This is a genomic window from Staphylococcus sp. GDX7P312P (assembly GCF_008385775.1).
Lineage (GTDB): Bacteria > Bacillota > Bacilli > Staphylococcales > Staphylococcaceae > Staphylococcus > Staphylococcus haemolyticus.
The window spans coordinates 1-57,671 of the sequence record NZ_VUKI01000024.1 but is presented as its reverse complement, the minus strand read 5'-3'; the positions used below and the strand labels follow the sequence as shown (position 1 = coordinate 57,671).

Sequence of the window (57,671 nt, the reverse complement as noted above, 5' to 3'; positions counted from 1 at the left end):
GCGTTTTTTATAGAGATGAATTTCTTTGTACAGCAATATCCCCTGATTTAGCTGATTATTCAATTGATATAAAAGAGATACAACACGCACGTAGTCAGAGAAGAAAACACTTAAAACAAAACATTGCTAGTCCAAGCACCACTGATTTAATTAAGGAAGAAAAAAGTTATGGTTACTCACCTCAAGAAACGACCAAAAACGTCAAAAAATTAAAGAGGTATCGTAATGACTAAAAATCAGAATTTCATTGAAACGAAAGAGTATAAACGATTTGCTGAATTTTGCGATGCTTGTATCAAATATCAATATATTGGGATCTGCTATGGTCAACCTGGTGTCGGAAAAACTTTATCTTCTAGGTATTACACAAATTGGAATACTATTGAAAAGCAAGTTAATCATAGAGGGTGGGAAGATCTAGCTAGTAAAACGACTGATGATATATTATCGGTGAATAAGATATTTTATACTGCACCGGCTGAAAAACAAACAAGATTAAGTAATGATCTATATAGTATTAGTGCAAGTATTGATTTGGGTCAAAAATTACACATCGTAAATAAGTATGGTCATGATCATAGTAAACATTATAGTGATATGTTTAAATATATTGATTTAATTATAGTAGATGAGATTGATCGCCTTAAAGTGCAACATTTAGAGCAATTAAGAGCTATTTATGATGAACATAATTTAGCAATGATATTTATTGGTATGCCAGGTATAGAGAAAAAACTATCTCGTTATCCTCAACTATATTCGCGTATAGGTTTTGCACATGAATTTGATAATCTAAGTAAAGACGAGACGCATCATATATTAGAATATAAGTGGCAAGATTTAGGATTTGATCTAAAACTCGAAGATTTTACTGATTATGAGGCAATAACGACGATTATTAAAATTACAAAAGGGAATTTTAGGCTGATTCATCGTTTATTTGCGCAGATAGATAGAATTATGGATATAAATGGCTTAGATAAAATCAGTACAGAAGTTGTAGAAACAGCTAGAGATAGTTTAGTCATAGGTATTCGTTAATAGAAAAAGCAATGTACTTTAATATAGGACATTGCTTTTCTCATTTACTAGGTAAAATCATTCTCATATATCAAGTAAAGTAACAGTTGCTGTAAATTCAATAACTATATCTGTATGATTAGGGTGTACCTTTAAAATACATTATTTTAAATTACAATATTAAGGCGGTAAAAAGAAGCTCTTGGAAGGAAGTTTTTTTATAAAATTGTTAATAAAAAAACACATCTCATAAATGTAGATTTTTTTCTCTAATTTTATAAGATGTGTAAAATTATTTTTAGATTATATTCTATTTCTATAATGCAGTATATCCACCATCAATAGTAAATACACTACCCTGTGCAAATGAGGATGCATTTGAAGCAAGATAAACGACAATGCACCTAATTCTTCTGGTTTACCTGGACGTAGCACTCATCCAATAATCAATCATTTCTCCTCCAGTATTAAACATCGGTTCAGTTAAAGAGGACAAGTAGAGGCTGATACAAACGGATACGGTGGCACATACTAAATTAAATATCTAGAAATTATCTGTATATATTGGGTTCTAAATATTATACTTTGATTTGATTCTTTGAAAAAAGAAATGGTTAATAGTTATATACTACTCATTCTATATTGATATTAAATAATTATTTATGAAAGAACAAAGCATCCCGTATTCTCCCTCATGAAATGTCGGATACTTTGTTGATTTTATGTTTAAAGTTATTGAATAAACTAAATTTTTTATAAATTAGATGATTGATTATTTGTAATATTCTTCTCTGAGCAGACTATACACATAACTATCTGAGAATACCCCTAATAAACACTCATCGCTTCTCAATACGCCTTCTTGTGTAAATCCCAGTCTTATAGGTATAGCTCGACTTTTCTTATTTTTGGTAGACATTCGTATTTCAATACGATTAATATCATATTCTTCATATACATAACGAATTAAAGCTTTAGTGCATTTAGTCATAATACCTTTCTTTTGAAAGTCTTCAGCTAAATAATAACCAATCGAAGTTGTTTTATTAACTAAGTCTAAATGGTGCAATCCTATGACACCAATCAGTTCTTTATTACTCCATATTCCACAATGAAATCCATTACCATCGATAAATTGTTGCAACGCTGAATGGATAAAGTGTTTACTATCTTCCACCTTCTTTGTATGTTCGACAAAAGGTAGAAATTCTGCTAAGTAGTTACGATTGCTATCTACTAATTTAAATAACTGTTCTGCTTCTCGTTCTTCTAATATCTTTAATTTAATATCTTTATCTACTTGGTAACCAAAAATCATAACTATTCCGCCTATGTATTTAATTATTAATAAATCTCAAAGAAAAACCGCTACTAAAGTGGATATGGAAAGCCATCACCACGAGTGAACTGTTCTAGTGCCGACTGAATAAACTTCTTACTGTGCGCGACTTCCGTTGTATATTCTACAAACGGCAAGAACTCGCCTAAATAATCCCGATTCGCATCAACTAATTTGAAAAGTTGCTCCGCTTCACGTTCTTCTAATATCTTCAACGTCACATGTTCATTCACTTGATAACCAAACATCATATCTATCGCCTCCAGTTTAAATTTTCAAATTATTCGGTAAATTATATATATAGTAACATAAATTGATTTAATTAATATAAAAAGTTGGGAGTTGAACAGAATTTACTTTTAATTCATTGTCTCCCAACTTGCGTTATATAATTGATAACTAAAAATTTGAAATCTAAAATTAAATTTTTAATTTTATCTTAGACTGTTCAAAGATATTACTACAAAATTTCCCCATTACTTTCAATCACTTTTTTATACCAATAAAATGAATCTTTCTTAATTCTTTGTTTAGTACCATTTCCATAATTATCTTGGTCTACATATATATAACCATATCTTTTTGACATCTCACTTGTAGACATAGAAATTAAATCAATTGGTCCCCAAGATAAATAACCTATTAAATCGACTCCATCTTCTACAGCTTTTTTAGCTTCAGATATATGTTTTCTTAGGTATTCAATACGATAATCATCATGAATTTTTCCATTTTCTATTTCATCAACAGCCCCAAGACCATTTTCTACTATAAACAATGGCTTTTCATATCGATCCCAGAATTCATTTAACACTATTCTTAGACCAACTGGATCAATTTGCCATCCCCAATCTGATGATTCAAGATAAGGGTTTTTTAGACTATTCATTAAGTTACCTGGAGTAGTTTTTCCTTCTGGAGATGTTGAAGAAAGCATTGACATATAATAACTAAATGAAATATAGTCTACTGTATTTTCTTTTAGTATTGTTAAATCTTCATCTTTCATTTCTAATTCTATATTATTTTTTGATAAGTATTGTAAATAATAATTTGGATACTTACCTTTAGCATGAACATCTGTATACATTAAATTCATTTGATCTTCTTCTTGCGCTTTCAAAACATCATTAGGATCACAAGTGTAAGGATAGTGCTTCATACGTGCTAACATACATCCCATTTGGGCGTCCGGAATAACTTCTTTTAATTTTTTTGTAGCTAGGGCTGAAGCAACAAATTGATGATGTAAAGCTTGGAAAGATGATGCTATTGGATTTTCTAATCTATCTGATACAATACCTCCTCCAGTAAATGGAGAAATGTTTATAACGTTTATTTCATTAAAAGTCATCCAGTATTTCACATCATTTTTATATCTTTCGAATACCGTTTCTGCATAATGTATAAAATGATCTATAACTTCACGTTTAACCCACCCATTATACTTTTCTGTTAAACCAAACGGTGTTTCATAATGACTTAATGTCACTACAGGTTCTATATTGTAAGATTTTAATGTTTTAAAAACATTATCGTAATATTTTAACCCCGCTTCATTAGGTTTACTATCATATCCATTAGGAAATATGCGAGACCAGTTAATAGACATTCGAAATGCTTTGAAGCCCATTTCTGCAAATAATTTGATATCTTCTTCATATGTATTGTAAAAGTCGATACCATATCGTTTTGGGAAAGTCCCGCTATATTTTCCAGATTTAACTTTATCTATAAATTTTGAATTAACTTCCATGTGATTATCAGCTTGACGTTTCTCTTTAGGTATATATTCAGCAAAATCTGCACTTGATAACCCTTTACCATCTTTATCAAATGACCCTTCAATTTGATTTGCTGCCGTAGCGCCGCCCCATAAAAAATCGGTTCTAAATCCTTTAATTTTTTTCATATTAATTCCTCCTGAAAATTAAAAAGATAAATCCTCTCCATTAGTTTTAATTACTTTTTGATACCAATAAAACGAATCTTTACGTATTCTATTTAAAGTGCCATTTCCTTGATTATCACGATCAACATATATAAATCCATATCGTTTTTTCATTTCTCCACTACCTGCAGAAACAATATCTATACAGCCCCAAGATGTATAACCTATTAATGGAACGCCATCTTTAACGGCTTCAATCATTTGATTTAAATGTTCACTTAAATATTTAATTCTATATCTATCATTAATAGTATTATCGTTATTTACTTCATCTATTTCTCCCAAACCGTTTTCTACAATAAATAATGGTTTTTGATAACGATCATAAATTTGATTCAAGGTTACTCTTAAACCAACAGGATCGATTTGCCATCCCCAATTAGAAGCTTCTAAATAAGGATTTTTAAGTGAAGCGAATGCGTTTGCATTTCCTTTATTTTGGTTTATTTCAGTGTCTCCACTTTCGAGACGACTTGAATAGTATGAAAATGAGATGAAATCAACAGTATACGTTTTTAGTATTTCATCGTCCCCACTTTGTTTTTCTAAATTCACACCCAACTCTTTAAACATTCTTTTGCTATAAGATGGATATTCTCCTCTTGCTTGTACATCGATAAAAATATATTGCTCTCTATTTTTGGATAAAGCTGCCATGACGTCATCTGGATGACATGTGTTAGGGTAAACTTCACCTGCAGCTAACATACAACCTATTTGTATTTCAGGATTAATCTCTTTTGCAATTTTTGTTGCTAAGCTAGATGCAACAAGTTGATGATGAGCAGCTTGATACATTATTTGATTCTTATCATCTGAATCTTTAATAATCAATCCTCCACCAATGTATGCAATATGCAAAATCATATTAATTTCATTATGAGTAATCCAATACTTAACACGTTGCCCATATCTTTTAAAAAGGACAGTAGCATATCTAACATAATATTCAATTAGTTTACGATCGTACCAACCATTTAATTTCTCTGCCAAATTATATGGTGTGTCAAAATGGTTAATCGTAACAATCGGTTCTATATTATATTTTTCTAAAGTATCAAAAATTTTATCATAAAATTCTAACCCTTCTTGATTAGGTTCTATTTCATCTCCATTAGGAAAAAGTCTTGGCCATGAAATTGATAAACGTAACGCTTTAAATCCCATTTCTGAAAATAATTTAATATCTTCTTCATAATGATGGTAAAAGTCAATCGATTCATGGCTAGGGTAAAAGTCGAATTTTTTATTTAAACCGATAGATGGATTAAATAAGGGCTCTTTGCGATCTTCTCCTGCTGGTAAAAGGTCAACCAAACTTAGACCCTTCCCATTTACGTTATATGCACCTTCAGATTGATTAGCAGCTATAGCGCCACCCCATAAAAAGTTATTTTTTAAAATTGACATTATACATTCTCCTTTTAATATATTGCTGTCATTAAAAATTCATTTTGTTCTATAAAATCTTTATCTTCTACTAAAACTTCCTTAGTCATATTAGTATTCGTTACAACAACAATGATTGTATTTTCAAGTGAGTGCTTTTTAATTACCTGTGAATCAAATTCAATTAAAGGTTGTCCTTTTTTAACTTTATCTCCTTTTGAAACAAGCGCTTTAAATCCTTTACCATCTAATTTAACTGTGTCTATACCAATATGAATAAGTAATTCTGTACCAATTTCAGATTTTAGACCAATTGCATGACCAGTAGGAAAAAGACTTTCTACAGTAGCATCAAATGGTGCTAAAACAGTATTTGACTTAGGTTTAATAGCTATACCTTTTCCCATAGCTAAAGATGAAAAAACAGGATCACTTACATTTTTTAATTCAACCAACTCTCCTGTTACTGGTGCGTTTATAAAATCATCATTTTGAATTTCAGGCTTATTTTCAATTAAAGTATCTTTTTTATCATTTTCTTTATTATCTACTGCTGTTGATCCTAGATTAGTAGTAGCATTTAAGCCCTCTTTTTTATCTGAATGAGCTATATAACCAACAATAATACCAACTAAAGTTGCTAATACGGATGTGATAACCGCTGCCCATACTGACTTGTCTATTCCACTTTTTCCAATAAATGAAGTATATGAGAAGATACCCATACCTCCCATTAAGTATAGTTTTGTACCGGCTAATCCCAAAATAGCACCGAAAATACCACTTATGATACAGCTATAAACGAATAATTTTTTTCTTGGCAAAGTTATTCCATATATTGCTGGCTCAGTAACACCGAAAATACCTGAAATAGATGCTGGTAGAGCTAGAGATTTTAATTTTTTGTTTTTAGTTTTTAATAGTAATCCTATAACTATACCTGTTTGAGCGAATGATGCACAGAAAATCAAAGGATAGATAATATCATATCCAGTAGTTGATACATTGTTTAACATAATAGCTACTAATCCCCAATGAACACCAAAAATTACAAAGACTTGCCAAAATGCTCCTAGTAATATTCCGGCAATTATTGGACTAAAACCATAAATTGCAACTGCAGCTGAACCAATCCAATTAGCAATCCATGATGAAATTGGTCCAATAATAATAAATGTCAAAGGTACAGTGATAAGTAGAGTAAAGAATGGTACTAAAAATGTTTTTAAAACATCTGGTATAATTTTCTTTATTTTTTTCTCTAAAAAGCTAGCAAAATACACAGCAAAAATGATAGGTATTACACTTGATGTATAAGTCATTGAAATAACCGGTATACCCATGAATGTTAAACTGGATTGAACTTCAAAAGGCGTACCACTAAATAATGTTTGAGCTCCTTTTGTACCTAATGCCATCGCTGAAACTATGGTAGGATAAACCATTGCTGCTCCAACTGCCATCCCTATAAAATGATTAGCTCCAAATTTCTTTGCTGCAGTTAAACCTAGAAATATTGGGAAGAAATAAAATAATCCATCACCCAAAGCATATATAATTTGATATGTCCCAGATTTTTCAGTTAACCATCCTAATGCTAAAAATAATGCAGCAAAACCTTTAATCATACCTGCTGCTGCGAGTACTCCTAATATAGGTTGAAATATACCTGATATTAAGTCGATAAAACGATCAAATAAATTATCTTTTTTATCAGATTTTTCATTTACAATGCTTTCACTATTAATATTTGCAACTTTAGTAACAGCTTCGTAAACATCGGGAACATGATTACCTATTACTACTTGATATTGCCCTGCAGATTTCATAACTGTAACAATGCCATCCCTATTCTTTAAATACTCTGTATCGGCTTTATCTTCGTCTTTAAGTTTAAATCTTAAACGAGTTATACAATGCGTCAAAGAATTAATATTTTCAGAACCACCAACTTTATCAACAATATCTTTAGCTAAATTTTCATATTTCATTATTAATTCACCCCAATTTTGTGTAAAAATAAATATGTTACTGAGTACGCATTAAGTATGTTTCTGATGATTTTGCCGGCTATAATCTTTAGAATCATTGGCATAAAAAAACCCAGAGAAATACATATGAAATATCACCATTTCACTAATGTATTACTCTGGGTTTTGCCTACTTAAAGTCACAATCCCAAAACGATTCAATCGTTTATAAGCAACATAATATTTAATTCGATGTTAGTATAGCGCTTACATACAAAAATGTCAACGCTTACATTTTTATTTTATTAATCTTGCAATATGTAGCATTAGGTATATCCGTTCATCATTTGTAAGAGTATATTCATAATTCTTTCTGATAAAATCAACAATTTTATCTACACAATTGTTAACATTAGGATATTTTTGCTTAAGTACCAATAATAAACTTTCATCTGTTACTTCATTGATATTTTGATGATTTATTAGTCTTTGCCCAAAAAACTTAAGATGTGTTATAAATCGCGAATAATTTAGTTCATCTTCATTAATATGTAAGTTAAAATGATATCTAACTATATCAAGGATACTTTTAGTGATTTTAGTAATCTCATAGACGTTAGTGATATTTTCATCAATACTTGCATTTACTATATGCATTGCAATAAAACCAATCTCATCGATAGGTAATTGGATTTTAAAATGATGATTAATTTCTTGTAGACTTTCTTTTGCTATTTCATATTCTCTTGGATACAACATTCTTATTTCATACAATAGTGGGTTTTTTATTTCAAAACCTTCTATAGTACGTTTAATAGCATAATTGATATGATCTGTTAATGCGATATATATTGACTCAGATAGAGGAGATGTATAAAGATTATTTGCAGTTTTAATAATACTTTCTGAAATTAATAAAACATCTTGGTTAACTTCACTTAATAGACTTAGCATACGTTCCTGATTAACACTTGTTAATCTAAAAACTTTGTCAATTTTTTCTTTATCTAACTGCTCTCCATTTCTTTTTCCAAATGCTAGACCTTTTCCCATAACTATTCTTTCTTCGCCATTAATTTTCGTAAGCACAACATTATTGTTAAATATCTTTATTATTTTCATATACAACATCCTTTAGTTGTGATGATATTATATTTTATAATAGATAAAATTATTCATATAGTCAAAATTTAATTTTTTTAAAAGTATTAAAGCTCATAAATTATTATGCTTCAAAAATCCTTAAAAATTAAGGCTGAGCAATTAAATTTAATCGCTCAACCTCATTATCATAATCGCTATTAATTTATTAATAACCAGAACCGACTTCTTCACCATCTTCATCGTATTCAGTTACATAACCATCGTCAGTGTCAACGGTATATGATCCGGCTAAATCTCCGTCTTTGTCAGTAAATGAGAAGCCCCATTTACCATCATCTGTTTTTTCTGGTTCTTTGTATGTGTAAGTATCCGTATCTAACGTATGTCCTTCGTATGATTCTACTTTATCAATGACGTTATCGCGTGTCACTTCGCCTGAACTTGAATCAGAATCATCGCTATCACTATCAGACTCAGCATCCATTTTGTCATCAATATACTTATCAATCTCATCATCATCAAACGTAACTGTGACATCTGTTACGTCATCATCGTCTTCCCCAGAACTAGTCACATTAACAGAATCTGATTTGAACGTTTTACCTTCATAAGTACCTTGTGCATAAACGGTTACTTCTTCATCAGGGTCATATGGTCCATATGTTTCAGAAGATGATTCACTTCCGATTTCTTTATCATTCGCGTATATTTTCACATTGTTTAACATATAGCCGCCATCAACGCTAACTGTGAAACGTTTTTGTTTAAATGATTCATAAGCGGTAGCATCATCACTCATGTTAATCATTAACGCACCTTTGAATTTTTTACCATCGATGTCTTTTGTTGCTTTTAAATTGTAATCACCAATTGGGAACGTACCTAACGTTTTTTCGTCATCTTCCGTAACCGTTGTCGTACGCTTCTTACCATTATATTCATAAGTAATATCCCCACTACTACTTGGATAAATGCTCACTGATTTTTGTGGAACATTGAATGAATAATTATCAAAAAATAGGAATTTCTTGCCATCCTTTGAAATATTTAACACATTATTTCCATTAGCATCTACAGATAAATTATTATAACGATTATCTTTAATTTCTTTCGCGCTTTGTTCTACATTACTACCAACATTATTTAAGTCATCTTCTGTTTTGATGTAGTTTAAATATGCGCGTGCTTCTTGTTTGCTTAATTTTTGGTCATTTTGAGTTGTAACTTCTTTGGCTAATGCCTTTTCGTCATCTTTCTTGATTGCTTGTGCAATATTAGATGCTTGCTTTTCCGGAGAAAATTGATTTTTTAATACTGAAAATGCAACGATCAAAGCAATTAGCAATACAGCTATAACTGCAATAATAATCCAAGTCTTTTTATTATCGCCTTTACGTGGTTGTTGATCGTGTCTGTCGGCATAACCGTTTTGATTATGGTTATTATACCCTTGATATTGATGTTGCTCATGCTTATCTTGTCGACTTTGGTTGTGATGATCTTGCTGTGTGTTAGAGTGATTTGTTTTAGATTGTTGAACGGGTTTCCCACAATTTGTACATACCTTCACACCTTCGCGAAGAGGTTGACCGCAATTACTACAATATTTCATTAGTAAATCGAACTCCCATCAAGTAGATTATTGAACTCACTGATTAAGTTTCCAAAGATTTGGTTAAATAAAGATTCACCGAAAATAGTCACAAACAAGAAGAACACAATAATGTAAATAATCACACCGTAAAAACTTGAAAAGCGAGTATGATGATTTGCACTATATTTGGCAATCATGTAAACACCTGAAACAACAATTAATAAAATGGATAATATAAATAATGCGCCACCAAAGCTAAAAGAATTAGCGAACATTAAAATGAGTGCAATCAATAGTACTGCGACTGAAACACTATTAATAAGTACAAAATCTGACAGTACTTTTTTAAATGTAATTGGCTGTCTAACTACTAAACGCGTAATACCATATGTTGCTCCCACTATCACTGCTAGGAATAAAATGACACCTAAAATAACAGAAAAGATAATTTGGCTTTTCGGTGTTTCAAACATTCCAACTGATGAAGGAATTACAATAGCAAGTAACAGTGCTACGACTAATAAACCGACAATGATTAAAGAAAATAACAATTTAAAACTAAATGCTTGTTGGCTTTTTAGTACTTGATCAGGTGAAGCGAAAGCACTTTTAAAGAAACCTTTACTTTCTTCTGTCACTTCTTTTGCATGGTCACTAAATTGGCTTGTTTGTTGTGGTTGTTGATGGTTTGAATATGACTGATCGTATTGTTGTTGATTGTGATATGTATGTGATGCATTGTTGTGAGGTTGTTGGTGCTGATTTGATTGAGGTTGATGCATTTGATGTTGTTGTGTCGATGTAGTATGTTCAGGTACATGCTGATGATCTCGCACTTTACCTTCTTCATTAGGATGTTTATCCTGTTTCGATTCGTTTGTTCTTGATAAATGATTACTTTGATTTAATGTCGTTTCGTTACCTTCACCTAATGATTCAGTTGAATCGTGTCGTCTGCCATTAGCTTCAGCATTAGAGATATCTTTTTCAGCAGAATTAATAGTCTGAGACTGTCTATCTATTTTATGGCCACACTCTCCACAAAATAAATCGTTAGGCTCGATAGCATTTCCACAATTTGGACATTGCATAGGAATCCCTCCAATTTTATTATTTTTTAAATCTTCAAAAAGTATATCATTTATTTTGTGTTGCTTTCTACATTATTTTAAACTTTTTATCAAAATAATTATATATTTTAAAAAGCATTATTTAGATATGCGTATTTAATATAATAATCTAAATATTGCCTTGGCTAAACTGAAATAAAAAAGCGATGAAGTCTAAGACTCCACCGCCAATAAAATTTTAATTATTTAATCGTTTTTTCTAAAATGTGCCTGGGTTAAATCCAGCTTCCCATTTATTAAATGGCCAATATCTTAAAACAACTTTACCTACAAGTTGGTCCTTATCTACTAAACCAACTTCAGCAAAACGGCTATCTACACTATTTTGTCTGTTGTCACCTAAAACTAAATACTTATCTTTAGGAATTTTATTTTTACCATTTGCGCCATTAAATTGACTAGTTTTTAATGAACCTGTTAAATACTTACCTTGTTTATGCTTCTTATTATAATCTAAATAAGGCTCTGATACCTTTTTATCATTAACATATAATTGATCACCTTTATACTCAACTTTATCACCTGGCGTACCAATCACTCGCTTAATAAAATCACGTTGTGCATCTTCATGGAAGACAACGACATCACCATTATCAATGTGGTTCAATGTTTTCGAAATCTTACTAACTATCACTTTATTTCTATCTTGGAAAGTTGGATACATCGAAGAACCTGATACTGTGTATGATGTTCCAATAAACTTTAATACAATACCTACAATTAAGAGTGCGCCACCAATGGCTACAATCCATTCAATTATCTCTTTTTTCAATTAAACCCCGCCTATCATCTTTTATAAACACAACTTACTTTATCACAAATATATTGCAAAGTCGTTTCACTCATCTTTAAAAACCGTAACGTTAGTCAATTTACTTCGTTTTGAAAATGAAGATCATCAAGAAATTCATCCTCAATGTGCTTATTGATAGCTTCATCGTAACAAACCTCTCACAAGATTACTATTCAAGTTATCACATTTAAGAATGCCTTCTTACTTACATTTTCAAAAAATAACCCAATCTTTCATATTCGTAAGAAATGACATCGATTTTGTAAGGTTAGATAAAGGCAGTAGCGACGCAACCCTTCTACAATTATAAGTGTAATAGAAACAAGGAGTGATGATATTGAAAACCTTAAGAAATATATTCATTGCAGTTGCTGTCATTGCAATTATCGTTATCGGAGGATTGTTTGGATTAAATGCTTATTCCAATCAACACCCTAACAATCATTCAATCAATGACTGGAACAAACTCAATCCTTTAGCCCCAACATATGAATATTATGTTAAGACTCAGAAACCATCTAAAGTGGAAGTCGTTGATAAAGAAAAAGACTTCTATATCTATCATTACAATCAAACTGGTTACACGAAAGATGGTAAATCTAAAAAAATTGAATACACAGCATCAAAAAAATTAAAACAAAATCATTACTTAATTGTACGCGAAAAATCTCACACAATTCTGTCATACGAAGAAGTTAAAAAATCAGAAATTCCAACTAAAGCAAAAGAAAAATTATAAATCAAACAAGGAGTGCGATCGACATGCCAATTTTAAACGTCAATCATTTATCAAAAGTATATGGAAATAAGCAAAAGTATAAAGCCCTAAACGACATCAACTTTTCAGTGGATAAAGGAGAATTCGTCGCTATAATGGGACCTTCAGGTTCAGGTAAGACTACCCTCCTCAATGTCATTAGTTCCATCGATAGTATTTCTGGAGGAACTGTAGAAGTAAGTGGCAATGAAATTAATCAACTCAAAGATAAGCAGTTAGCACAATTTCGTAAGAAAGAACTTGGATTTATCTTCCAAGATTATAGCGTGTTACCTACCTTAACCGTTAAAGAAAATATTATGTTGCCACTATCCGTTCAAAAAGTAAGTAAAGATGAGATGGAACAAAATTATAAAGAAGTCACTGAAGCACTCGGTATTTATGAGTTAAGCGATAAATATCCAAGCGAAATATCAGGTGGTCAACAACAACGTACCGCTGCCGCACGTGCTTTCGTTCATAAACCGTCTATTATCTTTGCCGATGAACCGACAGGAGCACTTGATTCGAAAAGTGCGCAAGACTTACTTAACCGTCTAGAAGATATGAACGAAAGATTCAATAGCACGATAATCATGGTAACTCATGACCCATCTGCAGCGAGTTTCGCACAGCGTGTCATTATGTTAAAAGATGGCAATATTCATTCAGAAATCCATCAAGAGGATAAATCTAAACGTGAATTTTATGATGAAATCATTCAATTACAGTCAGCCTTAGGTGGTGTCGCAAATGACGTTTAATCAAATTACACTCAAAAACTTAAAAAGTAATTTTAAAAATTATGCACTGTATCTCTTTTCACTCATTTTTAGTATTATTTTATACTTTAGCTTTGTCACTTTACAGTACACACATAGTATTAATAATGGTGGTTCTCTAAAAGTAATCCAAGAAGGTGCTAAAGTAGGCGCAGTTTTCCTATTTATTACAATTATTATTTTCTTAATGTATGCGAACCAATTATTTATTAAACGTAGAACACGAGAATTTGCGCTATTTCAACTTATCGGACTAACACGACAAAACATTTTAAGAATGCTAGCTATTGAACAGTTCACATTCTTTGTTATTACTGGCATCATAGGTATTTTAATTGGTATTGTAGGCTCTGAAATTCTACTCAATATTTTAGTGAAGATGATGCATTTGAAAGTAGGTGTCTCAATCGGATTTGAATTTCCTGCATTGATACAAACAATTGTGATGCTCGTACTAGCATTTATCTTGATTATGTTCCAGAACTTTCTTTTCCTAAAAAGAAGAACCATTCTGTCAATGATGAAAGATAGTACTAAATCAGAAGCTACTAAAGCTAAAATTACCGTCCCTGAACTTATTGCCGGTATTCTAGGCATTATCATGATCATCTTTGGATATTATATTTCTACTGAGATGTTTGGTAAGTTCGAAGCTTTAACAATGGTCTTAATCACACCTTTCTTAATTCTGTTTCTAACCGTTGTGGGGGCTTATCTATTCTTTAGAAGTTCAGTATCTATCATATTTAAATCACTGAAAAAGTCTAAACATGGACGCATTTCAATTACAGATGTCGTATTTACTTCATCAATTATGCATCGCATGAAGAAAAATGCGATGTCACTAACAATTATTGCTATTATTTCAGCAGTGACAGTAACTATTCTATGTTTTGGTGCAATTAGCAAAGCAAATACAGATTACATGATTCAAGTATCCTCACCTCAAGATGTTAACTTTACTAAAGCGCAATCAGCTCAAAAGTATGAAAAACTATTAAAACAAAATCATATTCAATATGACACGAAAACTTTTGAAGGTAGTAATTCGAAATTATTTAAAAATGATGCCTTAAAAAGTAAAACAAATGAAGGTATGCAAAATACGGGTATCGTTGTTATGCCAGATAAAAATATTAAAGGTAACCATGCTACCATTACTAACCTACAAGGACCGCTTTCTGGCATTGTAAGTGTTCATACGAATGAAGATATGACACTTCAAGGTCAACAAAAAATGACATTAAACGTGAATAAAAAGAATGACAATGAGGTAATTCCGTCGACCGTTTCTATAGGTGGTCCTGTCTTAAAAGTAAGTCCAGATAATTTCAATAAATTGAAAATGAAGGACCAACTAATGCATCATTACGGTTTTAATATCAAAGATCATAAAGACCTCTCTAAAGCGGAAAAACTAGCTCAGAAAGTAAGTGCAAATGTTGAATTAAAAAATGACACGAAGAAAATGCTAGATGAAAGTAACGGTATTCTAATGTTTGTCACATCATTCTTAGGATTAGCGTTTCTCATCGCAGCGGGATGTATTATCTATATTAAACAAATGGATGAAACTGAAGATGAAATTAACAATTATCGCATATTAAGACGTATCGGCTTCACACACACGGATATGACGAAAGGTCTAGCATTAAAGATTCTATTCAACTTCGGTTTACCTTTAATCATCGCATTATTACACGCACTATTTGCTGCAATGGTATTTATGAAACTAATGGGAGAATACTCTCCAACACCGATTATCATTGTGATGATTGTTTATTCACTTGTTTACCTTATCTTTGCAGCAATCTCATTTATCCATGCAAATCGAATTGTAAAACACTCTATTTATTAATTGAAAAGAAAGGACGTTGTTTAAATGAATATTAAAGAATTAATTCGCAAATCTTACGAGGATTTATTAAGTTTGAAAGTCAATTGGTTTAACGGTCTTTTGCTAATACTTATCGTCTTCATCTTAAGTGGCATTGCGACACCCTTTATTGGAGTGCCAGTAGGCTTACTTGGTGGTGGTTATATTCTAAAGCGTTATGAAGAAAAGAATAATAACTAATATTAAAAAACAAAGTGTTTTGAACAAATATATATTAAATGGCTACATTGCAAATAGACTGTAGTTAACTGAGCTGAGAAAGTGCTTTAAATCAAGCGATTCTCAGCTCTAGTCATATATTCGGGGCCCCAACATAGAGAATTTAATAAAGAAATTCTACAAGCTAAGCAAGTTGGGGTAGATCCTGGGACATAAATAATATGATGAAGCTATTTTGCAAATTCGCAGTAGCTGACTGAACTGAAAATGCGCTTAAATCAAGCTTTTTTCAGTTCTAGTCATCCTTGCGGGGGTGGGACGACGAATTTAAAAAGAATTCTGTCCCACTCCCTACCCTTTTTCATTTTATTTTAATAATTATGATTATTATATATTAATATTGTTTTTTATTTTATATATTTTATAATTAAATCGACAGAAATATTTTATTCATCTAAGAAAGGACATCAAGTTATGCAACAAAAAACAAAGTATCGCTTCTCTATTCGAAAGTTTTCAATAGGAACAGGCTCCGTATTATTAGGTGCCTTTTTATTTATTGGCTTTCAAGATGTAGCTCATGCAAGTGAATTACATAATAGTACGTCAACAACGGGCACAGCTTCCAATCAACAATCTTTTGAAAAGAAAGTCAATAATTCAACACATGAAGACGTACAAAATACAGCTTCACCATCTCAATCTATTCCCCTGAAAAATATAGAAAATACAACAAAAACAGAAACGCAACCACAAACAACTAGTAAGACGACTAACTCAGTTAAAGAAAATGCAAAGGCACAAATCATTGCCGCTTCATCTCAAGTAGAGAAGACAACAACACATACGCGGTCACGTCGTTCTGCAACGTCACCAATTGCTTCAGAAGGCGTTCTAGAGGACACAACGACAACTGCAACACCTAATATGGATGATGCCAATGGCGCATCTGTTAAAAGTAGAGATGTTGTCACTCCACAACCTAAAGATTCAAATACTATCCCAACACCAAACGTCGTATTTGAAAAAAGTCCTGATCCAAATCAATTTACATTTGCGATAACAGATCTTAAAGAATTTAATGCTGCATATCAAACTAAATATTACTATCGTTTATCTAAACCCTACGACGACTCTAATGACGTAACGATTGAGTTAGTTAACGGTGAGACAAATTCTGTAGTAGAAACGAAACAAATCAATTCACCTGGTACAGTATCCATTGGTGAAAATTCTTTAGAAAGAGCAGTAGCTGCTCGCGACCCTCAAAAAGCTAAATATGGCCATATTAATTTTACTTTTTTAAATACGTTAGACTCATTCAAAAACACGGTTTCAACAATTAGAGCACGTTTTGAAATAGATGCTAATGGTAGCTTAGAAGATAAACGAAGTGGTATACAAATTTACGATTTATTTAACCAAGCGAACGAAGGAACAACAATTACTGACCCACAATATTATATACCGCACATTGTTCCTGAAACGACTTATTATCGTGTTGTTAATAAGAATAACCCTACTTATCAAGCAAATAAAACCGATATAAACGCTCAAACATATCAACCAGATTTCACTGAAAAAGAACTAGCTCACTACACGATTAAAGGATTGGATGGACAAATCTATACCGCTTCAAACTCACGTGAATTTGAAGGTTACAAATTATATCAAATTGCTGAGCCTAATCATATGACTGGTCCAATGGCTCGTCCATATCAAGTCGGATTAAGATACGTGGATGCTGAAACGAATAATGGTGGCGTCAAACGTATCAAAGAAATTATCGGAGAAGATGGTACAACACGTATTGAAATTTGGACATTATCAGCGGATCACATGTCTGAATCTGCGAAAAACACAGGCATCGATACAATAAATTATGTCAAAGTGTATGAAGCAACGTTAAGACCTGGTGAAAGAAATAAAAATGATTTAGGTAAACAAATCTATATACCTGGATACGATTTACCATTTCTTATTCAAGCAGCTAGTGCTGGCGAAGGTGCTGTAGGTAATATATTTGCGCCTAATCAATCAATAAACGGTGTACAGGTAGGACGTGGAAGTAACTTCCGTTTACAAAACTTATTAGCTAAAGCGCATCCAATTATTTATTACTACACAGCAATTGACCCTGTTGAAGTCACATTAAAAGCAAATAAAGTAGTTAAAGGCGAACACACGCTAGCTAAAGGAGAATTCACTTTCAATATCGTAGCAGGACCTAATTCGCCTGCTATTCCAGAGGCTTCACAATCAAAAACGAACGCAGCAGATGGTTCAGTTACATTTGATAAGATTTCATTTACAAAACCAGGCACTTATACCTATACAATTACTGAAAATAAAGCTAACCTTAACTCAAATTTTGATGCTGAACCATTAACGATTACAGCGACTGTTATAGTAACTGAAGAAAATGGCATCTTAAATGCCAATGTAAGTTATGCATATGATTCAGATGATGATAATAATCAGGCATTCACTAACTATTACGTAGCACCGAAGCAATTAGACTTTGATGTTCATTTTACAAAATCTTTAGTTGGTCGTCCGTTGAATAATGAAGAGTTTCAATTCACTATGAAAAATGCTGACGGCGAAGTTATCGCTACTGGTACAAATAATGCGACAGGTCAAATTAATTTCAACTTTATTGAAGGTAAACGTCCAACTTATACAAATGCCGATGCCGGTAAGACCTTCACGTATACTGTTGAAGAAGTTCCTAGTAACTTACCGAATATAAATAGTGATGCTATGAAAGCAATTGTAACTGTGAATATCACTAAAGATTTACATGTACTTACAGCAACATCCATTGCGCCAGCAGATACTGAATTTAACAATACATTTGTTCCGCCAACACCACCAACACCGGTCTTCCAACCTGAAAAATTTGATTTATCAGTGGAGAAATATGATATTACAGGAAGCAAATTATTAGATGATGATAGTGAATTATCTAATAAATATGCAGATACTAATGTGAATCCTTACGCGGATCAAACAACTAATAACGAACCAGAAAACATCAATACTAAAACACTTAATCGTGGCGATAAAATTGTGTATCAAGTTTGGTTAGATACAACGCACTTAACATCAGAGAACAAAATTAATAAATTAGGCATTACTGATGACTATGATGAAACAAGCGTAGATGTTCAATGTATTAAGGTATATGACGGTATTACTGGACAAGACGTTACAAACTTATTTGATATTATAGATGAGAATGGTGTCATCACAGCTACATCTAAAGAAAGTCTAGTTAAAGATCATGTGTTAGATAATGCGCAAATTCCATTTGGGCGTTACTACAAATTAGATATTGTCGGGGTCATTAAAGACAGTGCCAAAGCAAACAAGGACATCACTAACGTAGCGAACCAATCAGTTCAGTTCTTTAACCCAGCCAAAGGTGGCAATGAAGTACCACCTCCTAAACCATCAGAAAAACGTGTAAACAAAGTAAAATCAGTACCAGTAAACTTTGAATTCAAAGTGACTAAGAAATTGGAAGGTGGTCAACTTAAAGGTGGAGATTACACATTCATATTAACGGATTTAAACAATCCTGATCATCCAGTACAATCAGCAACAAATGATGCGAATGGTAAAGTGAATTTCTTACCAATTAAATTCAATAAAGTGGGCACTTACGTTTACCAAATTACTGAACAAGTGGGAACAGATTCAAATATTGCTTACGATACAATGGTAATTACGGCAACTGTGGTAGTTACTGAAAACCCAGAAACAGGTAATTTACAAGCAACTGTAACTTACAACAGTTCAGGCGGTAAATCCGTTGGAGTAAATGATACTGAGTTTAACAACACTGTTAAACCTCCCGTACCACCAACGCCAAACAAGCCACCACATAATCCGCCTAAAACACCGGGTCAACCTCCAGTTAACCCGCCAGGCAACCCACCTGAAAAACCAGGTGTGCCACCGATACATCATGTGCCACCAACACCTAAACAACCAAATCAACCGAAACACCTACCAAATACTGGTAGCGACGACGCTAATATGAATAAATCATTATTAGCAACAATGTTTGCAGGTTTAGGTAGCATATTATTAATTGGTAGAAGAAGATTACGTAATAAATAATCACTTATAATTACTAAAGGCCTATGAAGCATTGCGTTTCATAGGCCATTTAACTTGTTATGGTAAAAATTTAAATGATAGATAAATACTCAACCAGCATATGATTACAAATGCGCCTACTACAAAGATAAATGATAAGATACTCGTAATGAAATTGCGTGTTTTAGTAGTCTTAACTTCATTAGGATCTTGACCATTCATAAAAGCTACGATTCGATCGTAATTATCCATGTCGTGTTTATATTTAATTTTATCTATCCTTGTAGAACTATAAAAGCCTATAGAAAAAATGACATAGGTAATCGCAACACCCCACCAACTTAAATAAAATAAAAGCGGTCCAATTAAAACACATGCTAATAACATCCAAATTAGCATCATCCACGTCCAAAAATCCATGTCTTTTTTAATTTCTTCATGTTCCATACGTTTTACGTCTCCTTTGACAAGATCATCTAATGAAACATTAAATAATGTACACATCATTAATAAATTATGGATATCTGGATAACTTCTTTCATTCTCCCAATTAGAAATCGTTTGTCTTGAAACGTATAATTTCTCAGCTAGGTACTCTTGGGAATAATTTTCTTTTTCTCTATATTTCCGAATTTGTTGACCGATTTCCATCACCCATAACTCCTTAACCATTTAGATTAATCTTGCCTAGATTAGAAGCAAGATAGACATTAATAGTTGTATCTCACTTCAACTCCATAGAAACGTTTCTTCATATAAAAAACTACCAAATTTCTTTGTCATTCGCATCTTTTTCATTGTCAAAGTCCTTTTACATGCTGATTTATCAGTATTTACAAGACTTCCCGACGTCTAAAAAAAGGAACTGCGCTATTTATTTAAACGCAGTTCCTTTTGTTAATTAAGATATTATTGATTAAAAGATTTTAAGATAACGTCTAGCATTTTTTCAATATATGCTTCATCAAGTGTTTCCGGTTTAATTAAAATATTGAAATAAATTGGTGAGAAAATCATATCTATAAATAAATCTTGATCCTCTTCTTTTATGTGATGTGCTATGATAGATTTCAATAATTTTCGATTACTTTTAAAATAACCCTTCATAAACAATTCACGTGCTTCAACTTGTTGATTACTAATTAATATTTCAATAACCGCACGCCCTAAATTCGTTTTATAAATTTCCATTATTTTAATTAAGAATTGATACAACCCCGTGTGTAGATCTTTATTTTCATTTTCAAAAATCTGAGTTCTACTCACAAACATATCTACAATAATCGATGATTTATCTTTCCAACGACGATAAATCGTTGCTTTTGAAACACCTGTGTTCTCAGAAATTTGATCGATGGTGATGTCTCTAAAATGTGTCGTAGCCAACATTCGATCTAATTCATTAAAAATTTTATGATTGATTGTCGGATCTTTCGGTCTTCCAGCCATGTTTTCCCCTTCTTAAATGCGAAATAAATTCAACCGCTTCAAAAATAATTACTGCACTTACAAACCATGCAATAAATCCAATAACAATACTAAGTAACCAATGATTTGTAAAATAAAGCATCGCCCATGTTGCTAATATACTAATAAGTACGCCCGTCATGCCAAACACTGCACCTCTACTTACGTGCTTAGCAATGACATCGCCATGTTGCATTCCTGTGATAAACAATGAAACTAAGAATACTGCAGGTAATGTAGCAAAGACGCCACCGAGTTCTTTCCAAGGTAAAATAACAGAGATAATATAACTCAGCGTAACTGCAAGTCCCCCAACCAAGAATTTAATTAATGCTAATTTCATTACAAAAGCCTCCAATGATTAATTCATATGTCTAACAACAAATATACCTAGAGAAATTACAAGCCAACATATTAATGCAAATCCTGTACCTCTTTTATAATCTCTTTTACTAATATAAAGAGACGTTAGAAAGACTGTTATGATGCACGATATAATCCCAATAATTGCACCAGAACTAAGATGAATTGACATTTGAACTAATTGATTACCACGATGATCTATCGCAAGGGCTATAATTGCTGCTAAGTAGACTGCCGGCATAGTAGCGATAATGCCACCCATTTTACCACCGACCTTCTCAGCCATTATAGATGCAATTGCCACTGCAAGACCTCCAATAACAAAATGAAGAATAGCACTAGAAATGGATATTCCGAACACAATAAACCCTTCTTCTTTAATTATTAAACGATACGTTTCGTTTAATAATATTGTAAATCTATTTATTAGCTATGTAAACAGCACTTTGTAATAAAAATGATTGTCGTATCAAACAAAATATTTATTTGAAGATGCATATTTTAAGAAAATGTCAGCAGAAACCAAAATTATGTATGTATTATTAAAAGATCGTTTTGAATTATCCATCCAAAATGAATGGGTAGATAAAAATAATAATATTTACTTTAAGCATTTGTGCAAATACTTAGGTTATGCAGAATACTATTCGAAGTGATAGAAATTTAGCATAAGCAATTCTCTCATTTTATTTTCAAAGGATATTTCGTATTCCACGACAACAGTATAAGAGAGAACGATGTCATAGATGGCACTTAGCATAGTTAAGCCTCTTCTCTAACCCCTAAAACGTTGATATAGAGACATATATAAGTACAGAAAAGGGTATTGTAATAATACACCGAACGCCATTTTCAACTCCCGTTGTCTTAAAATTTAAATCCTTAGAACCACAAGGAATTGAACAAAAAATAGAATACGGAATGGTTGGAAAAATGAACATTTTTTAAATACTAAATAGAAAAATAGCTAACAATTTTGTTAATCAATTAGAGTTTTTATCATATCTTTGACTAATACCTTTTTAAAGATTGGCATTTGTAAAATCTCATTATTTCCATCTCTTTAAGTTATTTATTTATAAATATATGTAGTAATATCTTTAAATTTACCTAATGCAACTATACGGTTACATAGTGCAACCATGACATTCTTATAATCAACTCTAAAAAGTTTTAAATTTAAAACACAGGAGGATAACTTAATGAAATTTCACGAAAAACTTAAACAGGAAAGAAAAAGGCTTAATTTATCTCAAGAGGATCTAGCAAATAAAATTAATATCAGTAGACAATCTATATCAAAATGGGAGCTTGAAAAAGGTTATCCAAATATCGAAACGCTTATAGAATTAAGTGAAGTATTTGATATTACTGTAGATGAACTTCTAAAAGGAGATGATTTTTTGAAAGATAAAATCGTTGAAGACAGTAAGAAACTAAAACACCCACTACTTTTTAATATTGGAGAAGTCATAGGATTATTAGGCTTAATTATTTTAATTTTCAATTTTGTACTAAGAGGTATTCGATTAGCTACACATCAAGATATCTTCCCATTTTTACAAAGTAATCTAGTTACAACTATAGCAATCATATTTCTACTAATAAGCTGGCTAACTTATGAAACCTTTGGAAAAAGTTATAAGTAGTTTTTACTTTGTATATGTTGAACTTAGGAAATCTTAACAATACCAAAACTAAACTTATCAAATATTTGGCTTAATAGTTCACGCTATGCTAACATTCGTCTTCAAGTTTGGTTAAGTATTCTTCACAACATCAATAATCTTTCTTAGTATAAATGCGTGTTTCCTCTTATGTTCTAATTTTTTAAAAATTGATAACATAGTTATGTCTAAATGAAAAAAGGGAGGTCGTAGCACCCCCCTTTTTTCAACTATATTTGATAAACACTAATCCCAAATACAAAAAAATAGAGCTAATAGATCACTTCATGAAATTAGCCCTAAAACCTAAAATATTAATTCAATTTATTTCTTTATATTTATTTTTTAAGAAATGATAAGTCATACACTTAGTTACTTATTTTTTATAAATTTTTATTTTAATTTCGTAATAATCATCATGTTCTTTATCACGTTGTTCTACACGTATACCAGATTGTTCAATGGCTTGAATGCTTTTTCCTACTTCGTCACGTGCTTGTGTTAAATCTTTAGAGAATTGGAAAGATTGCGCTTTTACTTTTTCTGGTCCAATTTTCTGTTTAACACGTGCCTCTGTTTGTTTAACATTTAATTTTTGGCTAATCACTTGTTCAATTAGCTTTTCTTGATCGTCCTCTTTAAGGGATAAGACAGCACGAGCATGACGCTCAGTAATCTTGCCTTCTCTTAAACGACTAATCACTTTAGGTGCTAATTTCAATAGTCGCAATTTATTTGCGATAAAGCTTTGACTTTTACCTAAACTTTTAGCTAATTCACTTTGCGTTGTGCCACCAATCTCAAGAAGCTTTTTATAAGCTTCCGCTTCTTCAACAGCAGATAAATTTTCACGTTGAATATTCTCAATTAATGCTACAACTGCTGTTTCTTCATCATTCATATGACGTATAATGACATCTGCTTGAGATTTATGCAGTGACTGTAGTGCTCTGAAACGTCTTTCACCCGCAATAATTTCGTACATATTCTCTTCAATAGGTCTTACAACGATGGGTTGTAATAAACCATGCTCGTCAATAGATTCAGCAAGTTCAGTAATCTTACTTGAGTCAAACACCTGTCTTGGTTGATAACGGTTAGGTACAATACGCTCAATTTGAATGGATTCGACGCTAGAATTGCGATCTTCTTCAATGTATCCAACGATGTCATCTTTATTTTTCAATCCAAATAATTTTGAAAAAGGCTTTTTCATTATCCATTCACTCCTCTTAAAATTAATTTTAACATGTAGGTGCTATTAATTTTCTAGTAAAGGAGATTTATTAGGCGTACCAGGTTTTCTAGGATATTTTTTAGATGTTTGACGTCGTTTATCTATAATAATCATTTGTCGTTCACCAGCATCTTCTGGTAAATCAAATGTATAAGAATCACTAAAGACGCCACCTAATATACTAATCCCAAATTGTGCTTCTTCTAATTCTTCTTCTCCTTTAGAAGACTTCAATGCGATGAACTGGCCACCCTTTTTAACTAAAGGAAGGCACAATTCACTTAACACTGTAAGTCTGGCTACTGCACGTGCTGTAACTACGTCATACGTTTCTCTGTTTACGCCTTTACCGAATGTTTCAGCGCGATCATGTACAAAGCTAACTTGTGTTAAGCCAAGTTCAGCAGCTAGATGATTTAAAAATTGAATACGTTTATTTAAAGAATCTACAATGGTTACTTTCAATTCAGGGTAAACAATCTTCAATGGAATACTTGGGAAACCTGCACCTGCACCAACATCACAGATGGTTAAAGGCTGATTGAAATCATAATAAAAGCTTGGTGTAATTGAATCATAGAAATGTTTCAAATAAACTTCATGTTCATCTGTAATACTTGTGAGATTCATTTTCTCATTCCATTCTACAAGTAAACGATAATATGTTTGAAATTGTTCTTTTTGTTTATCTGACAATTCAATTCCATGTTCACTTAATTCTTTAGCTAGCCATTCTACGCCATTCATTAATTTTTCACCCTTTGCAATTTACCTTGTTCTAAATAAACAAGTAAGATTGAGATGTCTGCTGGGTTAACACCAGAGATTCGTGATGCTTGTGCAATATTCAATGGTTTAACTTCAGCTAATTTTTCACGAGCTTCAGTCGCTAAACTATCCACTTTACTATAATCTAAGTCTTCCGGAATTTTTTTCTCTTCCATGCGTTTAACTTTTTCAACTTGTTGCAATGATTTATTGATATAGCCTTCGTATTTCGTTTGAATTTCAACTTGTTCTTCAACCGCTTCAGGTAATTGATGACTTTCTTCTAGAATTTCTAAGATTGTATTGTATGTCATTTCAGGACGTCGTAATAGATCAATTGCTAGAATGCCATCTTTTAGACGTGAACCACCATTTGCCTCAATGACAGATTGTGTGTGTTCATTTGGTTTAATACGAATATCAGTTAAACGTTGGATTTCATCTTGAATTTGTTGACGCTTTTCATTAAAACGCGCGTAACGTTCTTCTGAAATCATTCCTAATTCATAACCTACATCTGTCAAACGCAAGTCAGCATTATCATGACGTAGTAATAATCTATATTCTGCACGAGATGTTAATAAGCGGTAAGGCTCATTCGTACCTTTTGTAACTAAGTCATCAATTAAAACACCAATATATGCATCTGAACGACTTAAGATTTTTTCTCCGGTACCAAGCACTTTACCTGCAGCATTGATTCCAGCCATAATACCTTGACCAGCCGCTTCCTCATATCCTGAAGTACCATTGATTTGTCCAGCCGTATATAAATTTTTAATCATTTTAGTTTCCAATGTTGGCCATAATTGCGTTGGCACAATCGCATCATATTCAATGGCATAACCTGCACGCATCATGTCTGCCTTTTCAAGACCAGGAATCGTTTCTAACATTTGACGTTGTACGTGTTCTGGTAAGCTTGTTGAAAGTCCTTGAACGTAAACTTCATTTGTATTACGACCTTCAGGCTCTAGGAAAAGTTGATGTCTAGGTTTATCATTGAAACGCACAAATTTATCTTCGATTGATGGACAATAACGAGGACCTGTTCCTTTAATCATACCTGAATACATAGCTGATAAATGTAGATTATCATCGATGACTTTATGTGTACGATCATTGGTATATGTTAACCAACAAGGTAATTGGTCTAGGATATATTCTGTAGTTTCAAAACTAAATGCACGACCTACATCATCACCAGGTTGAATTTCCGTCTTAGAATAGTCAATTGTTTTCGCGTTTACACGTGGAGGTGTACCCGTTTTAAAGCGCACAACTTCAAACCCTAATTCTCTTAAATTATCAGCTAGCGTGATAGATGGAAGTTGATGATTTGGACCACTTGAATATTTCATGTTACCTAAGATTATTTCACCACGTAAGAATGTACCTGTCGTAATAACAACCGCTTGAGCACGATATTCAGTACCGATATTTGTGCGGACACCTTTTACTTCATTGTCTTCAATAATTAATTCATCCACCATACCTTGCATGATGTCTAAATTATCTTCATCTTCAATGACACGTTTCATTTCTTGTTGATATAACACTTTGTCTGCTTGAGCACGTAACGCACGTACTGCTGGTCCTTTACCAGTATTTAACATACGCATTTGGATATGTGTTTTATCAATCGCTTTAGCCATTTGTCCACCTAATGCGTCAATTTCTCGAACGACAATACCTTTCGCTGGACCACCTACTGATGGGTTACATGGCATGAATGCAATATTATCTAGATTAATTGTTAGCATTAGTGTTTTTGCGCCACGTCTTGCAGATGCCAAACCTGCTTCAATACCTGCATGTCCAGCACCAATGACGATTACATCATATTCTTGAACCACCTAATTGACCTCCTTTAAATTTCCTTTGTCTTTATTTTTATAAATAAGACTTCCTACCGTCTCAGTTTCTTTAATATTTATCATTTCTTAAACGTTACATAGCAATAAGGTATAAACTATTATTTTCCTAAGCAGAATTGACTAAATAGTTGATCAATCAATTCATCACTAGCAGATTCACCAATAATTTCACCTAATAATTCCCAAGTACGCGTTAAGTCAATTTGAACCATATCCATAGGAATACCTGATTCAGCTGCATCAATCGCATCTTGAATGGCATTTCTAGCTTGCTTTAATAAAGAGATATGTCTTGAATTAGATACATACGTCATATCTTGGTTTTGAACATCGCCACCAAAGAATAAATCTCGTATTTGTAATTCTAGTTGATCAATACCTTCTTGTTTAAGCATAGATGTTTGGATAAGTGGTGTATCACCAATCATTTCTTTTACTTCATTTATATCTAAGTTTTGTTCTAAATCAGTTTTGTTAACAATTACAATGGCATCTTCATTTTTAATAACTTCATATAATGTACGATCTTCTTGTGTTAATGGCTCATTGTTATTTAATACAAATAAGATTAGATCTGCTTCACTTAAGGCTTTGCGTGAACGTTCGACACCAATTTTTTCAACGATATCTTCAGTGTCACGAATACCTGCAGTATCTACCAATCTCAATGGTACACCTCTAACATTGACGTATTCTTCTAAAACGTCACGAGTTGTACCTGCAACTTCAGTTACGATGGCTTTATTATCTTGAATAAGGTTATTTAACATTGACGATTTCCCTACATTTGGTTTACCAACGATAACGGTTGAAAGACCCTCTCTCATAATTTTACCTTGTGTTCCAGTTTCTAATAATAGATTAATTTCGTTTTTAATCTTTTTAGATTGCTCTAATAGGAACTCAGTTGTAGCATCTTCAACATCGTCGTATTCGGGATAATCAATGTTCACTTCTACTTGCGCGAGAATTTCTAAAATGGATTGACGTTGTCGCTTAATTAAATCACTTAGTCGCCCTTCGATTTGGTTCATGGCAACTTTAGAAGCACGATCTGTTTTAGAACGAATAAAGTCCATAACAGCTTCAGCTTGTGATAAATCGATACGCCCGTTCAAGAATGCACGCTTTGTATATTCCCCTGGCTCTGCCATTCTTGCGCCATGCGTCATTGTAAGTTCTAATATTCTATTAATTGTTAAAATACCACCGTGACAATTAATTTCAATAATGTCCTCGCGTGTAAATGTTCTTGGTGCTCTTAGCACAGATATCATAACTTCTTCAACAACTTCATTTGTTTCAGGATCTACGATATGACCATAATTAATCGTATGTGAATCTACGTCTTCTAACTTTTTCTTTCCTTTATATAGCTTATCTCCAATTTCAACGGCTTGTGGTCCAGATAAACGGACAATACCGATTGCTCCTTCACCCATAGGTGTTGAAATACTAGTTATCGTATCAAAATCCATGATTATCCTCGCCTCCTTATTCAAGTAAAATTTCATTATAACATTGTAATTTGTTTCTATAAAAATTGCTAATAAGTTGATTTATCGCTCATAAGGTAAGACTTCGGTTTGTCTAACCTCAGACTAACGGACGTCTAAACTCCCCTACCCTCTTATTTAATCTTTTTATTAAAGACCTTTGCAATTTTTAATACATGTTCTAAGCTACCCTGGATTTCAAGTGTAGTCATATCCTTAGCTGGTTGCCTAGCAATAACGATAATATCACGTGCAATAATATCTTCTTTATGAATTTTGAAATTCTCCCTTATCGCACGTTTAATTCTATTTCGAGTCACTGCATTGCCTAATTTTTTAGATACACTAATACCTAATCGAAAATGATCTTTATTACTATTATAGGTATAAACAACAAACTGTCTATTTGCTACCGATTTTCCTCTTTTATAAATCGTTTGAAAATCAGTATTCTTTTTTATACGGTAAGCTTTCTCCACGTTCACATCACTCGCTTATTTTATTCTTTGCCATCTTAGTTAAGTTAGTTTTGATATAGCGTATCTCAATTTATACCTATTCAAACGAAAAAAAAGACCACTGAGAAGTCAGTGATCTTATGCTGATAAAACTTTACGGCCTTTACGACGACGACGTGCTAAAACTTTACGGCCATTTTTAGTGCTCATGCGTTTTCTGAAACCATGAACTTTACTATGTTTACGTTTATTTGGTTGATAAGTACGTTTTACCATGCAAAACACCTCCATCTACATATTTATCCAGCTCACTCGCTCTTGTAGTGATCCTGATTATTTTAATAGATAAATTATAATTTCTGATATCAGAATTCTTGTTTTAATTCAATTTTATCTAGTCATAATTCAAGCAACTACTACAATATAACAAATTACTATTTATAAAGCAAGCAGCATTTGCATTAAGATGTTATTTTTTTAACCACTCGTCAACATCCATTTTTTAATATTTATACATTTCGCTATACGTGCGTCTTACACACTTTATTCATTTTAAATTCATCTTTATAAATTATTTCCCAGAGCTGTTGTAGTACATAAAGTTAAGTTTTTAAAATTATCCACTTATACACATACGAGATTCAAATTTCTGTGGATAATATATTCACCATTAACAGATTTATACCAAGTTTAACAACATATTCACACCTATTTGACATCTCTCTAAGTTAAAAAGTATAATTATGTGGATAAGTCGTCTAACTCATTATTTTTAAAGGATTTATTTATTGATTTTATATACGTATTTAGTGTGAATAAATCATAGCATACATAAAGTTATCCACTGAATGTTATTAACTTGTGGATAATTATTAACATGCTGTGATTATTTTTATCCACTTGTCTAAATATCTGTGTATAAGTCCTAAATTTAAAAGAAGATGGAGTTTATTATATGTCAGAACAAGAAATTTGGAAAAAAGTATTAGAAGTTGCTGAATCAGAAATATCTAAATCGACATTTAATACTTTTTTGAAAGATACAGAACTCAAAGAAATTCGTGATAATGTTGCAATCATCTTTGTAATTCATGAATTTTACGCAGAATGGTTAAATTCAAACTACAAAGAAGTAATCCAAACAATTATGAAAGATGTTATTGGTTATGAAGTTGAACCCAAATTTTTCACTGCTGAACAATTAGCTGAACTTGATGAGACAAGTCGTAAATCTAACACGCCAAACGAACCTCAACGTCAAATCATTGAAGATGGTCATGAAGGCACAGATCAATTCAATACTCACAATACATTTGATACTTTCGTCATTGGACCTGGCAATAGATTTCCACATGCAGCAAGTCTTGCAGTTGCTGAAGCACCAGCACAAGCTTATAACCCTCTATTTATATACGGTGGTGTTGGTCTTGGTAAGACACATCTTATGCATGCGATAGGTCATCATGTTCTTAGCAATCAACCAAATGCTAAAGTACTATATACTTCAAGTGAAAAATTCACAAATGACTTCATCAAATCAATTCGTAACAATGAACCTGAAGCCTTTAGAGAGAAGTATAGAAATATCGACGTGTTACTGATTGATGACATTCAATTTATTCAGAATAAAGAACAAACGCAAGAAGAGTTCTTCCATACATTTAATGAATTACATCAAAATAAGAAGCAAATTGTCATTTCAAGTGACCGTCCACCTAAAGAAATTGCAAAATTAGAAGACCGTTTACGTTCACGTTTCGAATGGGGATTAATCGTTGATATTACTCCTCCTGATTATGAAACGCGTATGGCGATTCTTCAGAAAAAAATCGAAGAAGAGAATTTAGAAATTCCTGCTGAAGCTTTAAATTATATTGCTAATCAAATTCAATCAAACATACGTGAATTAGAAGGCGCACTCACACGTTTGCTTGCCTATTCAAAACTTCAAGGAAGACCTATAACGACTGAATTAGCAGCAGAAGCGCTCAAAGATATTATTCAAGTTCCTAAATCTAAAAAAATTACAATTCAAGATATTCAAAAAGTCGTTGGACACTACTACAATGTTCGCATTGAAGATTTCAGTGCAAAAAAACGTACAAAATCAATTGCTTATCCACGTCAAATCGCGATGTATTTATCAAGAGAACTTACTGATTTTTCATTACCTAAGATTGGTGAAGAATTCGGTGGTCGAGATCATACGACAGTGATTCATGCGCACGAAAAAATCGCTAAAGATATTAAAGCCGATACAATTTTTAAACAAGAAGTTGAAGATTTGGAAAAAGAAATTCGCAACCAATAAGATGAAAGTTGAAAACTGTTATACAACAGATTATGAAATGATAAAGTGGGAAATAAAAATAGGGACAAGTTATTATGGTATAAGAAGTATTAATTAATAATAAACGTCATAAACATTTTATTCGTAATTGTGGATAATGTTTAAAAGTAATACACAGCATCAACAGTTTATCCACATGTGTATAACTTTGGCACATAAGGATTTTCTTAACATATCCACTAATCCACAAGCCCTACTACTATTACTATGACTTTAAAACCTATATAATTATATATAAACGACTGGAAGGAGTTTAAATTAATGATGGAATTCACAATTAGAAGAGATTATTTTATTAATCAATTAAATGACACATTAAAAGCCATCTCACCAAGAACAACATTACCAATTTTAACGGGTATCAAAATCGATGCTAAAGATAACGAAGTCATTCTTACTGGTTCAGATTCTGAGATATCTATTGAAATTACAATACCTAAACAAGTAGATGGTGAGGATATTGTCACTATTTCTGAAACAGGTTCAGTTGTACTTCCTGGTCGTTTCTTCGTAGATATTATTAAAAAACTACCAGGTAAAGATGTTAAATTATCAACAAATGAACAATTTCAAACACTGATTACTTCAGGACATTCTGAATTTAACTTAAGTGGTTTAGATCCTGATCAATATCCATTATTACCTCAAGTATCACGTGATGATGCAATCCAATTATCAGTAAAAGTATTAAAAAATATCATTGCACAAACAAATTTCGCAGTGTCCACCTCAGAAACACGCCCAGTACTTACTGGTGTTAACTGGCTTATACAAGATAATGAATTAATATGCACTGCGACCGATTCACACCGCTTGGCTGTAAGAAAGTTAAAATTAGAAGATGACTCTGAAAACAAAAATGTCATCATTCCAGGTAAAGCTTTATCAGAATTAAATAAAATTATGAGTGATAGCGATGAAGAGATTGATATTTTCTTTGCTTCAAATCAAGTTTTATTTAAAGTTGGAAATGTAAACTTTATTTCTCGCTTATTAGAAGGACATTATCCTGATACAACACGTTTATTCCCTGAGAATTACGAAATTAAATTAGGCTTAGACAACGGTGAATTCTATCACGCAATCGATCGTGCCTCTTTATTGGCACGAGAAGGTGGCAACAATGTTATTAAGTTAAGTACGGGTAATGATGTTGTAGAATTATCATCTACGTCACCTGAGATTGGTACTGTAAAAGAAGAAGTTACAGCAACGGATGTAGAGGGTGGCAACTTGAAGATTTCTTTCAACTCTCGTTATATGATGGATGCGTTAAAAGCGATAGATAATGATGAAGTTGAAGTTGAATTCTTTGGTACGATGAAACCATTCATCCTTAAACCAAAAGAAGATGATTCTGTTACACAATTAATTTTACCAATAAGAACGTATTAGTTTTAAAAGCTATTATTTTGGAGTTACGACGAATTCAAAAGAAATTCTGTCGTAACTCCTTTTATTTAATTTAAGCTCATTCAGCCTTTAATATAGACACAAAAGTTATTCACTAGTGGATAACTCTAAATAATATATCATCAAGCTAAAATGGCCCTTAAAATTAAAAATCAGGCTATTCTCTATACAACCTCATTTGTAATCTACAATTTTCTTTAAAAATGCCGCTTCAAATTGAAAAATATAACTAATTTTCCTACTAAAATTAAATATGTAAAAAGATATTGTGAAGTAAACGGTTTCACATTCCATTTTAAATGAAATTTAAACCTAAAAAAGGTATAATATATTAATGACACATAAAGAAACGGAGCGATTATTTTGGTTCAAGAAGTAGTAGTTGAAGGCGATATTACGTTAGGCCAATTTCTTAAAACGGAAGGCATTATTGAATCAGGTGGACAAGCTAAATGGTTCTTACAAGATGTTGAAGTTCTAATTAATGGCGAGCGCGAAACACGTCGTGGTAAAAAACTAGCTAACCAAGATCGAATTGATTTCCCAGATATCCCTGAAATTGATTCTGTAATCATTATTCATCAAGGTGAACAATGAAACTTAAAACACTCCAATTAGAAAATTATCGTAACTATGAAGAAGTTACGCTCGAATGTCATCCTGATGTGAATATTCTGATCGGAGAAAATGCACAAGGGAAGACGAATTTGCTTGAATCAATTTACACATTAGCTTTAGCCAAAAGTCATCGTACATCGAATGATAAGGAGCTTATACGGTTTAACTCAGAGTATGCTAAAATAGAGGGTGTACTAAATTATAGACATGGAACGATGCCACTAACGATGTTTATAACTAAAAAAGGTAAACAAGTAAAAGTGAACCACTTAGAACAAAGTCGACTAACTCAGTATGTTGGACATCTTAACGTGGTTCTTTTTGCGCCAGAAGATTTAAATATTGTCAAAGGCTCCCCTCAGATACGAAGACGCTTTATTGATATGGAATTAGGTCAGATATCTGCAGTATATTTAAATGATTTGGCTCAATACCAACGAATTCTCAAACAGAAAAATAATTACTTAAAGCAACTGCAATTGGGCCAGAAACAAGACACTACAATGTTAGAAGTCTTAAACCAACAATTTGCACAATATGCTTTAAATGTAACGTTGAGACGAGAGCATTTCATCAAAGAATTAGAATCATTGGCTAAACCGATTCATGCAGGTATCACGAATGAGAGAGAAACGTTGTCATTAACTTATTTACCAAGTATTAAACTCAGTGATATGAGCGAAGATGAACAGACGTTATTGGACGAAGTGATTACGCTATTGAATGACAATATTAAGCGAGAAATGGATAGAGGCGTCTGTTTATTTGGACCACATAGAGATGATTTGGGCTTTAATGTAAATGATATGGATGCACAAACATATGGATCTCAAGGGCAACAACGTACGACTGCATTATCCATTAAATTAGCAGAAATAGAGTTAATGAATATTGAAGTTGGAGAATATCCAATCTTATTATTGGATGATGTGTTAAGCGAATTAGATGATTCTCGACAAACACATCTATTAAGCACGATTCAACATAAAGTACAAACCTTTGTAACAACAACATCTGTAGACGGCATAGATCATGAAATTATGAATAATGCTAAGCTTTATCGAATCAATCAAGGTGAAATTATAAAGTAATAGAAAGTGATGGTGAATACATTGTCAGATGTAAACAACACAGATAACTATGGTGCTGGACAGATACAGGTATTAGAAGGGTTAGAAGCCGTTCGTAAAAGACCTGGTATGTATATAGGGTCAACTTCAGAAAGAGGTTTGCACCACTTAGTATGGGAAATCGTGGATAACAGTATCGACGAGGCACTTGCTGGTTATGCAAATCAAATCGAAGTTATTATTGAAAAAGACAATTGGATTAAAGTAACTGACAATGGTCGAGGCATTCCTGTTGATATTCAAGAAAAAATGGGTCGTCCAGCAGTTGAAGTTATCTTAACTGTACTGCATGCTGGTGGTAAATTCGGCGGTGGCGGTTATAAAGTATCTGGTGGTCTACATGGTGTAGGTTCTTCAGTTGTTAACGCATTGTCTGAAGATTTAGAGGTATACGTTCATCGTAACGATACAATCTATCATCAAGCATATAAAAAAGGTGTACCTCAATTTGATCTTAAGGAAGTAGGTAGCACTGATAAAACAGGTACAGTCATTCGCTTTAAAGCAGATGGTGAGATATTCACTGAAACAACTGTTTATAACTATGAAACGCTACAAAAGCGTATTAGAGAGCTTGCATTCTTGAACAAAGGTATTTCAATCACTTTAAGAGATGAGCGTGAAGATGTAGAGCAACGCGAAGATACATATCACTATGAAGGCGGTATTAAATCTTACGTTGAACTATTAAACGAAAATAAAGAGCCTATTCATGAAGAACCTATTTATATTCATCAAACTAAAGATGATGTAGAAATAGAAATCGCTATGCAATATAACAGCGGTTATGCAACGAACTTATTATCTTATGCGAATAATATTCATACTTATGAAGGTGGTACGCATGAAGATGGTTTCAAACGTGCCTTAACGCGTATATTAAATAGCTATGGAACACAAAGTAAGATTATCAAAGACGATAAAGAAAGATTGTCTGGTGAAGATACACGTGAAGGTTTAACTGCCGTCGTATCAATTAAACACGGTGATCCTCAATTCGAAGGACAAACTAAAACGAAATTAGGTAACTCTGAAGTACGCCAAATTGTTGATAGATTGTTTGCCGAGCATTTTGAACGTTTCTTATATGAACATCCAAATGTTGCACGTATCGTTGTGGAAAAAGGAATCATGGCATCACGCGCACGTGTCGCAGCTAAGAAAGCACGTGAAGTGACACGTCGTAAATCAGCTTTAGAAATTTCAAGCTTACCAGGTAAACTTGCAGACTGTTCAAGTAAGAAACCTGAAGAAAGTGAAATCTTCCTAGTAGAGGGTGACTCTGCCGGGGGGTCTACAAAAGAAGGTCGTGACTCTAAAACACAAGCTATCTTGCCATTGAGAGGTAAAATCTTAAACGTTGAAAAAGCACGATTAGATCGTATTCTTAACAATAATGAAATACGTCAAATGATTACAGCCTTTGGTACTGGTATTGGTGGCGAGTTCGATATCTCTAAAGCACGTTATCATAAAATTGTAATCATGACAGATGCTGATGTGGATGGCGCGCATATTAGAACTTTATTACTAACGTTCTTCTATCGTTTCATGAGACCACTAATCGAAGCGGGATATGTGTATATTGCACAACCGCCATTGTATAAATTAGCACAAGGCAAACAAAAATATTATGTATTTAATGATCGTGAACTTGATAAATTGAAATCAGAATTAAGCCCTACACCTAAATGGCAAATATCACGTTATAAAGGTTTAGGAGAAATGAATGCGGATCAATTATGGGAAACGACTATGAATCCTGAAAACCGTATGATGTTACAAGTTAAATTAGAAGATGCGATTGAAGCGGACCAAACATTTGAAATGTTAATGGGTGATGTAGTTGAAAATCGTAGACAATTTATCGAAGACAATGCAGTATATGCGAACTTAGATTTCTAAGTTAACGTCTAGTATTGAAAATCTTGAAGACTGTACAGCATAATGGCTTGCAGTCTTGCTATTTTAAGTGAATTGATTATAGAAGGAGGATATCTTGATGGCTGACTTACCTCAATCAAGAATAAATGAACGAAATATAACCAGCGAGATGCGCGAATCATTCTTAGACTATGCAATGAGCGTTATCGTTTCACGTGCGTTACCTGATGTACGTGATGGTTTAAAACCTGTACACCGTCGTATCTTATATGGCTTAAATGAACAAGGTATGACACCTGATAAACCATATAAAAAATCAGCACGTATTGTTGGGGATGTAATGGGTAAATATCACCCTCACGGAGACTCATCAATCTATGATGCCATGGTCAGAATGGCACAAACATTCAGTTATCGTTATCCACTTGTCGATGGTCAAGGTAACTTTGGTTCAATGGACGGCGATGGTGCCGCTGCCATGCGTTATACTGAAGCGAAGATGACTAAGATTACGTTAGAATTATTGCGTGATATTAACAAAGATACAATCGATTTTCTAGATAACTATGATGGTACTGAAAGAGAGCCGGAAGTCTTACCTTCTCGTTTCCCTAACTTATTAGTTAATGGTGCATCAGGTATCGCTGTAGGTATGGCAACAAATATTCCTCCTCACAATTTAACTGAAGTCATCAACGGTGTTTTACATTTAAGTAAGAATCCAGATGTAACGATTGCAGAACTTATGGAAGATATTCAAGGCCCTGATTTTCCAACAGCTGGTTTAATTCTAGGGAAAAGTGGCATCCGACGTGCTTATGAAACAGGTCGAGGATCAATTCAAATGCGTGCACGTGCGGAAATTGAAGAGCGAGGTGGCGGTCGCCAACGTATCGTAGTGACTCAAATCCCGTATCAAGTTAATAAAGCACGTATGATTGAGAAGATTGCAGAACTTGTTCGTGAAAAGAAAATTGAAGGTATTACTGATTTACGTGATGAAACAAGTTTACGTACTGGCGTTAGAGTAGTAATCGATGTTCGTAAAGATGCAAATGCCAATGTTATTTTAAACAATTTATATAAACAGACACCATTACAAACTTCATTTGGTGTTAATATGATTGCACTTGTTAATGGACGTCCAAAATTAATCAATTTAAAACAAGCTTTAGTTGAATATTTAGAACATCAAAAGACAGTTGTACGTCGTCGTACTGAATACAACTTGAAAAAGGCGAAAGACCGAGCACATATCTTAGAAGGTTTACGTATAGCGTTAGATCATATCGATGAGATTATTACGACAATTCGTGAATCAGAAACAGATAAAGTCGCTATGGAAACATTGCAAGAGCGTTTTAAATTGTCTGAACGTCAAGCGCAAGCTATTTTAGATATGCGTTTGAGACGTTTAACTGGTTTAGAACGAGATAAAATTGAAAATGAATACAACGAATTACTCGGTTATATTTCTGAACTTGAAGAAATCTTAGCCGATGACGAAGTTTTACTTCAATTAGTTCGTGATGAGTTAACTGATATTAAAGAACGTTTTGGTGACGAACGTCGTACAGAAATTCAATTAGGTGGCTTAGATGATTTAGAAGATGAAGATTTAATTCCTGAAGAACAAATCGTCATCACATTAAGCCATAATAACTATATTAAACGTTTACCAGTTTCAACGTATCGTTCACAACACCGTGGCGGACGCGGCGTTCAAGGTATGAATACATTGGAAGAAGATTTCGTAAGTCAACTTGTAACGTTAAGTACACATGACCACGTTCTATTCTTCACGAATAAAGGTCGTGTTTATAAACTTAAAGGTTACGAAGTTCCAGAATTATCTCGCCAATCTAAAGGTATTCCAGTCATCAATGCGATTGAATTAGATAATGATGAAACAATCAGTACGATGATTGCTGTTAGAAACCTTGAAGATGAAGATAGTTACTTAGTATTTGCAACTAAAAATGGTATTGTGAAACGTTCTGCTTTAAGCAATTTCTCACATATCAATAAGAACGGTAAGATTGCGATTGGATTTAAAGAAGACGATGAATTAATTGCAGTACGTCTTACAGATGGTAACCAAGATATCTTGATTGGAACATCTCATGCTTCATTAATTAGATTTGCAGAAACAAGTTTACGTCCATTAGGTCGTACTGCTGCAGGTGTAAGAGGTATCTCATTACGTGAAGATGATGTCGTTGTAGGTCTAGATGTTGCACATGCCGATAGCGAAGATGAAGTGTTAGTCGTCACTGAAAATGGTTATGGTAAACGTACGCCAGTGAGCGAATATCGCTTATCAAATCGTGGTGGTAAAGGTATCAAGACTGCGAAGATTACTGAACGTAATGGTAATATCGTTTGTATCACAACTGTTAATGGCGAAGAAGACTTAATGATTGTTACAAATAGTGGCGTTATCATTCGTTTAGAAGTAGAAGATATTTCTCAAAATGGTCGTGCAACTCAAGGTGTTCGCTTAATGAAATTAGGCGATGATCAATTTGTATCAACAGTTGCTAAAGTTATTGATAAAACAGAAGATGAAGATGCGACTGAGGCTGCTCAAACTGAAAATGGTGAATCAAATGCAGAAAGTACTGAAAGTCCTAGTGAAGAAGTAATTGATGATGATACACCAGGTAACGCACTTCATACTGAAGCGGACGAAGAAACTACAGTTTCATCTGATGAAGATGCAACAGATGAACGTATTGAAGTTAGACAAGACTTCATGGATCGTGTAAATGAAGACATTGAAAATGCATCTAACAATGATGAAGATGACGAAAACTAAAGAATAGAAGGCTAATCAATTATAGAAAGTTACAACAATATTGATTTCTTCAAAAAATAAGACTTCCCTAATACCAGGGAAGTCTTATTTGTTATATTTAATTTAGTTTTCTAATTCTTTCATAACGTATGGAATTTCACTAATTAGACGTGAAGGTGGTACGACATACATAGATTCAGATAATTTCTCTCCAATATAACTATGTGTATAAGTTGCGCTTGTGATCGCATCTCTAAAATCATCAAATTGTCCAACAAAGCTTGTAATCATACCAGCTAAGGTATCTCCCATGCCACCAGTCGCCATTGCCGGTGTACCAATGGCAAGTCTATATTCTTTGTCTTTGAAGAATATTTCAGTACCGTGTTTTTTCAGTACAACTGCAGCACCTAACTTATCTACAGCTTCTCTATTACGTTCATAAGTTTGTTCTTCAATAGGGATACCACTCAAACGTTCCCATTCCTTTTGATGTGGCGTAAAGATAACACGGCAAGTTGGGATATCAGGTTTTAATTTACTAAATATCGTTATAGCATCACCATCAACAATTAAGTTTTGATGTGGCTGAATATTTTGTAGTAAAAACGTAATTGCGTTATTACCTTTGAAATCGACACCTAAGCCTGGTCCAATTAAAATACTATCTGTGTTCTCAATCATTTTAGTTAACATTTTAGTGTCGTTAATATCGATAACCATCGCTTCTGGGCAACGAGAATGAAGTGCAGCATGATTTGTAGGATGTGTAGCTACTGTAATTAATCCACTTCCACTATAAACACACGCACGCGCAGCCAACATGATTGCGCCCCCTAAATTGGCACTTCCACCTATCAGTAGAATCTTTCCATAGTCACCTTTATGTGTCTCTTCTTTTCTTTTCGGAATATTAACTGTTGTTAATGTTTCCATGAATTAAACCCTCCCTTGAAGACGTTTCGAACGTATAATACTAAATTGTAAAAATGTGATTATTGTCAATTCTATATATAACTCAAATTTTAAGTGACGATGAGATGCGTAGCGAAAGCATCAACAACTAACTCGCTTGTTGAGTTTTAAATTTGAATGTTTGTTTATGACCTTTTTAAATACAATAGAAAATATTATACCTGTGAATGACTTTCGTCAACACTATTATGAAGATTATTTTGTAATGAATGGTGGGAAGTGATTATGTTGGTTAATAGAGGGTGTTTACGACTAGCATGAATATAATATTATTTACCATTTACTTGCTAATTATAAAGGAGTTTGCTATATTAAAAATAACTTAATAAGTTATTGTTCGTGGGACAAGTAACATAATCAATTAATTTCAGAGAGCTTGTGTTGAGTGTGAACAAGTAATTGATTGTTATGCGAATCTACCTACAATTGTGAACAACCGGTAATAACCGTTATTTTAAGGAAAGTGCAATTTGATACATATGTAGTGTTAAATTGTTAAATAGGGTGGCAACGCGTAGACCACGTCCCTTGTAAAGGGGATGTGGTCTTTTTTTATTGAAAATACGCATGTTATCCGAAATTAAATTTTTCAAAAATTGGGAAGGATGAGTATTACATGTTAGACATTAGACTATTTAGAGAACAAGCAGACACAGTTAAGAGCAAAATTGAACTACGTGGAGATGATCCTAAAGTAGTTGACGAAGTATTAGAATTAGATAACGAACGTCGTCAATTAATCGGTAAAACTGAAGAAATGAAAGCACGTCGTAACAAAGTAAGTGAAGAAATCGCTGAAAAGAAACGTAACAAAGAAAATGCAGACGACGTAATCAAAGAAATGCGTGAACTTGGTGACGAAATCAAAGAAAACGACGCTAAACTTAACGAAGTGGATAATAAAGTTAGAGATATCTTAATCCGTATCCCTAACCTAATTGCTGAAGATGTACCACAAGGGGATTCTGATGAAGAAAACGTTGAAGTTAAAAAATGGGGAACACCTCGTGAATTTGACTTTGAACCAAAAGCACACTGGGACTTAGTAGAAGAATTAAAAATGGCAGACTTTGAACGTGCTGCAAAAATTTCAGGTGCGCGTTTCGTATACTTAACTAAAGATGGTGCATTATTAGAACGTGCATTAATGAACTACATGCTTACTAAACATACAACGCAACACGGTTATACTGAAATGATGACACCTCAATTAGTTAACGCAGATACAATGTTTGGTACTGGACAATTACCTAAATTTGAAGAAGATTTATTCAAAGTTGAAAAAGAAGGTTTATACACAATTCCAACTGCAGAAGTTCCATTAACAAACTTCTACAGAGATGAAATCATCCAACCAGGCGTATTACCAGAAAAATTCACTGCTCAAACAGCTTGTTTCCGTAGTGAAGCAGGATCAGCTGGTAGAGATACAAGAGGTTTAATCCGTTTACACCAATTCGACAAAGTTGAAATGGTCCGTATCGAAAAACCTGAAGATTCTTGGGACGCTTTAGAAGATATGACACAAAATGCTGAAGCAATTCTTGAAGAATTAGGTTTACCATATCGTCGTGTTATCTTATGTACTGGCGACATCGGTTTCAGTGCTAGCAAAACATACGACTTAGAAGTATGGTTACCAAGTTATGACAACTATAAAGAAATTAGTTCTTGCTCAAACTGTACTGATTTCCAAGCGCGTCGTGCTAACATCCGCTTCAAACGTGATGCCGCTTCTAAACCAGAATTAGCACATACTTTAAACGGTAGTGGACTTGCTGTAGGACGTACATTTGCAGCTATCGTTGAAAATTATCAAAATGCAGATGGTTCAATCACAATTCCAGAAGCATTAGTACCATTCATGGGTGGTAAAACTGAAATCCGTCCAGTTAATGGCTAATTCATTAGTTAGTAAGAAGTACAGATTAAAATGAATATGTTATGGCTACATCGCAAATTCGCAGTAGCCTACTAAACTGAGAAAATGCTCTTACCGAGCTTTTCTCAGTTTTTTTCGTCCTTACATATGAGATTCTAATATATTAAATTTAGTCCATATTCTCTTAGTATATTTCTAATAATTAATTGCATAAAATTCCACTTTTTCTTAATAAAGGGATGAAGTAAAAAGGGCTAATTTAGACTACTTTTTAAGAGGTAAATCAACCGTTGTCGACAAAAAACAGACACATTCAAAATCTTTTCAAATCAATGCTTCTAAGTGGTCTTTCAGTCTAACATCACACAACCCTGTGTCTAATGTTGTTGCCACTCTAGCATCCGTATATTAGACTAAAATTATTAGTATATTACTTTATAAAAATAAAAAGAATAAAGGAGGTTACAAAGATGACATCACATGTGACATTTAAACAGGGCGTTAAAGAATGTATACCTACTTTATTAGGCTACGTTGGAATTGGACTATCATTTGGAATAGTGGCGGCTTCACAACACTTTAGTATCATCGAGATACTATTATTATGTTTGCTTGTGTATGCTGGTGCAGCACAATTTATTATATGTGCGCTTGTGGCTACTGGAACACCGATTTCTGCCATTGTCCTTACAACATTGATTGTCAATTCACGTTTCTTCCTACTTTCAATGACGTTAGCACCTAATTATAAAGATTATGGTATTTGGAATCGACTAGGCTTGTCTTCAATTTTGACAGATGAAACCTTTGGCGTCGCAATTACGCCTCATTTAAAAGGGGAGAAGATAAACGATCGTTGGTTACATGGATTGAATCTAACTGCATATTCATTTTGGGCACTAGCAAGCATTGTTGGTGCGTTACTTGGTAAATACATATCTAATCCAGATATGTTAGGTCTTGATTTTGCGATTACCGCGATGTTTATCTTTTTAACAATGGCACAATTTGAATCAATCACTTCATCTAAACTTAGAATTTACATAGTACTTATCGTATTTGTCATCGTGATGATGCTCAGTTTAAGCTGGTTCATGCCGTCATACGTCGCAATTTTAATTGCATCTATGTTAGCAGCAACATTAGGGGTGGTGATGGATAAATGACAACATCTTGGCACATGTTTATATTAATCGTGTTGTGTGGACTTGTAACTTTAATTATTCGAGTAGTTCCATTCTTAATGATTTCACGTATTCAACTTTCAGAAACGGTAATTAAATGGTTATCGTTTATACCAATTACATTATTTACAGCACTTATATTAGATGGCATTATCGAGCAACAAGAGGGCGTAGCAGGATATACACTCAATATCCCATTTGTTTTAGTAACAATTCCAACTGTTTTTGTTGCGCTTTTTACACGAAGTCTTACGACAACAATATTAGTGGGTATTGTTCTTATAGCAGGTTTACGTTTCTTCTTTTAGAAAAGGCAGAACCTAACAACTAACAATTGAAGTTGGTTTTACAATTAGATACAATAAAAGTCTAGAACATAAATGGTACATTGATACTATTTTATAAATACGCAGTAAATGAATAGAGATAAAAAACTTATTAAGAGAAGTGGAGGGACACGGCCCTGAGAAACTTCAGCAACCGGCGATGCATACGCACGGTGCTACTACCAACGAGATACTCGAATGATAAGTAATGGAGACAAATCGCCTCATACTTTAAGAATAGAGTATAGGCGATTTTTTTATTTAAAAGGAGGTAACCGCATGACCAATTACACAGTAGAAACATTAAATCTAGGACCCTTTACAACTGAATCAGGTGAAATGATTGATAATTTACAATTGCGTTATGAACATGTAGGCTATGCTGGTCAACCGCTTGTTGTAGTGTGTCACGCACTTACTGGTAATCATCTAACATATGGCACAGATGACGAGCCTGGTTGGTGGCGTGAAATTATAGACGGTGGTTATATGCCGATTTATGATTATCAATTTCTAACGTTTAATGTTATTGGTAGTCCTTTTGGTTCAAGTTCTCCTTTAACTAATCCAAATTTTCCAAAGCATTTAACTTTGAGAGATATTGTAAAAGCTATTGAACTGGGCATACGCGCACTTGGTTTCAACAAGATTAATATTTTAATTGGTGGTAGTCTAGGTGGCATGCAAGTCATGGAGCTTCTATATAATCAACAATTCGAAGTGGATAAGGCGGTTATTCTAGCAGCGACTGATAAGACGTCGTCATATAGTCGTGCTTTCAATGAAATTGCACGAGAAGCGATTCATCTTGGTGGCAAAGAAGGTCTTAGTATTGCGCGACAATTAGGCTTTCTAACGTATCGTTCATCTAAAAGTTACGACCAACGCTTTTCACCAGATGAAGTGGTGAGTTATCAACGACATCAAGGTAATAAATTTAAAGAAACGTATGATTTGTCATGTTATTTAACAATGCTAAATGTTTTAGATAGCCATAATGTTGATCGCGGACGTACGAATGTAGATGATGTTTATCAATCTCTAGATACTAAGGTCTTAACAATGGGATTTACGGATGATTTATTATATCCAGATGATCAAGTAAGGGCAGTAGGGGAGCGATTTAAATATCATCGTCATTTCTTTGTTCCAGATAATGTAGGTCATGATGGCTTTTTATTAAATTTTAATGATTGGGCACCTAACTTGTATCATTTTCTTAAAGTAACGAAATTTAAGCGGAAATAGACGAAGCGGGTAGGTCGCTATGGAAGTAAAAACACATTGTTATAGTCTTATGCTATACCTCAATCTTCACAATTTGTTTTAATTTTGCTTAGAGGTTAAAATAGAAGTTATAGTCAAAATAGTATAGGAGTGGCGAATTTGTTTTCAAAAGTACATCCTAAAGCAACAATTATAGGAACAATTGCACTTGTTATGGTTGCTTTAGTTACGTATGTATTACCAGTACTTGGATTAATTCTATGTTTATTCGCTACAATTCCAGGTATTATTTTATGGAATAAGTCTATTCCATCATTTGGAATTGGAGCTTTGATCACAGTAATTCTTACCACATTGTTGGGTAATACATTTGTATTAAGTGCCATGATTTTAGTTTTAATACTTAGCTTTATTATTGGCCAATTATTGAAAGAACGTGCCTCTAAAGAACGCATCTTATTTATAGCTACAACATATTTAAGTATATTTACTTTAGTCGCATTTATGTTATTACAAACGTTTAAAAAGATACCTAGCGCTACGACATTAATTAAGCCTTTTAAAGATACAATGCATAATGCTGTTGTAACAACAGGTGTTGAAGCAGATTATAAAACAATCTTAGAAGAAGGTTTCCGTCAAACGGCAGTTCAACTTCCGAGTTTTATTATCATTACGGTCTTTATTTTAGTCTTAATTAATTTAATTATTACATTTCCAATTCTTCGTAAATTTAAAGTAGCTACACCAATTTTTAAACCTTTATTTGCTTGGCAGCTTAACCGTTCATTACTATGGGTATATATGGTTGTTTTACTTTGTGTAATGTTCGCTACTGAACCAAGTACTTTCCAAAGTATCGTGTTAAATTTCGAAGTTGTGTTATCATTACTGATGTATATCCAAGGATTGAGTGTAATTCATTTCTTTGGTAAAGCAAAACGTATACCAAACGCTGTAACGATATTGCTGATGGTTGTGGGGACAATTATTACACCAGCAACACATATCATTGCATTACTTGGCGTACTTGATTTAGGAATTAATTTAAAACGAATGATTAAAAAATGACTTTAAAAAGTGAATAGAGGTGGAATAATGAACCGTCAATCCACTAAGAAGGCTCTACTGATACCATTTATTCTAATGGTACTCACTTCGATTGCACTTGTAGTTGTATGGTTTATCTTTAAACCATTAGTCGCTACAATTGCAGCAGCTATTTTAGTCGTGATGATTATTATTAGCATCGTGTTAGTCAGACAAGCCTTATTGAAAATGGATAATTATGTGGATAACTTAAGTGGTCACATCTCGGCTGGAAGCAACAGAGCAATTAAACGATTACCTATTGGTATGGTCGTGCTTGATGCTGATGACCATATTGAATGGATTAACCAGTACATGTCTGAACACTTAGAAACGAATGTCATCTCAGAACCAGTCAATGAAGTTTTTCCGAATATTTTAAAGCAGCTTGAAAAGGTACAAGAAGTTGAAATCGAACATGGTCAATATCATTACCACGTTCGACATTCAGAAGAAGAAAGTTGTTTATATTTCTTCGATATTACAGATGAAGTACAAACTAATGAGTTATATGAAGAATCAAAGCCAATCATCGCAACGTTATTCTTAGATAACTACGATGAAATTACGCAAAATATGAACGACACGCAACGTTCTGAAATCAACTCAATGGTAACACGAGTGATTAGTCGTTGGGCATCAGAATACAATATTTACTTTAAACGATATAATTCTGACCAGTTCGTAGCGTATTTAAATCAAAAGATATTAGCCGAAATCGAAGAATCTAACTTTGAAATCCTTAGCCAATTACGTGAAAAGAGTGTCGGTTACCGTGCTCAATTAACATTAAGTATCGGTGTCGGAGAAGGTACAGAGAACTTAATCGATCTTGGTGAATTATCACAATCTGGTCTAGATTTAGCATTAGGTCGTGGTGGTGACCAAGTAGCTATTAAGAATATGAACGGAAACGTGCGATTCTATGGCGGTAAGACTGACCCGATGGAAAAACGTACACGTGTAAGAGCGCGTGTTATTTCTCACGCATTAAAGGATATATTAACTGAAGGCGATAAAGTTATCATTATGGGACATAAACGTCCTGACTTAGATGCTATAGGTGCGGCAATTGGGGTTTCAAGATTCGCATTAATGAATAATTTAGAGGCCTATGTTGTCTTAAACGAGGAAGATATTGATCCAACGTTACGCCGAGTGATGGATGAAATCGATAAGAAACCTGAGTTGAAAGAACGATTTGTTACATCAGATGAAGCATGGGATATGATGACATCTAAATCTACAATTGTCGTTGTGGATACGCATAAACCAGAAATGGTATTAGATGAGAACATTCTAAATAAAGCTAATCGTAAAGTCGTGATTGACCATCATAGACGAGGAGAAAGCTTTATTTCTAACCCATTATTAGTATATATGGAACCTTATGCAAGCTCGACTGCAGAACTTGTAACAGAGTTATTAGAATATCAACCAACTGAACAACGTTTAACACGTTTAGAATCTACTGTTATGTATGCAGGTATCATTGTTGATACACGTAACTTCACATTGCGTACAGGTTCTAGAACGTTTGACGCGGCAAGCTATTTACGTGCCCATGGTGCAGATACGATATTAACGCAACACTTCTTAAAAGATGACGTCGATACGTATATTAATCGTTCAGAACTTATTCGAACGGTTGAAGTTCAAGATAATGGCATTGCAATTGCACATGGTTCTAACGAAAAAATTTATCATCCTGTTACAGTTGCACAAGCTGCGGATGAGTTGTTAAGTTTAGAAGGTATAGAAGCTTCTTATGTAGTAGCTAAACGTGAAGATAACTTAATCGGTATTTCAGCACGTTCATTAGGCTCTATTAATGTTCAATTAACGATGGAAGCCTTAGGTGGCGGTGGTCACTTAACTAATGCTGCAACACAATTGAAAGGATTATCAATTGAAGAAGCGATAGAACAATTACAACAAGCAATTACAGAACAAATGAGTAGGAGTGAAGACGCATGAAAGTAATTTTCACACAAGATGTTAAAGGTAAAGGTAAAAAAGGCGAAATTAAAGATGTACCAGTAGGGTATGCAAATAACTTTTTAATTAAAAATAATTATGCTGTTGAAGCAACTCCAGGTAATTTGAAACAATTGGAACAACAAAATAAACGTGCTGAAGCGGATAGACAAAAAGAAATTGATGACGCTAAAGCCTTAAAATCAAAATTAGAAGAAATTGAAGTTGAAGTGAGTGCTAAAACTGGTGAAGGAGGCAAATTGTTTGGTTCTGTAAGTACTAAACAAATTGCTGAAGCACTTAAAACACAACACGATATTAAAATTGATAAACGTAAAATGGATTTACCTCAAGGTATCCATGCATTAGGTTATACAAATGTGCCTGTTAAATTAGACAAAGAAGTTGAAGGTACAATCCGTGTTCACACTGTAGAGAAGTAAGAAGCGGGTAAAGTAGTTCTTTGATTCTAATCATTAGAACTACTTACGTAAGTGCTGAAGCACTTAAGTTCATTAAAAACTATGTATTTGAGTGTCATTCAACTACGATAAGTGAACTAATGACTAAAAATTTTCAAATAACAATGTTGCACTATGATTTGTGAAAATTAAGATGGATTTAGAGGTGTAATGATTAATGGATAATATGTATGAGCAAAAGCAAATGCCACATAATAATGAAGCTGAACAATCTGTCTTAGGTGCAATTATTTTAGATCCACAATTGATTAATTCGACTCAGGAAGTGCTCCTTCCTGAGTCCTTTTATAGAGGTGCCCACCAACACATCTTCAGAGCGATGATGAACTTAAATGAAGATGGTGATGAAATTGATGTCGTAACGTTAATGGATCAATTAACGAAAGAAGGTACATTAAGCGAGGCTGGTGGTCCTCAATATTTAGCGGAACTCTCAAATAATGTACCAACGACACGTAACATTCAGTATTATACAAATATCGTCGCAAACCATGCATTAAAACGCAGATTAATTCAAACTGCGGATAGTATTGCCAACGATGGTTATGATAATGAACTTGAATTAGATGCGATATTAAGTGATGCAGAGCGACGTATTCTTGAATTATCCTCTAATCGTCAAAGTGATGGATTTAAGGATATTAGAGATGTATTAGGACAAGTTTATGAAACAGCTGAAGAGCTCGACCAAAATAGTGGTCAAACTCCGGGTATTCCTACGGGTTATCGTGATTTAGACCAAATGACAGCTGGATTTAACAGAAATGACTTAATTATCTTAGCTGCCCGTCCTTCAGTAGGTAAGACTGCCTTCGCTCTTAACATTGCTCAAAAGGTAGCGACACATGAAGGTAATTATACTGTCGGCATTTTCTCACTTGAGATGGGGGCAGACCAATTAGCAACACGTATGATTTGTAGTTCAGGTAATGTGGATTCCAATCGACTACGTACAGGTACGATGACAGAAGAAGACTGGAATCGATTTACAATAGCAGTCGGTAAATTATCACGTACCAAGATCTTCATTGATGATACACCTGGTATTCGAATTACAGATTTACGTTCTAAATGCCGACGTTTAAAACAAGAACATGGTTTAGACATGATTGTGATTGACTATTTACAGTTAATTCAAGGTAGTGGTTCACGTGCTTCTGATAACAGACAACAAGAAGTATCTGAAATTTCACGTACTTTAAAAGCGATTGCTCGTGAATTAGAATGTCCTGTTATTGCACTAAGTCAGTTATCTCGTGGCGTGGAACAACGTCAAGATAAACGACCAATGATGAGTGATATTCGTGAATCAGGTTCTATCGAGCAAGATGCGGATATCGTTGCCTTCTTATATCGTGATGATTATTATAATCGCGGTGAAGGCGAAGATGACGATGACGGTGGAAATTTCGAACCACAATCGAATGATGAAAATGGTGAAATTGAAATCATTATCGCTAAACAACGTAATGGTCCGACTGGTACTGTGAAGTTACACTTCATGAAACAATATAATAAATTTACAGACATTGATTATGCACATGCAGAAATGTCATAAAAAATATTTTACCGTACATTAAATTATATTATCAATTTAATGTACGGTTTTTGTTTTATTTTGATGATAGAATTTGAGCGTAAGTATGTGTAATAGTTTTTTGGTAAATGAGTTTAAATCGTTGTATTATCAAGGTTTTAACAGTTTTGTTAAATAAATTGATGTTAGAGTGTAGAACTAATATACGCTAAAATTAATGTTCGATTTTTATTTGCATTATGAGGTTCGTATTGATAGAATACTTAATGGTTAATTGAGAAAACTTTGGAGGTGCTCACATGTCATCAATCGTAGTTGTTGGGACACAATGGGGAGACGAAGGTAAAGGTAAAATTACAGATTTCTTAGCGGAACAAGCAGATGTTATTGCACGTTTTTCAGGAGGTAATAACGCAGGTCATACGATTCAATTTGGTGGAGAAACTTATAAATTACATTTAGTGCCATCAGGTATATTTTATAAAGATAAACTTGCAGTTATAGGTAACGGTGTAGTTGTAGATCCAGTTGCATTATTAAAAGAATTAGACGGTTTAAATGAACGTGGTGTATCTACTTCAAACTTACGTATTTCTAACCGTGCGCAAGTCATTCTTCCATATCACTTAGCACAAGATGAATATGAAGAACGTCGTCGTGGTGATAATAAAATCGGCACTACTAAGAAAGGTATCGGACCAGCTTATGTGGATAAAGCACAACGTATTGGTATCCGTATGGCTGACTTATTAGAAAAAGAAACATTTGAAAGACGTTTAAAAGAAAACATTGAAGTTAAAAATGCATACTTCAAAGGCATGTTTAATGAAACTTGCCCACGTTTCGATGAAATCTTTGATGAATACTATGCTGCAGGTCAACGTTTAAAAGAATTTGTTACAGATACTTCTAAAATCTTAGACGATGCATTTGTAGCTGAAGAAAAAGTTTTATTTGAAGGTGCACAAGGTGTCATGTTAGATATCGACCATGGTACATATCCTTTCGTAACTTCAAGTAACCCTGTTGCAGGTAATGTAACAGTTGGTACAGGTGTAGGCCCAACTTTCGTATCTAAAGTGATTGGTGTATGTAAAGCATATACATCTCGTGTAGGCGATGGTCCATTCCCTACAGAATTATTTGATGAAGATGGACATCATATTAGAGAAGTTGGTCGTGAATACGGTACAACAACAGGACGTCCACGTCGTGTAGGTTGGTTTGACTCAGTTGTATTACGTCACTCTCGTCGTGTTAGTGGTATTACAGACTTATCTATTAACTCTATCGACGTACTTACTGGTCTTGATACAGTGAAGATTTGTACTGCTTACGAATTAGATGGAGAAGAAATTACAGAATATCCTGCTAACTTAGATCAATTACGTCGTTGTAAACCAATCTTTGAAGAGTTACCAGGATGGGAAGAAGATATCACTGGTTGCCGTACATTAGAAGAATTACCAGATAATGCACGTAAATACTTAGAACGCATTTCTGAATTATGTAATGTACGTATTTCAATCTTCTCTGTCGGCCCAGACCGTGACCAAACAAACCTATTAGAACAATTATGGTAAGAAAAGGTGCGAAGAAAAGCGGTTAGGTCGCGAGCAATAACTAGCTATGAGCGAAAATCGTTCTTTGATTTTAGCGATTAGCGTATTATTGTCGAACGACCTGCTTTTCGTAGCCCGTGTATCAAAAGGTGCGAAAGTGAGCGTTTAGGTTGCGAACAATTACTAGCATCAAGCAAAAACTGTTCTTTAGTTTTAGCGCGATGCGTATAATTGTTGAGCAATCTGCTCACTGCAACCCGTCTATCATTCCGGCAATATCATTTATTTGTAGGCATTGATTCGTTCAATGCCTATTTTTTTAGAAACATGAGTGTAAAAAGAGCGGTAAATATAGCATTTGTAACCTTAAAACCATTGTTATTACAACGTTTATCCAAAAAATTAAGGAATTATAAAAAAATATTAAAATTATGTAAAAAATGTCTTGTCTTCAAAATAAAGCCTGTGCTATAATCTATCTTGTGCTTAAGAACGGCTCCTTGGTCAAGCGGTTAAGACACCGCCCTTTCACGGCGGTAACACGGGTTCGAGTCCCGTAGGAGTCACCATTTTTTAGGTCTCGTAGTGTAGCGGTTAACACGCCTGCCTGTCACGCAGGAGATCGCGGGTTCGATTCCCGTCGAGACCGTATTGCTTATCCAAAAGGATAGGCATTTTTTTATGCCTTCATTTTACTACTCATGAAAATCCACATTTTAAACTTTTTAGATATCCTTTTCAAAAAATCAAAAAATATACTAAAAGCTAAATATCGTAATACATTCTTTAGCATTACAAAAGTATGACGTCGCAACAGAATCTTAATATTATTCTTATGTTTAAAATAGAAAGCTTGCTACTAAACCATTGAGTCGTATCATCATTCTGTAATAATGGGTTAAATGGGCTTCACTACGACTTTTGTCCCGTATTCAAAGGGTTCAACTTATTTGTAATATTAAATTAGAGTGGTAAACTTTAAACGAATATTATTCTATAATTTTTAATATGAAAATAGAATTACATGAATATTAATGGTAAATTATATAGTAGATTAATATGCGCTATAAACTTATTAAAAACGCATCAAATCACAGTTTAATCTTTACTAATTCATAAGAACGAATAATAAAATATAGAACTACAATTTGAGAAATGAGGTTTATAGATATGGCAAGAAAAGTTGTTGTTGTAGATGACGAAAAGCCAATTGCGGACATCTTAGAATTTAATTTGAAAAAAGAAGGATATGATGTTTACTGTGCCTATGATGGTAATGATGCAGTAGATTTAATCTACGAGGAAGAACCAGACATCGTATTATTAGATATCATGTTACCTGGTCGTGACGGTATGGAAGTGTGCCGTGAAGTACGTAAGAAATTCGAAATGCCGATTATTATGTTAACTGCGAAAGACTCTGAAATCGATAAGGTCTTAGGTCTTGAACTTGGTGCGGATGACTATGTTACGAAACCGTTCAGCACACGTGAATTAATCGCACGTGTAAAAGCGAACTTACGTCGCCATTATTCACAACCAGCTCAAGAAGTAAGTGGTACGACAAATGAAATTACAATTAAAGATATTGTCATTTACCCAGATGCTTACTCGATTAAAAAGCGTGGGGAAGATATTGAATTAACACACAGAGAGTTTGAACTCTTCCACTACCTTTCTAAACATATGGGTCAAGTCATGACACGTGAACATTTACTACAAACTGTATGGGGTTATGATTACTTCGGCGACGTGCGTACAGTAGACGTAACGATTCGTCGTTTACGTGAGAAGATTGAAGATGATCCATCACACCCTGAATATATTGTGACACGTAGAGGCGTTGGATACTTCCTCCAACAACATGATTAGGGGCTTGCGACTATGAAGTGGCTGAAACAGTTACAATCCCTTCACACCAAGCTTGTTATTGTTTATGTGTTATTGATTATTATTGGAATGCAGATCATCGGTCTGTATTTCACTAATAGTTTAGAAAAAGAACTGACAAATAACTTCATGAAGAATATTAAACAGTATGCGACACAGCTTGAAGTTAACATTGAGCGGATATACAGAGATGATCCCTCTAACGCTCAAAAAGAAGTTCAAAGTTTATTAAACGAGTATGCCAACCGTCAAGAAATTGAAGAAATTCGTTTTATTGATAAAGATCAAATTATCATGGCTACAGCGAAGATATCATCACATAATATGATTAATCAGAAGGTTAATGATAACTCCGTTCAAAAAGCCTTATCGCTAGGTGAATCTAATAGTCACAATGTTTTAAAAGACTATGGTAGCGGTAAAGAGCGAATTTGGATTTACAACTTACCCGTAAAGAATGGCAACGAGACGATTGGTAATATTTACATAGAATCGAATATTAATGATGTATATAATCAGTTGAATAATATTAACCAAATATTCATTATCGGTACTGCGATTTCCCTCTTCATTACCGTTATACTCGGTTTCTTTATCGCAAGGACGATTACAAGGCCGATTACGGACATGCGTAATCAGACGGTAGAGATGTCTAAAGGTAATTATACGCAACGCGTTAAGATATATGGTAATGACGAAATCGGCGAATTAGCTTTAGCCTTCAACAATTTGTCTAAGCGAGTTCAAGAGGCGCAAGCGAATACTGAGAGTGAGAAACGTCGTTTAGACTCAGTTATCACGCATATGAGTGACGGTATTATTGCAACAGACCGACGTGGTCGTGTGCGTATCGTCAATGATATGGCGATAAAAATGTTAGGTATGTCTAAGGAAGACTTAATCGGTTATTACATGCTAAGTGTATTAAATTTAGAAGACGAATTCTCATTAGATGAAATTCAAGAGAATAACGATAGCTTCTTACTAGATATTAATGAAGATGAAGGCATCATTGCACGTGTGAATTTCAGTACGATTGTTCAAGAAACTGGATTTGTGACAGGTTACATCGCCGTATTACATGACGTTACGGAACAACAACAAGTTGAACGTGAACGTCGTGAATTCGTTGCGAACGTATCTCACGAATTACGTACACCTTTAACATCGATGAATAGTTACATAGAGGCGCTTGAAGAAGGTGCTTGGAAAGATGATAATTTAGCACCATCTTTCTTATCGGTAACACGTGAAGAGACAGAACGAATGATTCGTCTTGTTAATGATTTACTGCAATTATCGAAAATGGATAACGAATCCGAACAAATTACGAAGGAAATTGTCGACTTCAACATGTTCATTAATAAGATTATTAATCGTCATGAAATGGCCGCGAAAGACACGACGTTTGTACGTGAAATTCCTTCTGAAACCATCTTTACTGAAATTGATCCAGATAAGATGACACAAGTGTTTGATAACGTTATTACTAACGCGATGAAATATTCTCGTGGTGAAAAACGCGTCGAGTTCCACGTGAAACAAAACGCTTTATACAATCGTATGACGATTCGTATTAAAGATAATGGTATAGGTATCCCTATTAATAAAGTGGATAAAATCTTTGATCGTTTCTATCGTGTAGATAAAGCGCGTACACGTAAAATGGGTGGTACAGGTTTAGGACTTGCCATTTCGAAAGAGATTGTAGAAGCGCATAATGGAAGAATTTGGGCGAATAGCGTTGAAGGACAAGGCACATCGATATTTATTACACTTCCATGTGAAGTTATAGACGACGGTGATTGGGATGAAGAGTAAAGAGCATATTAAATCCATTATTCTTTTCCTATTAGTTATGATGAGTGTCGTGCTTACGTTTATGGTGTGGAATTTCTCACCAGATTTAAATAATATTGATAGCACAGATAGTAAAAAGAGCAATACTAAGACGATTGGTAAGCCCATGTCTGCCAATATTGAGAATGTGATATCTCCGTATCAAATTGTAGAAGTTAAAGGCGATAAGGTTAAAGGGCTGGCACCATCTCGTGCTCAGCTGTCTCAAGTAACAGGTACATTGAAGAATCATGAAGTCAGTAAAGTGGAACATATTCATCGAGATTATAATTTAAATATTCCCATGTTAAATGACCACTTTACTGTGCTAGATTTTACTTATGATATGCCGCTAACGACATATTTAGGTCAAGTATTGAATTCATCAGCGAAGGTACCTAAAAACTTCAAATTTAATCGTATTATCGTAAGTCAAAATCCTAAAGAGAATCTAGAGTTGTATGCGATTAGTGAAGATCGTCATGAAGTCATGAAAGTAACATTGACTACGAAAGCTAATCATTTTATTAAAGTGATGGATCATTTGAATAAAGAAATGCAGAAATATTCAGAGGTAATCACAAATAAAGATACGATTGATAAAGCAACGCATATATTTGCGCCAAATCGTCCAAAAGACATGCGTTCTTACCGAATGGTTTATGATACGATTCCAGTCGAAACGATGAATGCTATTTTATTTGACGACTCAGTGATTATTCGAAGCGGTAAGAGTGGTTCGACAACGTACAATAATAACACTGGCGTAGCGAACTATAATGATGAAAGTAAGAAATATCATTATAAAAATTTATCCGAAGATGAATCTAGCTCAAGTGATATGGATTCAACGATTCCAAGTACATTTGAATATATAAATGGACATGGTGGATTCTTCAATGATGACTTCCGTCTTTTCAATACAGATAATTCATCGGGTGAATTAACGTACCAACTCTTCCTCAATGGGCACCCAACATTCAATGATCAGCAATTAAATGATATAGAGGTCACTTGGGGAGATAAAGGCATCTATGACTACAAACGTGCACTATTGCGTTCTAGTGTACCTTTAGAAGGTAAAACGAAGTCGCTAGATAGTGTTGAAAGTGTTCGTTCTTCACTCGCAAATAATCATACGATTGATTTTGAAAAGGTAACGAATATGGTCATTGGTTATAAAGAAGATGATCAACCTGATAAAGATGATATAGAAGTGCAACGTAATAGTGAGTTTGTGCCAACATGGTATGTTCAATACGACGGCGATTGGTACGCTTATGAGGATGGGAGGCTTGAATAAATGAATTGGAAACGAACGAAGACATTGTTTATTTTCGTGTTTATTCTAGTTAATATCCTACTCGTATTGATTTACGTGAATAAGGTGACGAAGTCTCAAATTAACGAATCTGAAAGTGATAATGAGGTTAAATTCCAGCAAGAGGAAATTAAAATTTCGAAGGATATTTTAAATAAAGATGTAAGCGGGACGAAGATGCAGATGATTACTGCTAAGTCTAAAGACTTCGAAAGTTATGTGAAGAGTAAGTCATCATTAGAAGCGGAAGATTCTGGTAATACGTTAACTGGTGAGATTGATAGTACTGTAAATGTTAGTGATAGTAATTTAAGCGATTTAAAAGATTACATCATGAGCAATGTTTACAATGGTAAGATGTATCAACTTGGTGATGTTACATCTGATACTGTGACATATGAACAGACTTATGAAGGTTATCCATTGATGAATAATAATAAAGCGCGTCTACGCTTTAATATCAATGATGGTAAAGCGACAAGTTATGAACAATCGGTAATGAACAATATTGAACCTGCGAAGAGTGATAATAATCCTAAGAAACAGGTTATTACACCACGTAAAGCAGTAGAAACATTATACTTTAATCGTTACTTGAAATCAGGCGATGAAGTGATGGATACAAGACTAGGATATTACTCGGTTGTGAGAGAAACGAATGTGCAATTATTGCAGGCGAACTGGGAAATTAAAGTGAAGCATAAAGGTAAAGAAGACGTGAAAACGTATTATGTTGAAGCGACATCATCAAATCCAAAAGTGATTGATAACTAGGGAGCAGGGTTGTAAAGAAATACTTAGATGAATATTTACTCATTCTGTTGTGATGCTTGCCTAGGGGGATGGGTCGAGCCGCGGTCTTG

The 57,671-nt window shown here is 33.7% G+C and carries 46 protein-coding genes, 2 tRNA genes, 3 pseudogenes, 1 riboswitch and 1 other annotated feature (1 of these 53 running past the window's edge); of the genes and pseudogenes, 30 read left to right on the top strand and 21 right to left on the bottom strand.

Annotated elements, in window-relative coordinates; translation table 11 throughout:
- Both F1592_RS07590 and F1592_RS07585 read left to right on the top strand, forming a co-directional pair.
- On the top strand, window positions 1–233 hold the 3' end of the coding sequence (locus F1592_RS07590) for a Mu transposase C-terminal domain-containing protein (RefSeq protein WP_000790705.1). It extends 1,210 nt beyond the left edge of the window; the window shows 233 of its 1,443 coding nt (coding positions 1,211–1,443); its start codon lies off the left edge, out of view; its stop codon occupies window positions 231–233.
- Window positions 226–1,041 carry an AAA family ATPase gene (locus tag F1592_RS07585; protein ID WP_000164963.1) on the top strand — a complete coding sequence of 272 codons (816 nt, stop codon included), beginning with the start codon at window positions 226–228 and terminating at the stop codon, window positions 1,039–1,041. The genes F1592_RS07590 and F1592_RS07585 overlap by 8 nt, the downstream gene beginning before the upstream one ends.
- A gap of 295 nt (window positions 1,042–1,336) precedes the next feature.
- Here the strand turns inward: F1592_RS07585 and F1592_RS07580 are convergent.
- From F1592_RS07580 to lepB, 10 genes and pseudogenes are all read right to left on the bottom strand, one after another.
- Window positions 1,337–1,449, bottom strand: a pseudogene (locus tag F1592_RS07580) (SDR family oxidoreductase); the annotation flags it as partial.
- Window positions 1,450–1,792: 343 nt separating this feature from the next.
- The gene (locus F1592_RS07575) at window positions 1,793–2,335 is read right to left on the bottom strand and encodes a GNAT family N-acetyltransferase (RefSeq protein ID WP_149809630.1); all 543 of its coding nucleotides are present in this window, start codon (window positions 2,333–2,335) and stop codon (window positions 1,793–1,795) included.
- A gap of 71 nt (window positions 2,336–2,406) precedes the next feature.
- A pseudogene (locus F1592_RS07570) lies at window positions 2,407–2,607 on the bottom strand (GNAT family N-acetyltransferase); the annotation flags it as partial.
- A gap of 212 nt (window positions 2,608–2,819) precedes the next feature.
- On the bottom strand, window positions 2,820–4,271 hold the full coding sequence (locus tag F1592_RS07565; protein WP_053016901.1) for a glycoside hydrolase family 1 protein: 1,452 nt from the start codon (window positions 4,269–4,271) through the stop codon (window positions 2,820–2,822).
- Window positions 4,272–4,289: 18 nt separating this feature from the next.
- Entirely contained in the window at window positions 4,290–5,720 is a 1,431-nt protein-coding gene (locus tag F1592_RS07560; protein WP_149809625.1) for a 6-phospho-beta-glucosidase, read from the bottom strand.
- Between the two features lie 14 nt (window positions 5,721–5,734).
- Window positions 5,735–7,690 (bottom strand): beta-glucoside-specific PTS transporter subunit IIABC, encoded by a 1,956-nt coding sequence (locus tag F1592_RS07555; RefSeq protein ID WP_053016903.1) that lies wholly within the window; start codon window positions 7,688–7,690, stop codon window positions 5,735–5,737.
- Between the two features lie 276 nt (window positions 7,691–7,966).
- A complete protein-coding gene (gene licT, locus F1592_RS07550; RefSeq protein ID WP_188294681.1) occupies window positions 7,967–8,791 on the bottom strand; it encodes a BglG family transcription antiterminator LicT in 825 nt (274 codons plus the stop codon).
- Window positions 8,792–8,978: 187 nt separating this feature from the next.
- Complete coding sequence (locus F1592_RS07545; RefSeq protein WP_053016905.1) at window positions 8,979–10,385, bottom strand: zinc ribbon domain-containing protein; 1,407 nt, start codon at window positions 10,383–10,385, stop codon at window positions 8,979–8,981.
- The gene (locus F1592_RS07540) at window positions 10,385–11,458 is read right to left on the bottom strand and encodes a zinc-ribbon domain-containing protein (protein ID WP_053016906.1); all 1,074 of its coding nucleotides are present in this window, start codon (window positions 11,456–11,458) and stop codon (window positions 10,385–10,387) included. Before F1592_RS07540 ends, F1592_RS07545 begins: the two co-directional genes overlap by 1 nt.
- 238 nt (window positions 11,459–11,696) lie before the next feature.
- Window positions 11,697–12,269 carry a signal peptidase I gene (gene lepB, locus F1592_RS07535; protein WP_053016907.1) on the bottom strand — a complete coding sequence of 191 codons (573 nt, stop codon included), beginning with the start codon at window positions 12,267–12,269 and terminating at the stop codon, window positions 11,697–11,699.
- A gap of 352 nt (window positions 12,270–12,621) precedes the next feature.
- On the opposite strand from lepB, the gene F1592_RS07530 reads away from it, so the two are divergent.
- The 5 genes from F1592_RS07530 to F1592_RS07510 all read left to right on the top strand — a co-directional run bounded on the left by F1592_RS07530 (window position 12,622) and on the right by F1592_RS07510 (window position 20,013).
- Entirely contained in the window at window positions 12,622–13,029 is a 408-nt protein-coding gene (locus F1592_RS07530) for a YxeA family protein (protein WP_053016908.1), read from the top strand.
- Between the two features lie 23 nt (window positions 13,030–13,052).
- Window positions 13,053–13,811, top strand: coding sequence for an ABC transporter ATP-binding protein (locus F1592_RS07525; protein WP_053016909.1), 759 nt, complete (start codon window positions 13,053–13,055; stop codon window positions 13,809–13,811).
- The gene (locus F1592_RS07520) at window positions 13,801–15,687 is read left to right on the top strand and encodes an FtsX-like permease family protein (protein ID WP_149809627.1); all 1,887 of its coding nucleotides are present in this window, start codon (window positions 13,801–13,803) and stop codon (window positions 15,685–15,687) included. Before F1592_RS07525 ends, F1592_RS07520 begins: the two co-directional genes overlap by 11 nt.
- 24 nt (window positions 15,688–15,711) lie before the next feature.
- The gene (locus F1592_RS07515; protein ID WP_053016911.1) at window positions 15,712–15,906 is read left to right on the top strand and encodes a VraH family peptide resistance protein; all 195 of its coding nucleotides are present in this window, start codon (window positions 15,712–15,714) and stop codon (window positions 15,904–15,906) included.
- A gap of 453 nt (window positions 15,907–16,359) precedes the next feature.
- Entirely contained in the window at window positions 16,360–20,013 is a 3,654-nt protein-coding gene (locus tag F1592_RS07510; protein WP_149809628.1) for a Spy0128 family protein, read from the top strand.
- Window positions 20,014–20,070: 57 nt separating this feature from the next.
- Here the strand turns inward: F1592_RS07510 and F1592_RS07505 are convergent, their stop codons facing one another.
- From F1592_RS07505 to F1592_RS07490, 4 genes are all read right to left on the bottom strand, one after another.
- Window positions 20,071–20,643: a helix-turn-helix domain-containing protein gene (locus F1592_RS07505; RefSeq protein WP_107609718.1), complete on the bottom strand. Its 573-nt coding sequence runs from the start codon at window positions 20,641–20,643 to the stop codon at window positions 20,071–20,073.
- Between the two features lie 258 nt (window positions 20,644–20,901).
- Window positions 20,902–21,441 (bottom strand): TetR/AcrR family transcriptional regulator, encoded by a 540-nt coding sequence (locus F1592_RS07500; protein WP_037551843.1) that lies wholly within the window; start codon window positions 21,439–21,441, stop codon window positions 20,902–20,904.
- A complete protein-coding gene (locus F1592_RS07495) occupies window positions 21,404–21,802 on the bottom strand; it encodes a DUF3147 family protein (RefSeq protein WP_053016914.1) in 399 nt (132 codons plus the stop codon). Before F1592_RS07495 ends, F1592_RS07500 begins: the two co-directional genes overlap by 38 nt.
- Before the next feature lie 18 nt (window positions 21,803–21,820).
- A complete protein-coding gene (locus F1592_RS07490; RefSeq protein ID WP_016930935.1) occupies window positions 21,821–22,183 on the bottom strand; it encodes a DUF3147 family protein in 363 nt (120 codons plus the stop codon).
- 115 nt (window positions 22,184–22,298) lie between these two features.
- Here F1592_RS07490 and F1592_RS07485 point away from each other — a divergent pair.
- Together F1592_RS07485 and F1592_RS07480 are read left to right on the top strand one after the other, a co-directional pair.
- A pseudogene (locus F1592_RS07485) lies at window positions 22,299–22,463 on the top strand (replication initiator protein A); the annotation flags it as partial.
- Between the two features lie 561 nt (window positions 22,464–23,024).
- Window positions 23,025–23,471, top strand: a complete 447-nt coding sequence (locus F1592_RS07480) for a helix-turn-helix domain-containing protein (protein WP_053016915.1) — start codon at window positions 23,025–23,027, stop codon at window positions 23,469–23,471.
- A 394-nt stretch (window positions 23,472–23,865) separates the two neighbouring features.
- Here the strand turns inward: F1592_RS07480 and noc are convergent, their stop codons facing one another.
- From noc to rpmH, 6 genes are all read right to left on the bottom strand, one after another.
- On the bottom strand, window positions 23,866–24,705 hold the full coding sequence (gene noc / locus F1592_RS07475) for a nucleoid occlusion protein (protein WP_037552648.1): 840 nt from the start codon (window positions 24,703–24,705) through the stop codon (window positions 23,866–23,868).
- Window positions 24,706–24,750: 45 nt separating this feature from the next.
- Complete coding sequence (gene rsmG, locus F1592_RS07470) at window positions 24,751–25,473, bottom strand: 16S rRNA (guanine(527)-N(7))-methyltransferase RsmG (protein WP_037552646.1); 723 nt, start codon at window positions 25,471–25,473, stop codon at window positions 24,751–24,753.
- Window positions 25,473–27,350, bottom strand: a complete 1,878-nt coding sequence (gene mnmG, locus F1592_RS07465; RefSeq protein WP_011276914.1) for a tRNA uridine-5-carboxymethylaminomethyl(34) synthesis enzyme MnmG — start codon at window positions 27,348–27,350, stop codon at window positions 25,473–25,475. Before mnmG ends, rsmG begins: the two co-directional genes overlap by 1 nt.
- A 119-nt stretch (window positions 27,351–27,469) precedes the next feature.
- The gene (mnmE, locus tag F1592_RS07460; protein ID WP_053016916.1) at window positions 27,470–28,849 is read right to left on the bottom strand and encodes a tRNA uridine-5-carboxymethylaminomethyl(34) synthesis GTPase MnmE; all 1,380 of its coding nucleotides are present in this window, start codon (window positions 28,847–28,849) and stop codon (window positions 27,470–27,472) included.
- 152 nt (window positions 28,850–29,001) lie between these two features.
- Complete coding sequence (gene rnpA, locus F1592_RS07455) at window positions 29,002–29,352, bottom strand: ribonuclease P protein component (RefSeq protein ID WP_160380507.1); 351 nt, start codon at window positions 29,350–29,352, stop codon at window positions 29,002–29,004.
- Window positions 29,353–29,463: 111 nt separating this feature from the next.
- Window positions 29,464–29,601 carry a 50S ribosomal protein L34 gene (gene rpmH / locus F1592_RS07450; protein WP_000240855.1) on the bottom strand — a complete coding sequence of 46 codons (138 nt, stop codon included), beginning with the start codon at window positions 29,599–29,601 and terminating at the stop codon, window positions 29,464–29,466.
- A 679-nt stretch (window positions 29,602–30,280) separates the two neighbouring features.
- Here rpmH and dnaA point away from each other — a divergent pair.
- From dnaA to gyrA, 6 genes are all read left to right on the top strand, one after another.
- A complete protein-coding gene (dnaA, locus tag F1592_RS07445; RefSeq protein WP_053016917.1) occupies window positions 30,281–31,636 on the top strand; it encodes a chromosomal replication initiator protein DnaA in 1,356 nt (451 codons plus the stop codon).
- A gap of 300 nt (window positions 31,637–31,936) precedes the next feature.
- On the top strand, window positions 31,937–33,070 hold the full coding sequence (dnaN, locus tag F1592_RS07440) for a DNA polymerase III subunit beta (RefSeq protein WP_011274360.1): 1,134 nt from the start codon (window positions 31,937–31,939) through the stop codon (window positions 33,068–33,070).
- 381 nt (window positions 33,071–33,451) lie between these two features.
- A complete protein-coding gene (yaaA, locus tag F1592_RS07435; protein WP_011274361.1) occupies window positions 33,452–33,685 on the top strand; it encodes a S4 domain-containing protein YaaA in 234 nt (77 codons plus the stop codon).
- Window positions 33,682–34,797, top strand: coding sequence for a DNA replication/repair protein RecF (recF, locus tag F1592_RS07430; RefSeq protein ID WP_053018861.1), 1,116 nt, complete (start codon window positions 33,682–33,684; stop codon window positions 34,795–34,797). The genes yaaA and recF overlap by 4 nt, the downstream gene beginning before the upstream one ends.
- Before the next feature lie 9 nt (window positions 34,798–34,806).
- Complete coding sequence (gyrB, locus tag F1592_RS07425; RefSeq protein ID WP_033079924.1) at window positions 34,807–36,741, top strand: DNA topoisomerase (ATP-hydrolyzing) subunit B; 1,935 nt, start codon at window positions 34,807–34,809, stop codon at window positions 36,739–36,741.
- A gap of 97 nt (window positions 36,742–36,838) precedes the next feature.
- Entirely contained in the window at window positions 36,839–39,538 is a 2,700-nt protein-coding gene (gene gyrA / locus F1592_RS07420) for a DNA gyrase subunit A (protein WP_053016919.1), read from the top strand.
- Window positions 39,539–39,640: 102 nt separating this feature from the next.
- On the opposite strand, the gene F1592_RS07415 is transcribed toward gyrA, so the two are convergent.
- The gene (locus F1592_RS07415) at window positions 39,641–40,453 is read right to left on the bottom strand and encodes an NAD(P)H-hydrate dehydratase (protein ID WP_053016920.1); all 813 of its coding nucleotides are present in this window, start codon (window positions 40,451–40,453) and stop codon (window positions 39,641–39,643) included.
- A 372-nt stretch (window positions 40,454–40,825) separates the two neighbouring features.
- Window positions 40,826–41,024: a binding site (T-box leader), on the top strand.
- Between the two features lie 84 nt (window positions 41,025–41,108).
- On the opposite strand from F1592_RS07415, the gene serS reads away from it, so the two are divergent.
- From serS to F1592_RS07340, 15 genes are all read left to right on the top strand, one after another.
- Window positions 41,109–42,395, top strand: a complete 1,287-nt coding sequence (gene serS, locus F1592_RS07410) for a serine--tRNA ligase (protein ID WP_016930927.1) — start codon at window positions 41,109–41,111, stop codon at window positions 42,393–42,395.
- A 449-nt stretch (window positions 42,396–42,844) separates the two neighbouring features.
- Window positions 42,845–43,540, top strand: coding sequence for an AzlC family ABC transporter permease (locus F1592_RS07405; protein ID WP_016930926.1), 696 nt, complete (start codon window positions 42,845–42,847; stop codon window positions 43,538–43,540).
- Window positions 43,537–43,866, top strand: a complete 330-nt coding sequence (locus tag F1592_RS07400; RefSeq protein WP_011274368.1) for an AzlD domain-containing protein — start codon at window positions 43,537–43,539, stop codon at window positions 43,864–43,866. Before F1592_RS07405 ends, F1592_RS07400 begins: the two co-directional genes overlap by 4 nt.
- A 124-nt stretch (window positions 43,867–43,990) precedes the next feature.
- A riboswitch (SAM riboswitch) is annotated at window positions 43,991–44,092 on the top strand.
- 71 nt (window positions 44,093–44,163) lie between these two features.
- Window positions 44,164–45,132 carry a homoserine O-acetyltransferase MetX gene (gene metX / locus F1592_RS07395; protein WP_049394865.1) on the top strand — a complete coding sequence of 323 codons (969 nt, stop codon included), beginning with the start codon at window positions 44,164–44,166 and terminating at the stop codon, window positions 45,130–45,132.
- A gap of 123 nt (window positions 45,133–45,255) precedes the next feature.
- Entirely contained in the window at window positions 45,256–46,182 is a 927-nt protein-coding gene (locus tag F1592_RS07390; RefSeq protein ID WP_223197227.1) for a YybS family protein, read from the top strand.
- A gap of 27 nt (window positions 46,183–46,209) precedes the next feature.
- On the top strand, window positions 46,210–48,177 hold the full coding sequence (locus F1592_RS07385; RefSeq protein ID WP_011274371.1) for a DHH family phosphoesterase: 1,968 nt from the start codon (window positions 46,210–46,212) through the stop codon (window positions 48,175–48,177).
- On the top strand, window positions 48,174–48,620 hold the full coding sequence (gene rplI, locus F1592_RS07380; RefSeq protein WP_011274372.1) for a 50S ribosomal protein L9: 447 nt from the start codon (window positions 48,174–48,176) through the stop codon (window positions 48,618–48,620). The genes F1592_RS07385 and rplI overlap by 4 nt, the downstream gene beginning before the upstream one ends.
- 196 nt (window positions 48,621–48,816) lie before the next feature.
- Window positions 48,817–50,217, top strand: a complete 1,401-nt coding sequence (gene dnaB, locus F1592_RS07375) for a replicative DNA helicase (protein WP_011274373.1) — start codon at window positions 48,817–48,819, stop codon at window positions 50,215–50,217.
- Between the two features lie 278 nt (window positions 50,218–50,495).
- Window positions 50,496–51,779 (top strand): adenylosuccinate synthase, encoded by a 1,284-nt coding sequence (locus tag F1592_RS07370; protein WP_048667871.1) that lies wholly within the window; start codon window positions 50,496–50,498, stop codon window positions 51,777–51,779.
- A 473-nt stretch (window positions 51,780–52,252) separates the two neighbouring features.
- Window positions 52,253–52,327 (top strand) — tRNA-Glu (locus F1592_RS07365).
- Between the two features lie 7 nt (window positions 52,328–52,334).
- Window positions 52,335–52,407 (top strand) — tRNA-Asp (locus tag F1592_RS07360).
- Window positions 52,408–52,928: 521 nt separating this feature from the next.
- Window positions 52,929–53,630, top strand: coding sequence for a response regulator YycF (yycF, locus tag F1592_RS07355; protein ID WP_011274375.1), 702 nt, complete (start codon window positions 52,929–52,931; stop codon window positions 53,628–53,630).
- A 12-nt stretch (window positions 53,631–53,642) separates the two neighbouring features.
- Window positions 53,643–55,469, top strand: coding sequence for a cell wall metabolism sensor histidine kinase WalK (gene walK, locus F1592_RS07350; protein WP_016930922.1), 1,827 nt, complete (start codon window positions 53,643–53,645; stop codon window positions 55,467–55,469).
- Window positions 55,459–56,790 carry a YycH family regulatory protein gene (locus F1592_RS07345; RefSeq protein WP_011274377.1) on the top strand — a complete coding sequence of 444 codons (1,332 nt, stop codon included), beginning with the start codon at window positions 55,459–55,461 and terminating at the stop codon, window positions 56,788–56,790. The genes walK and F1592_RS07345 overlap by 11 nt, the downstream gene beginning before the upstream one ends.
- Entirely contained in the window at window positions 56,791–57,582 is a 792-nt protein-coding gene (locus tag F1592_RS07340) for a two-component system regulatory protein YycI (protein ID WP_149809629.1), read from the top strand.
- The last annotated feature ends 89 nt before the right edge of the window (window positions 57,583–57,671 follow it).

Coding starts and splice junctions, on each gene's coding strand:
- F1592_RS07585 (WP_000164963.1), top strand. CDS start 226: ATGACTAAAAATCAGAATTTCATTGAAACGAAAGAGTATAAACGATTT.
- F1592_RS07565 (WP_053016901.1), bottom strand. CDS start 4,271: ATGAAAAAAATTAAAGGATTTAGAACCGATTTTTTATGGGGCGGCGCT.
- F1592_RS07560 (WP_149809625.1), bottom strand. CDS start 5,720: ATGTCAATTTTAAAAAATAACTTTTTATGGGGTGGCGCTATAGCTGCT.
- F1592_RS07555 (WP_053016903.1), bottom strand. CDS start 7,690: ATGAAATATGAAAATTTAGCTAAAGATATTGTTGATAAAGTTGGTGGT.
- licT (WP_188294681.1), bottom strand. CDS start 8,791: ATGAAAATAATAAAGATATTTAACAATAATGTTGTGCTTACGAAAATT.
- F1592_RS07545 (WP_053016905.1), bottom strand. CDS start 10,385: ATGAAATATTGTAGTAATTGCGGTCAACCTCTTCGCGAAGGTGTGAAG.
- F1592_RS07540 (WP_053016906.1), bottom strand. CDS start 11,458: ATGCAATGTCCAAATTGTGGAAATGCTATCGAGCCTAACGATTTATTT.
- F1592_RS07530 (WP_053016908.1), top strand. CDS start 12,622: ATGATATTGAAAACCTTAAGAAATATATTCATTGCAGTTGCTGTCATT.
- F1592_RS07525 (WP_053016909.1), top strand. CDS start 13,053: ATGCCAATTTTAAACGTCAATCATTTATCAAAAGTATATGGAAATAAG.
- F1592_RS07520 (WP_149809627.1), top strand. CDS start 13,801: ATGACGTTTAATCAAATTACACTCAAAAACTTAAAAAGTAATTTTAAA.
- F1592_RS07515 (WP_053016911.1), top strand. CDS start 15,712: ATGAATATTAAAGAATTAATTCGCAAATCTTACGAGGATTTATTAAGT.
- F1592_RS07510 (WP_149809628.1), top strand. CDS start 16,360: ATGCAACAAAAAACAAAGTATCGCTTCTCTATTCGAAAGTTTTCAATA.
- F1592_RS07505 (WP_107609718.1), bottom strand. CDS start 20,643: ATGGAAATCGGTCAACAAATTCGGAAATATAGAGAAAAAGAAAATTAT.
- F1592_RS07500 (WP_037551843.1), bottom strand. CDS start 21,441: ATGGCTGGAAGACCGAAAGATCCGACAATCAATCATAAAATTTTTAAT.
- F1592_RS07495 (WP_053016914.1), bottom strand. CDS start 21,802: ATGAAATTAGCATTAATTAAATTCTTGGTTGGGGGACTTGCAGTTACG.
- F1592_RS07480 (WP_053016915.1), top strand. CDS start 23,025: ATGAAATTTCACGAAAAACTTAAACAGGAAAGAAAAAGGCTTAATTTA.
- noc (WP_037552648.1), bottom strand. CDS start 24,705: ATGAAAAAGCCTTTTTCAAAATTATTTGGATTGAAAAATAAAGATGAC.
- rsmG (WP_037552646.1), bottom strand. CDS start 25,473: ATGAATGGCGTAGAATGGCTAGCTAAAGAATTAAGTGAACATGGAATT.
- mnmE (WP_053016916.1), bottom strand. CDS start 28,849: ATGGATTTTGATACGATAACTAGTATTTCAACACCTATGGGTGAAGGA.
- rpmH (WP_000240855.1), bottom strand. CDS start 29,601: ATGGTAAAACGTACTTATCAACCAAATAAACGTAAACATAGTAAAGTT.
- dnaA (WP_053016917.1), top strand. CDS start 30,281: ATGTCAGAACAAGAAATTTGGAAAAAAGTATTAGAAGTTGCTGAATCA.
- dnaN (WP_011274360.1), top strand. CDS start 31,937: ATGATGGAATTCACAATTAGAAGAGATTATTTTATTAATCAATTAAAT.
- recF (WP_053018861.1), top strand. CDS start 33,682: ATGAAACTTAAAACACTCCAATTAGAAAATTATCGTAACTATGAAGAA.
- gyrB (WP_033079924.1), top strand. CDS start 34,807: ATGGTGAATACATTGTCAGATGTAAACAACACAGATAACTATGGTGCT.
- gyrA (WP_053016919.1), top strand. CDS start 36,839: ATGGCTGACTTACCTCAATCAAGAATAAATGAACGAAATATAACCAGC.
- F1592_RS07415 (WP_053016920.1), bottom strand. CDS start 40,453: ATGGAAACATTAACAACAGTTAATATTCCGAAAAGAAAAGAAGAGACA.
- serS (WP_016930927.1), top strand. CDS start 41,109: ATGTTAGACATTAGACTATTTAGAGAACAAGCAGACACAGTTAAGAGC.
- F1592_RS07405 (WP_016930926.1), top strand. CDS start 42,845: ATGACATCACATGTGACATTTAAACAGGGCGTTAAAGAATGTATACCT.
- F1592_RS07400 (WP_011274368.1), top strand. CDS start 43,537: ATGACAACATCTTGGCACATGTTTATATTAATCGTGTTGTGTGGACTT.
- metX (WP_049394865.1), top strand. CDS start 44,164: ATGACCAATTACACAGTAGAAACATTAAATCTAGGACCCTTTACAACT.
- F1592_RS07385 (WP_011274371.1), top strand. CDS start 46,210: ATGAACCGTCAATCCACTAAGAAGGCTCTACTGATACCATTTATTCTA.
- rplI (WP_011274372.1), top strand. CDS start 48,174: ATGAAAGTAATTTTCACACAAGATGTTAAAGGTAAAGGTAAAAAAGGC.
- dnaB (WP_011274373.1), top strand. CDS start 48,817: ATGGATAATATGTATGAGCAAAAGCAAATGCCACATAATAATGAAGCT.
- F1592_RS07370 (WP_048667871.1), top strand. CDS start 50,496: ATGTCATCAATCGTAGTTGTTGGGACACAATGGGGAGACGAAGGTAAA.
- yycF (WP_011274375.1), top strand. CDS start 52,929: ATGGCAAGAAAAGTTGTTGTTGTAGATGACGAAAAGCCAATTGCGGAC.
- walK (WP_016930922.1), top strand. CDS start 53,643: ATGAAGTGGCTGAAACAGTTACAATCCCTTCACACCAAGCTTGTTATT.
- F1592_RS07345 (WP_011274377.1), top strand. CDS start 55,459: ATGAAGAGTAAAGAGCATATTAAATCCATTATTCTTTTCCTATTAGTT.
- F1592_RS07340 (WP_149809629.1), top strand. CDS start 56,791: ATGAATTGGAAACGAACGAAGACATTGTTTATTTTCGTGTTTATTCTA.